This is a genomic window from Sporosarcina aquimarina (genome assembly GCF_033253705.1).
GTDB classification, from domain to species: Bacteria; Bacillota; Bacilli; order Bacillales_A; family Planococcaceae; genus Sporosarcina; species Sporosarcina aquimarina.
The window spans coordinates 230,687-288,357 of the sequence record NZ_JAUBDH010000001.1; the positions used below are offsets into that span (position 1 = coordinate 230,687).

Here is a 57,671-nt window from a genome sequence, read left to right on the forward strand (position 1 = left end):
TATTCTATTTTTTATACCTGTGCTTCTGAATTTGAAGTACAACAGACCGCTAGAAAGCAGCCCGTTGGAAGAGATAGCTTGTGAGACCGAAATAACAGTAGAAGGGGAGGACGAGCCCCTGCCGCTCGAAGAGTATCTGATTGGTGTCGTAGCCTCTGAAATGCCTGTGGCTTACTCTCTTGAAGCACTTAAGGCACAAGCAATTGCTGCACGCACCTATGCACTCAAAGAGACGGCAGAAGGTACAAAGCCGATCGGTCGCGATACTGCCGCACAAGTCTATATGAACGAAAAAGAACGTAAAGAGCGCTGGGGGAAAAGTTTTAAAGAAAACGAAAGCAAAATTCAGCAAGCGATTGAAGAGACTAAAGGTTCGATCATCGTGCACAACGAAGAAATGATCACGGCTATGTTTTTCTCTACTTCCAATGGACAAACGGAAACCGCTGAGAACTTCTCGGGAAATCCGGTACCGTATTTGCAAAGTGTGGACAGTCCTGACGAACAGACAGTTTCCGAAGAAGTCGAGCGTTCTGCCAATATGCCTCTGAAGGAATGGAATGAAAAATTAGGAGTGGTATGGAAGGAAGACGATTTCCGTTCACTGCAGCTCGTCCGTAACGAGACAGGCCGTGTTCAGCGGGTCCTCTCGGGAACTTTTGAAACAACCGGCAGAGAATTACGTGAAAAACTAAAATTGGCATCGACAGATTTTAATATTGGATTTGACGTTGCCAATAAAATTGTCCACATTACTACTAAAGGATACGGCCATGGAGTGGGAATGAGTCAAAACGGGGCTGAAGCCTATGCAAAAAAAGGTTGGACTGCAGATCAGATAGTAAAACACTATTATTCCAACACAGAAATAAAAACTTTTGAAAAATCAAAAGATGAATGTTTAAAAAATCCTTAACTTGCAGAGAATAGCGAGTGAGGTGATCACAAATGAGAGAAGAAAAAAAACCGAACGCCCCTTCTCAGAAAAACAAGAGCAAGAAAAGTAACTGGTTCTGGCCATCCGTCTATGCAAGTTTCGCCCTGCTGTTCGTTGGAATGGTATGGGGATATAATGCATTGACAACATCAGATGCACCTGAACAGGCATCTGTGGATCAAGAAAAGCCGAAAGACGATGTAACACTCGAAACGAACGCATCAAGTGAAAACTTGAAGTATCCGTTTAACGAAGAATTGCTAGATCAAGTCGCTATTCTTCAAGACTTCTATGACGCAAAAGCAGACGCAGCCAGTCGTGAGAATGCACTACTCGTATTCAAGCAGACCTACGTTACAAATGAAGGTTTGACGCTTTCAGTCGATGGTAAACCATTTGAAGTTGTCGCGGCAATGAGTGGGAAAGTTGAACAAATCGTATCAGATCCATTCAAAGGCAGTGAAATTGTTATCACTCACAAAGATGGATTGAAGACAATCTATCGCTCCGTTACAGGTATCCTTGTAAAAGAAGGCGATGAAATTCAACAAGGTGAAGTACTTGCAACAACAGCAGAAAACGATTGGAATCCGCAAGCAGGCATCCACTTACATTTTGAAGTGAAAAAAGATGATGTCGCTGTGAATCCACGCTCTTACTTGGCATTTTAACTCAATCATTTTCCCAACCTGCCCCCCCCCCCCGGCAGGTTTTTTTCTGGATTAATTCTAGTGAAGAACGATTGAAATTTCCCGTCAGAACATGAACCTGTGTAAAACACCACCGGTTCATCCTTTCCTATCTTATCCGTAAGAACCATCCTGTTAATCGAGAAGCCACATCAACTGTCAAAGAAATAATAAGAGTTTATTGGTAAAACGCACTTTGTAATCGTGAACTCCTCCAAGTGTCTGACAATACCAATAGGGTGAAGGAGAACGCTTGCAACGTACAAAGCATGAGCTTTAAAAGGAATAGCCCGCAATCCCGTCGCATACAGTTAAAGAACAAATGGACTGACGGGAAAGGAAGAGGGTGTGCACGAACAAATTCGGAGGCGCTGCGTTCGCCTCGGCAACTTGCTCATCGAAACCGGTCTTACTGTGCGGGCACTCGCGAAAGCGACGGGCTATTCTAAAAGCACTGTACACAAGGATTTAACCGAGCGACTGCCCAACATTGATGCCCAGCTGTCAGAAGAAGTCGCGAAAATTCTAGCGTATCATAAGTCGATTAGGCATTTGCGAGGGGGGGAAGCCACACGTCAAAAGTGGAAAGTCGAACAACGAAAAATGAATGAATCAGCAGCAGCCAAACCGGATTAGCTCATAAGCTAGCCCGGTTTTTGTATGGATTGGAAACTTAGCGAACCTCCCCTGAGAAAGCAGTGAAAGCACGGAAAATAGCGATTTTTTCTATTCTTTTTTAGAACACTGTGATAAAATGTTAAGTTAGGAGAACGTGTAAATTTATGATTTACCGGCTGAATGAACGGAAGGGGCAGGGATGAGATGTTTGCGAAGGATATCGGCATTGACCTGGGAACGGCAAATGTATTAATACATGTAAAAGGAAAAGGGATTGAATTGAATGAGCCCTCAGTTGTGGCTGTGAATCCTAAAACGAAGGAATTGGTCGCAGTAGGAGAACAAGCCAGGCTCATGATAGGAAGAACCCCTGAAAATATCCAGGTAATGCGCCCGCTTAAACATGGTGTCATTGCTGACTTTGACAGCACGGAAGCGATGCTCAAAGGATTCATTGACCGCCTGAAGGTAAGAGGGTGGTTTTCAAAACCGCGCATTCTAATCTGCTGCCCTACAAATGTAACGAGTGTAGAACAAAAAGCTATAAAAGAGGCTGTCCAAAAATCAGGCGGCCGGCAAGTCTTTTTAGAAGCAGAACCCAAAGTTGCCGCAGTCGGTGCAGGGATGGACATTTATCAGCCCAGCGGTAATATGGTAATCGATATTGGCGGAGGAACAACAGATGTTGCTGTGCTTTCGATGGGAGATATTGTAACTTCGGAATCCCTTAAAATAGCAGGGAATACATTTGATCAGGACATCACTGATTATATTAAAAAGCAACACAAGCTGTTAATCGGTGAACGTACTGCAGAGGACATTAAAATGACTGTCACTTCGCTCTTTCCAGACACCGATCTAGAGGAAATGGATGTTCGTGGGCGTGACATGGTTTCAGGGCTGCCTCGTATAGTGAAGATTAACTCCAAGGAGATATCCAAAGCAATGGAAGAATCGATTGCTTGGATTCTTCACACAGCTAAAAATGTACTCGAAAAGACTCCACCTGAACTCTCTGCAGATATTATAGATCGCGGAATCATTTTAACTGGAGGGGGTGCGCTCATGCGCGGACTGGATCAGATACTGGCAGAAGAACTCAAAGTACCTGTTTTCGTTGCGGACGATCCGTTAGGGTGCGTTGCAAGAGGGACAGGCATTATGCTTCAAAGTTTAGATAAGAAACGAAATCGAACGTAATCTCATGCCACTGGATCATTTGTAACACACCTACAAAGGAGGCGGAGCTCATGTTCCGTGGTTTTTATACAGCAGGTTCTGGAATGATTGCTCAGCAGCGCAGAACAGAATTACTTGCAAACAATATGGCGAACGCAAACACACCGGGATTCAAAACAGATCAGTCTTCAATACGTTCTTTTCCTGAGATGTATTTATCCAATCTTGAAACGACTAAAGTGCCGGTTCAAAATGGCTTTCAGATGAAAGGGCTCAGCCCGATCGGTCCGATATCAACGGGTACATACATGCAAGAAACGCTGCCGCTTTTCACACAAGGGCAGCTGCGTGAAACAGAGCTGACTACTGACCTAGCGTTAGTTGACGGAGCTCTTCCGGTTGATCGTGAAACAAACCAGCCCGGTGCAATCTTTTATACGCTGGAAGGATCCAATGGACAACGGGCGTATACGAAAAGTGGAAACTTTGCACTTAACCCAGAAGGATATCTTACATCGGCAGCCGGTAATTATGTTCTCGATGAAACCGGAGAACGTATTCAATTGCCAAGTGATGATTTTCAAGTGACAAAAAAAGGTGTCATTCAATATGGGGATTTTGAAGTGGCGACTTTAGGCATCAGTTTCGCAGCGCGGCCAGGTACGTTGGAAAAACGTGATAATGGATTGTTTTATGCACAGACAGACTTACCGGATGCAAATGGGATTCAAGGCGTCAATTATTCTGTACAGCAAGGGTTTATCGAACAATCGAATGTAGATGCCTCTCGAACGATGACGGACATGATGACTGCTTACCGAGCGTTTGAAGCAAATCAGAAAGTGCTGCAAGCATACGACCGCAGCATGGAAAAAGCGGTATCCGAAATTGGCCGTGTCAATGGTTAATCGAATGTTCTGTGATAGTGAAAGGAGTCTATATAGATGATTCGTACGATGACTACAGCTGTAAACACAATGAACCAGCTGCAAAGCAATTTAGATATCATTGGAAATAACTTGTCTAATATAAATACGCACGGGTATAAGAATAATCAAGCAAGCTTTCAAGAAATGCTTTATCAACAATTTAATAACGACAAAGCGGACACAGCACAACGACAGTCACCTGAAGGGATTCGCTATGGTGTAGGAGCGATGCTTAGTCAAACACAGATGAACTGGAAAGTCGGAGCACTGCAAGTGACGGATCGCAATCTTGACTTTGCGTTAACAGAACCCAAACAGTACTTCAATATCATTAAACAAGGTGCTGACGGTCCTGAGACGGTCTATACGCGGCAAGGGAACTTCTATCTGTCACCAGGCACAGGAAACCAAGTATCACTCGTTGACGGCGAAGGGAACGCTGTTTCTGACCGCGCAGGCAATGCGATTCAATTTACTGGTCCAGTCGATCAGTTCGAATTAAAACCTGACGGGACACTCGTTGCTGCATCTGCTAATGGAAATGAACAGACAGCTGAATTAGCTGTGACTGTGATTGAACGGCCGAATCTGATGACTCGATTGTCTTCAACGCATTTTACACTTCCTGAAAATATGGAAGAAATGAATATTACCGAAACTGATATTTTAACTGAACTGACGGGAGCGAATACCGCGGAAATCGGTATTCAACAAGGCGCTCTTGAAGGTTCGAACGTGGATTATCAGAAAGAAATGACAGACCTCATCAATGTACAGCGATCGTATCAATTCAACTCACGTACGGTTTCAATCGCTGATCAGATGCTCGGCCTGATCAACAATATCCGGTGAGCTAAGTGGGGAGTATTGATATGACAGATGAAAAAAGAACAACTAATATCCCGCCAAAATCGACTTCTAGGACGAATCAGTCAGCAGTTAAAACCCGTGCAGAAGCGCGGGCAAAACATGCAGCAACGGCTCAATCTGCATTAGATAAAGAGCCTGCTACAAGAAGCAGACGGAAAGCGGAATCAAAGCCTGCAGGGAAAAAAGCTGCACAAAAGACCTCTCGCAAGCAGCGTCATGATGTAACTGCTGAAAAAGAATCGGCAAGTGGAAAACCGGTACGTTGGGTTCAAATTCGGATTCTTCCGATTTACGTGCGTATCATTTTAGTTATCTTGCTGCTTGTGGGAGCTATTATCGCTGGGGCACTCATCGGGTATAGCATCCTTGGCGATGGAACAGCGGCTGACGTTTTCCATAAAGAGACGTGGATGCATATCTTTGACATCATGAATGGTAAAGAGTAGTAAATAATAATATTAAGTACGTGGAAGGAGCACAACTATGCTAACAGCTGACCAGATCCAAGCGATTCTTCCTCATCGCTATCCATTCCTGCTTGTCGACCGTATTCTTGAAGTAGAAGAAGGTGTACGCGCGGTAGGTTTAAAAAATGTAAGTATTAACGAAAACTATTTCAATGGTCATTTCCCTGGTTATCCAGTAATGCCGGGTGTTTTGATAGTAGAAGCGTTGGCCCAAGTTGGAGCGGTGGCGATTCTTCTAAAAGAAGAGAATAAAGGACGTCTGGCATTTTTTGCAGGTATTGATAACTGTCGTTTCAAGCGTCAAGTGGTTCCAGGTGACGTACTTCAATTGGAAGTAGAAATTACACGGATGCGCGGTTCAATCGGTAAGGGAAAAGCAAAAGCGACAGTCGAAGGTGAAATTGCGTGCGAAGCGGACATTACGTTTGCACTTGGTGCGAAAGAGTAAAGTTGGTTAAAGGTTGCATCAATCATAAATATTCGCTAAAATTTTACATAGTGTGACATAGCACTTTACTATGTGCGCAAATGTACGTCAATAAATCATATATGCAGCTTATGTAGCATGTACATCGTGGGAGGTACTAAACTATAATGTTCAAAAGTCTTTCACCAAATTTAAAAAGCAGCATCACGAGGTCGATTACACAGACCTTTGAACAATACATGACCGAAATTGAATGGAATCCGGACCGTTATGATATGGCAGACTTCATGAAACGCTGGAGTGAATATATAACGAAAAAAGCACTTTGGTATGAAAAAATTCCAAACGATATTAAGCACTCACCAAAATTTCACGAGGAAACAGCAACACGGATTAACGAAGTTATCCAAAAAATCCTAAGTGAGCCACCTTCTGAGGAGCAAATTGTCACTATACAGAAAATGCAAGAAGAGCATAATACGCGTTATGGTTATGACTGCAAGGCCGAAGCGGCATTTGTCGAAGCAGAGTTAAATAAACGATATAAATCATAAAGGAATTATGGATAGTTCCCTCTTTTCAAGCCAAGCTATGTTGGACGGCTACTTGAAAGGAGGGAATTTTACATGTTGAAGAAAGCATTGCCGGTAGCGCTGGCAGCAGGATTCGTATTAGCTGGATGTGGGAACAACGATAAGGACATGCCAGACAAGAACGAAACACCAATGGAGGATCTCGATGACCGCGCTCGTGACTGGACTCCAGAAACAGAAGGCAATGGTGTTGCGCCAAACGGAACAACAGGTCCAAACCTAGATGGTCTTGAAGACAACGATCGTGGAATGAATGACGACGATGTCATCAACCGTGACCGTGCCAACGACGATACACTTGAAGGCACTGGAAACGGAGAAGGCGGAACAATGGGACAAAACAGTGTAGAAAATGGCAACAACAGTGCAGGAACTGGAACGAACGGCGGTTCACCACAGGAAGATGCACAAAAAGGCATGTCCGGCAATAAATAAGCTGTAAAGAAAAACCACGGATTTTCCGTGGTTTTTTTGAATTTATTTTTTATTTAACCGTGGTCTGGATTTCATGTCGCTCTCGAAACGTTCAAGCAAAGCATCCCCTTCAAATCCTTTGTCCATCAGTTCACTCAGCAATTGCTCCGCATATTCCGAACGTTGGCGCTTCAAACGTCCTTTGAGCAGAACGGAAACACGATCACCAATTTGGTGAACAGTGTCGATTGCAAGAACAAATGCGGCAGGTTCGTTTTCAGGATACGAAATCACTACTTTAGCTTCGATCAATGCCTCGTCAGCTTGCAGCTTTTCAAAGCGTTCTTTGTGCTCCGCTTCTAAAAACATTTCCAAAATCCACAAACGGTGACTATTCTCTTGGTTAATGATAATGCCATCCAACATAGGCAAGTAGTCAGTCTGATCTCCATTCAGTAAACTGAATGAAATCATTTTAAACGTCTTCAAACCAATCGCCTCCCCCTTTTTTTACTCAGTATACCACAGCCGAAAAAACTTCTTTGAAAAATGGTCAAACCCGAGTTATCGACAAATCGACACAATTAAGAAACTTGATACCTACAACAAAAAAATGAACTTGAGCTAAAAATAACCAGTTCAAACTTGAAATACGGTGTTCAAAACAGCCCCAAATCCCGGAAATGGAGATTTGTTAGATTTGAACACAGTCCGTATGATGAAAGGAATCCAAGGAGAGGAGGGGAAAAGGTGAATCATGTTGCTCTGGTAGGAAGGCTGACAAAAGATCCTGAATTGAGGATGATTGGGGAACGAAGACTGCAAACAAGCTTTACGCTTGCCGTGAACAGAAGTTTTAAAAATCAGCTCGGTGATATCGATGCAGACTTCATTCTGTGCACAGTGTGGGGGAAAACGGCTGAAAACACCGTGAAGCATTGCGGAAAAGGATCAATGATTGGCGTTAGTGGCAGGATACAAACACGCTCTTATGAGCGGGAAGATAAAACCCGAGCATTTGTTACTGAAGTGGTAGGCGATGATGTCCGCTTTCTCATGACAAAGAAGCCAGTTTCTTCAGCGGATGTAGGAAGCGCTGCTATGGAGCATTTTGAACTGCCGCCAGCATCAAGTAAAGAAAATGAAACGCTGCCGATCTTCTGATTTCATGCCAGATACATAGGCATCAGAAATTGGCTGAACAAGGGGGAGTGTTAACGGACAACGATCCGGAAAAAACGCTAATATCCACTGTTTGCGTCCTACTTGGGAAGAAAGGCGCTTACGAAATAACCTCGGAATTTGTGCAATACAGTTGTACGCGGCAAAAGGCGTGGGGACTCCATTTGCCGTGCGGGAAAGTTGAGCAGTCGTTGTTACGAAGTGTGTCAGGACACAGTTAACAACGATACAGTACGTAAGAGTAGTGGTGGCTCTAACCACCAACTAACTGTAATTTTGCTGTTGGATGTAAAGAGACCGCTTCTTCTTCATTCGACAGCAAAATTGCCTAAATTAGGAGGGATTTCATGAGTAAAGAAGAGCAGTCAATACTACGTATGGAATTGCAAATTGGTCAGCTTATTCGATTAGTTGCGAACCTAAATGAACGAGTAGATCGACTAGAACTTCACCTGGAGGAAAGGAACACCTCTTCACCAGGAGTTCTGCAGATGAAAAGAATGAGCAGAGCCTGAATGTACATAAAAAACCGCAAACCAGAATAGCGGTTTGCGGCTGAAAAGAATGAGTTATCCGAATGACAACAAATCATCCAACTCTCGATCAGATAGATCGGTCAGCCACTGGCTGGATTGAATGAGGTCTGCAGAAAGCGCAGCTTTTTCTTCAAGCATTTTATCTATTTTTTCTTCAATCGTACCAATGGTAACAAACTTATGAACATGGACAAATTTTTCTTGTCCAATCCGATAAGCACGGTCAGTTGCCTGGTTTTCAACAGCAGGATTCCACCAGCGATCGGCATGTAAAACGTGGTTTGCGGCAGTTAAGTTCAAACCGGTACCACCTGCTTTTAAAGAGAGGATGAAGATTGGAAACTCACCTTTTTGAAAAGCCTCAACAAGATGATCTCGTTGGCCCTTTGGCATGCTGCCTGTAAGGAACGGAACTTCATATCCATATAGTTCAGTCAAACATTGTCGAATGAGCTGTCCCATACCGATATACTGTGTGAAAATTAAACATTGCTCACCATTACCAGCAATTTCAGCTGCCAATTTCACAATTCGCTCCAATTTGTCGGATCGTGACAACATGACGTCCGCCTGTGTAAATGGCTCTTTTAAAAACAACGCTGGATGATTACAAAGCTGCTTCAGCCGGCTTAACATCTTCAAGATAAGACCTTTTCGTTCAAATCCAGAAAGTGTTTGCAGCTTGAATTTCGTCTCTTCAATAAAACTTTCATACAATGCAGCTTGCTCACTCGTAAGAGGCACGTACTCATTTTGCTCAAGTTTTTTCGGTAAGTTAAGTTGCAGATCAGGATCGCTTTTCGTTCTTCGTAATAAAAATGGATGTATTTTGGAACGAAGTCGACTTTTCGTTCGTTCGTCATCATCACGTTCGATTGGAATAATGTAATCGTCTGTAAATCTCCGGAAGTTTCCAAAATAACCCCGATGAATGAAGTCGAAGATCGCCCATAACTCGGCTAAGCGGTTTTCAATAGGTGTTCCCGTTAAAGCGATATGGTGACCGCCCCGGAGTTTCCGGATAGCGCGGGATTGCTTCGTCTGCATGTTCTTAATGTTTTGTGCTTCATCGAGTGTAATACTCGCAAACGGGAATTCTGTTAGAAATTCACTGTCTTGTGTCGCCGTGCCATACGTAGTCAGCACGACATCAGGCTTTTCTGCTGCGAGATACGCATTGAATTGGTCTTCTTTTAGACGTCCTGGTCCGTAGTGGATGGCGGCTTTCAAAGAAGGTGCAAAGCGTTCCAATTCTTTTTGCCAGTTACCAAGCACACTTGTAGGACAAATGATAAGCGAAGGTGTTACGCCGGGCTCCGAGTGGACGTTGAGCAAATAACTAATTAGCTGGACTGTTTTACCAAGTCCCATGTCATCTGCCAGACACGCTCCGAACTTTTGTTCACGCATAAACATCAGCCAGTTGAAACCTTCTTGTTGATAAGGCCTAAGCTCAGTTTGCAACTGCTCCGGCACTTGAACGTGAGGCAATCCTTTTTTATCCATCACCTGATCAACATATTGGCGTAGGGACTGCTGCATTGTGAATGCCAGCAATGGATCTTCATCAAATTCATCTTCATCGGCTGGTACAATTTCTTCAGGAAGTTCCTGGAATAGCAAGTCTTTAACAGTCCACTCACCATTGTCTGCTTGCTCCATTAATTCTTTAATTCGCTTAAGCCAAGTAGGATCTATATGGAACCATTCGTCTCCTGTGCGGATGAATTCACGATTCTCGTCAACCATCTTTTGGAAAGTATCACGATCAATTTCATTACCAGCTAATGAGAAACTCCAGTCAAAGGATAGAACTTCATCAAGACCCGCAGCCGATTTGTACGATTGCACACCAGCATCTGTTCGAATCTTCATCTTCGTTTCTGTTACAGTCTTCAACCAAGAAGGGAGAAGAACCGCAAGCCCGAACGATTGGAAAAGTGGTAAATCGTGTTGGATAAACATACGAACTTCTGGGTCACTCATCTGCATATAAAGAAAACGGTTTTCTGACTCGGTTTCAACAGATTGTAAAAATGAAATCATTTCAGATTGTTGTTCGGAAATTGCATCAGCAAATGGTTTCCATTTTGCAGGCAGTGCATTTTCGATTGATGCATTTCGTTTAGACTTAGCAGGGATCCATTGTGTGCCGCGCTCATTTAATATCACAGTTTCTAATAACCAGTCTTCGGTTCCTTCAGCATCCGGTTCTGTTAGTCGAAGTGCGGGACGTACAGGAAGATCGGATTTCGTCTCACCAGGCCATCCATATTCTTGGAGATGGGGCAGCATGGCAGCCACCATGTCTGCGCCAACCCCGAGCGTTTGAAACTTACTAGCGATGGCTTGTTTGGTTAACTCCGAAGCAGTTTCAGATAAGCCAGCCTCATCACCCGCAAAGTGAATGCCCTGCTCAGCATCGGGGGTCGTATATGTCCACAGCTCTTTAGAGTGCCACAGCTTGGCGGCTTCTTCAACAGAGGCCAGCTCTTCCTCATCGGTATCTGTTGCACCTGAATACTCGACAAAAGGATGACGGTTTCCGCTAAATGCCTGCACCCATTCGTGAGGATGTAAAATAACGGTATTGTTTTCTATAGGTATAGTTAATCCAAAGAGAGAGGTCTCATCGGCAAAAAAGAAGAACGAGACGATTCGATCAGCCGGCAATGTGGTTCCGTAGTCATCTGCAGCTGAAATTGCAAAGTTGCCGCGATCCGTATGATGTATAGTCAGCTGTAACTTACGGGCAAGTCGATGTGCAGGTCTCATAATTCAAGATTCCCCCTCTCCATTTCTTCAATCAGTGCACGCAATCGTCTGTGCTTTTCTCGTACAGTTCGGATATACCGATTCCAAAATTCAGTCTGACCGCTTTTTTTGCAAGCCGTCCGCATCCGCTTAAATAATTTAACCGCTCTGCGATAACTAAGCCGGTTCTTCTCTGCAATGAATTGCTGCGCATAGTCATGCAGCAAGGGCAATGCAGCAGATGGCTGCTCTGCCAATACTACCTTCAAATCGGATTGTTCGACACTATCATAAGTGACATTAAAGCGATGTAAAAGGGCAGCCCAATCTTGAAAGCGGCCGCGTTCAATCAGAAAAGCAGAGTAACGGGGAATTCCGACTTTACCGTACATTGCGTATACGTTTTCCCGTTCTTCATCTGAAAAGTCACCATTCGCTAGTAACGTATCGATTTCCTGAGCTGCGGCAAGCTGTTCACTGCGGCTGGACTTTTGACTATAATAGCCTTCAATTGAAGGATAGAGACCTCGCGCAATGGAAGCAGCAGTTGGGGCAAGAGCCTGAGCAAGCGCAAATTTGGCAAGCATCATCCAGCTCCCGAAATCGGGATTCTCTTCATTGGCAAGTGCGTTTTCCAGCTGATCACCACGGCCTTCAATAATTGCGAAATACATTGCAAATAAGCGAGCGTCAACGGAAGAATCTTCAGCAAGTAGCTGCTTCTCTGCATTACGCTCATGGCGATCAATAAATAGCTGCCCCCAGATGGATTCATAAATTCGGAAACGGTATGGAAATAAGCCAATCTGATGTACACAAACGGAACGTACGAGTTCTTTCAGACGTTTCATAAATGGATCTGTTTCGAAGAGTTTCGGTTTGTTACTGAATGTCCCTGCAAGTTTCTCGATATCTGCAATTTGATCATTTAGCCATGAGGTGATTTGCCACGTTCCATATGAATACTGTGAATGATTTGCTGCAAGTACAGATGCAGCATACTCCCACGCGGCATCCAGTAGATGGAGGCGATAATATAAGTCAAACAAGGGTTTCCATTCATATTCAAACGGCATAAGCGGCCGTACACTGTTTTCAATTTCTGCACATTCATACGTAAACACTGACGAATTAGTAGAGAGTGTCAGCTTACGAAGTGGTGCTGTCACTTTGGTTAATACCGTATCCCATGCCTCTGGTGTTCGTTCGGTAACTTTCAATGCAAGTTGCTCCTTTTCAGAGGTCCGCCATTCTTGAAACCACTCTGTTAAAGAGTGGAACTGAGAGTATAAGTCAAATACGACCGTCAGCTGATGAACACAACGATCCTTACGGCCGCACGTGCAGCTTAACGTCTGTTCATTGAAAGAAAAACGGACAAATTCTGATGCCCGATCATTGAGTTGTGCCAATACTTCACTGTCATCTTGAGAATAACGGTATGAAGAAATAGAGCCTCTCCGAACAGCTGTTATGGCGTGTCGGACGAGCTCTAATTGATCCGGATGATCCGGACGCAATGTATAGTGGATGTCATTCATCATCTTTTCGATTTCTCGTTCATGCAAATACGAAATACGTTCTGCAGCGACGCGCAAAATAAAACCACTCCCTCGACAAAGCATTCTTTCTATTATACCCCAGTTCAGGGGACTTCGTAAATCATCACAACTGTAAATAGAAAAAACCTTCACGATTCCTTTTCAGGAGTGTGAAGGTATTGAGTCGATTATTGGTTTTTATCAATAAAACTTTTAAATACAGCGATGTTTGACTTAATGGAATTAAAGTAAATCCTTCGCTGTTTTGCAGAAAGTGAAGAGGCAATAGCAATCACTTCCCGGAGCTCATTGCTTTCTTCTAACAGCCCACGATGCTGCTCGATGAATTGATTTCGATAATGTGTTCGAATTTCGTTAGTCTTGCCAGCATGTTCATGTCGCTTTGACTTCACATCCCGTAAAGGCTCTCCCATAATCATGGCAAGAAAGTAATCATCTGGAATATCAAACGTTCGTTTTATCTCTGCGAGCATATCTGGAGTTAGGTCACGATTTTTCGTCTCATAATTCGATAAGGCTGAAGAGGAGATAGATAATCGCTCTGCAGCCTCTAGTTGCTTGATGTCCAAATACTCTTCTCTGTATTCTTTAAATTGCTTACCAAAGTTGCGGTCTTTACGATCCATAATCATCCTCCGGTTTTTTTCTAACCGTAAAGCAGATTTTAAACGTTTTAGCCAAATCCAACGAATCGTGAAAATACTTTTTCAACAAACTGTTGGATTGGATATCGGAGGAAAACTCGTATGGGATAATGTGATTAGTTTTATGAAATTTCAGTGAGTGATTAGAATTAGGAAGATTATGGAGGAAGAGGTGAAAAGTCATACCCAATCAATTCGTTCTATATATACCGGGGTTGGACAAAATGATGTCGAATCACAAAAATAAGCTTCAAAACATGCTTATGCCTGTTAATTTTTCAGGAGCAACTGATGTGAAAGAATCACAGACTTTATATTTAATCTCTGCAACAGTTGGAGGTGCTTATTTCGATTCCATAATTTTTAACTATGAACACAACCTGATTGAATTTAACCAAATCAGGCGAACGAAAGAAGGGATGGGGGAGTCTGTAGTGGCCGCGCTGCAGGAGTTACAGATTTATGACTATGCCCCGCGGCGTATGTCATATCTTTTTATACCCTATCTTCCTGAAAAGAATTAGGATTCGCCGATATAGAATCTATCGCGCAAACATATAATTGAAAACACAGGCGTTTACCATTCACAAATTGACCTCGGATGTGATAGACTATGAATAATCGGAATATTCAAATTCGGAGGGGATTCAGATGTTATCAGTCAAACGAATGACTCCATTTTATACGAGTAAAGAAGATTTTCGTCTGCGATTGGTGTTTGCCTATCAATACTTTTCCATCTTAAAAGGTCAAGAGGTCTTTCAATTTGTTCCGATTGAAGGTAAGGAGATTGTCATCAACATGAGAAGTTTGCAAGTAGAAAATTTGGGCGAAGTATTCGTCTTCCAGCGCGGCAGCAGGTTCATCCGATTACCGCTGTATCAGTTGCTGCTTATTTCCGACTTGCATCTGCACTTGTCTACTGTGTTAGAAGGAATCTTCCACTTAGCTCCTGAGTTATCAGAGCCTCAGGCAAGAGAAAATGAGCAGCTGATCAGTGAATTGGAAATGGTAAATCGTCTGAGAATGATTGACTATGCTTTAGAAAAGAACGACAGAGAATTATTCATTGAACTGACGGAAGGAATGCGTACAAGTAATGCTCAAACTGAATAACGCCATGTAAAAACACCTATCGAGAGTTAACGATGATAGGTGTTTTTAATTTGAATTAAAAGCTAGTTGATAGTTCTTCATACGAGAATATATAATAGCGCCACGAATCCAGTAGAGCCTGCAAGTCCAAAGGCGATATCCTGCCAAGACATTTGTACTATTTTTTTTGCTTGAATATTGTTTTCCATTGTATTCCGCTCCTTTTGTCGATTTCCCGGGAAATAACTTGTAATTTGCGGGAAGTGTTGTCCGTGTCTGAGGTGTGATGTAGTATGCGAAATTAGCTAATTAGTTATTCTTTACCCAAGTTGGGGGGTGTCGGAAACACATTTGTGCGAAAAAGTCTATTATTCTATTCAAAATATAGTTGAACCTGCATGAAATCTTTGCAAATCATTTATATTTTGCTAAAGTAGAGGATAGGAAGTTATTATCGAAATCCGTTTCCCTATTTTCGACAAGAAAGGAATTATCCTATGTTTTTTAACTTTTCGTTTTGGCGCTATGTAACAAATCCGTCGCAACTCGCCTTGAATCACCAAAGTTCGGCAATGCGCGGATTTAATATACGGATTGTTTTTCTATTTCTTTCTGGGATCGTAATCTTTGCATTACGAGACATATGGGGGATGACGACAGAATCGCTTAGCCCGATGCTCGCAACTGCAACCTATGGCGATTACACAATTGCGCGTTTCGTTTCCGTAATTGGATCTGCACTATGGGCGATTGTCTACATAAGTTTTCATCTATATGTTGTCTCTTACATTCTCGGACTTTTGACATCTATTCCTGTTCGCAGAATAGTGCCCCTCCAATTGCTTGTCACAGGTGTCTTATTAATAGAAAAAGCACTTGTATTTTTAGTGTTCGCTGTAAAGGGAGAAGCAACAAACGTTTCGTTCTTATCTTTCGGTCCGCTCACTTCAACATTTTCGGACATTTGGTTTCTAGTTATGTTTTTAAACCAATTAACACTAATTACCGCATTAATTGTAAGCTTGCAATTTAGCTTTATCCGCACCTATACGAAAACAATGAATTGGAAAAGCCTGCTCGCAGTTCTAATCGGACTGCAAATCGTATTTGCGTTGTTAACGACAGCAGTCGGATACATACCATTTGAGCGTCTCTTCAATTACATCGTGTCAGGGGGCGCTGCATAATGAATAAAACAACGAATGCCGTAATCGCTATAGTTGTCAGTGTGTTTGTCGCACTAAATCTGTATCTCATGTATTCAGAGAAAAGTGTGATTCCAAAGTCAGTCTATGTAAGTGAGTACGAGCAAATGTCAGCAAAAGAGTATAAAGAAAAACTGCCAAAAGATGGCCTAGTGGCACCAGCTGAAACGTATACCGTTTATACGAGCGAAGCTAACGCAATTGATGCATGGCTCGTACGCGAAGGAGATGCTGTTACAACAGGGCAAGAACTCGCTAGTTTGCAAACAGAACAAGCTGATGGACAGCGCTCTGTATGGGAATCCGAAAAAGAAGCGCTGCTTACACAGCAAAACTCAATTCGTTCCACAATTTCTGATTTGGAATCAGGGGACCAAACAAATAGTTCCGATTCTTCTAAGTCAGATCGTGCACAAACAGGAGACGATACGAAAGTCGAATTGAACGTTCAAGTAAAAGTCGATGTGAACCAAACAGGTTCTTACGCTCAGGCAGTTGCAGAAGCGGAACGCGATCTGGCCGATACGGAACGCCGACTAAAAGTCGTTGAATCCCAGTTGGACCAAAACTCAGCAACTCCCTCTTTGATAAGCCCGATAGATGGTGTTGTGTCGCGCATTAACAATGAGAATGATAAACCGACAATCGTGATTTACAGCAATGCCCAAGTCATTGAAACGTATGCTGAAGACGAAGAGTGGAGCAGGCTGGCTATTGATGACCCGGCAGTATTAGATGCTAAAGGTACAGAAGGTACTTTTGAAGGAAGTATTGAATCGGTTGACCAGGTTCCGGCACAATCCAATGAATTTTTAGAAGCTTATAAAACGCTTGCGGATAAGAAAGTAACCAATCCGTTAGCTTATTACAAAGTCCGCTTGAATACAGGCGAACAAGGAGTTCCTGCACCATTCGGAACGCATGTTAAGACGTTGATCACAACGGATACCGCTCAAAATGCAGCAGCCGTTCGCTCGGCGTGGCTCTCTAATGCAGGAACGGATCGTGCATTCGTTTGGCGATTAGATGAAAAAGGCTATGCGTCAACTCATAAAGTGGAAGAAGCGTTTGAGCACCTAAACAGGACTGTTGTAACGCAAGGAGTGGATGCGGGGGACATCGTGGTCTACGATAAATCATTACGTGATCAGGAAAGTGCACCGCTTGTCTTTTTCCCACTGCCTACGGATTTACCTGAAAAGGCAGAGTGGAAAGCATTCGGCTGGAAAAACTATTTCAAAGTATTGTTATTGAAACAACCATAGTTTAAAATAATCTTTACACGCAGTTACCCAGGGAATCAGTGAAAACTGATTGTCTGGGTAGTTTTTTTATGACTGGATCTATTTTGGCTGAAACTTGAATCTGAAAAAGTGTAATACCGTATGGAAGGTCACATTTATAGTGATTAAAGACTTAGTTTTATTAAAAAAAATAGGGGTGTCTTAAAATATTTATAAATTGCTTGAAATCAGGATTATTTTTCCTTGGAGCGGGGAATAAGTAGTTAGAACACCACGGTAAGGGAAGTGCAACTTATGGAAAATCAGCGGAAGAAAGTGCAGACAATGCTGAATCAACAGCCTATGCAAAAAAATATTCGTGTGCGAAAGCAAACAAAAAGCAGTAACTATATAACGACTGAAGATTGTCATCAGGACTACATTGTATTAGATTTTGAGACGACAGGAATGCGGGCAGGAGCCGATAAAATCATCTGTGTACTGGCGATTCAATATATCAATCACTTAGAAGTGGATCGGTTTGAAACGTTAGTGAACCCCCAGCGCCATATTCCACTCGAAGTCACACAAAGAACCGGACTTTCTGATGCCGAAATTGGCAGCGCGCCGATTATGGAAGAAGTACTTGGTGACCTAGTTACATTTATCGGTGAGTTACCCATTGTGATTCACGACAGCTCGTTTGAAATGGGATTTTTAGAATCATTACATGACTTTTCGGAGGTGCGTTTACCAAAGTATACAGTGGTGGACACGACGAAATTAGCGCGAAAAATTGCTAGTCAATTGGAAGATGTCGAAAAGATGAAAAGGTTAGCTTTTTTGCTTGGTACGAAGCAAGAGTCGCTTAGCGGAATTTCTGATTGCCGAGCAACTGCTGACATTTATAAGTATTGCTGTGAAGTAAGCAGTGAAGCCATTGAATCCTAATAGTTGCAACGCTCCAAAATATGGAGCGTTTTTTATATGGTCTTTTTTGAGGGTAGGTCAGTAAGCGCTCCAATATCTGGAGCAACCCGCCCATTATGCCGGCGAATCCGTCCGTTACGATGTGCAACCCGCCCGTTACGCCGGAGAACCCGCTCGCTTCCATGGGCAACCCACCCGTTACGCCAGCGAACCCGCCCGTTACGCCGGCGAACCCGCCCGTTTTGATGTGCAACCCGCCCGTTACGCTGGAGAACCCGCCCGCTTCGAAGGGCAACCCGCCCATTACGCCGGAGAACCCGCCCGCTACGATGGGCAACCCGCCCGTTACGCTGGAGAACCCGCCCGCTTCGATGGGCAACCCGCCCGTTACGCCTGCGAATCCGCCCGCTTCGAAGGGCAACCCGCCCGTTATGCCGGAGAACCCGCCCGTTACGATGTGCAACCCGCCCGTTACGCCGGCGAACCCGCCCGTTACGATGTGCAACCCGCCCGTTATGCCGGAGAACCCGCTCGCTTCCATGGGCAACCCACCCCATTCACCCACAAGTGCTAGATTCCAAACATCGTACCCATCCAATAATTATCTCCTACGAATGCACTACATTATAATCATCCTTCGTTTATCACGGAATCCGAAATATCTGTTGTTCCCAACGGACTACTCCAGGTGAACTAGATGAATGACTATTGAACGGTTTTTCAGAAAAAGGTGTTTAATTCAATAAACTGCACTAATCTAACGTTCTAAAATCTTCCAAACTATGATATTGTCATTTTGTCACTTAATTTAGTTAAGTCTGACAACAAACATTCTAAGGGGGAAGAAGAATTGGCCAATAAGAAATTCACAAGATTCTTGAGTACATTTCTCACGCTCATCCTGATTCTGTCACTTGTCCTGCCGTTTTCTAGCACTGCAAATGCAGCGCTGCTGAAACAGCCGTTCAAGCCGAATCCGCAAAATGAAAGTATGCTGCAGCAAAAAGCTGCGATTGCACAACAGACAAGCATACTGGAAGGGGACGCCAAGCTCCATAAAGAGTTGCAAGGGGTGTCTGGTAATAAGGAAATCCCTGTTATCATTCATTTATCCGAAAAAGCGGTTGGTCTTGAACAAGGGATTCAGAAGCTCAACGGGAAAAAAATGAGCCAAGCTCAAGTCACGCAAAAAAAGAAAGAAATTAAAACACAGCAAAACACAGCTCGAAAACAAATGGCGGTCAAAAATGTCGAATTCGACCAAGTTTACGCATACGATACAGTCCTCAACGGTCTCTCCGGTAAAGTGAAAGCAAACGACCTCAAGAAACTCCTAACAGTCAGCGGCGTGAAATACGTCGAACCCGATACGACAGTCTATGCATCTGAAGGTCTTCAAAAAGTAGACCCGAAAGTAGATGCGAAAATGGACACAAGCATTCCATTTCTAGGCATCAATAAGCTTTGGGAAGAAGGAATTGAAGGACAAGGTGTCAAAGTTGCAGTACTCGATACTGGAATTGACTCGACACACCCAGACTTGAAAGCGGTTTATAAAGGCGGAAAGAACTTCGTGCCTCACACAGAAGGCGAGTATGCACGTCCGCGCGCAGATGACGATGGTTCTGAAACATCGCCACTCGATCGCCCAGCGGACAAGCCAGAGTTTAACGACCGTGGCAGCTCGTTCTATACGACTCACGGAACGCACGTTGCTGGAACTATCGCAGCTCAAGGCAATAACGAATTCGGCATTAAAGGAATCGCACCAAAAGTTGACCTATACTCGTACCGCGTCCTTGGCGCATATGGAAGTGGTTCAACTTCGGGTATCATCAAAGCAATCGACACAGCAGTAACTGAAGAAATCGATGTCATCAACCTATCACTTGGCGGCGGAGCGAACTCTGAAACAGACGGCGCATCATTTGCTATTAACAACGCAATGCTGGCAGGAACGATTTCAGTGATCGCAACAGGAAACTCAGGTCCGAACCGCGGAACAATGGGGACTCCTGCAACATCACGACTTGGAATCGCAGTTGGAAACACAACAAATCCTGAAACGCATTACAAAGCGAATGTAAACGTGACTGCAGGCGATTTCACTTACAGCAAAGTGAATGACTTGATGGCAACAACATTCGGTAAAGACGTAGAAGCACAATTAACAGGTGACTACGATTTAGTTGCAGTCCCAGGCGTAGGTGCTGAAAAAGACTACGCGGATTTAGATGTAATTGGCAAAGTGGCACTCGTTTCTCGAGGGGAAATCGCATTTGTCGATAAAGTCGCAGCGGCTAAGGAAAATGGCGCAGCAGCTATTATTATCCACAACTTTGCAGGCGGTACAAATGCGCCGAACAAGTCAGATGTATTCCTCGGTGATGCGTTTGAATTCATCCCGACATTCGATATGTCTGTTACAGATGGAGAAGCGCTGCGCGCAGCTCTAGCAGCAGCTCCTGGAACAATTTCGTTCGATCAATTCACTAGTGTTAAGACGACAGGCGATGACGTCAACGACTCAAGTTCACGTGGTCCATCTACACCGAACTTCGACATTAAACCAGACGTATCAGCACCTGGGACAAACATCATGTCAACAATCCCGATGTACGGTAAGGATTTCCCAGACGCAGATTACAGCGAAGCGTACTCACGTAAAACAGGTACTTCCATGGCAACTCCGCACATCGCGGGAATTGCAGCACTCGTGAAACAAGCGAACCCGACATGGAACGCATTTGACGTGAAAGTAGCACTTTCGAACACAGCAACAATTCTTGATACTAAGAAATATGACGTATTTGCACAAGGCGCAGGACGCGTGGACGCTTACAAGGCAGCACACGCCAATGTTTTGGCATACGCAATTGACACAGCGAATAATGATGGAACAGAAGTTGAAAACTTAAAAGGAACTGTTACATTCGGTCCTCAAAAGTTGGACAAAGACTTGTCTGTAACGAAGAAAATCAAAGTAAAAGATTTGGCATCAACTGGCGGAGAGTACAAAGTTTCCGTTGAAGTGACAAAAGGTTTTGGAGACGCGGCACTAACAGTCGACAAGCCGGAGTTCACATTGAATGGAGAACAAGAATTGAATGTCACGCTAACTGCTTCAAAAGCAACAACAAAAGCAGGGGATGAAATTCTCGGTTATATCCACATTAAAGGCAATGGCAAAGATCTTTCATTACCATTCGCTGCAGACTTTGGTGGTGCGGCTGCAGTCGCAGTGAAAGATATGACGATTTCAGAAACGGATCTTTCATTCAATGGAGACGGAGTGAAGGACGAAGCGTTGCTGTCTTTCGCAATTACTGGAGATGTAGGATACAACTACATTGAATTGTGGAATATCATGGATCCTACAGGCGGAGAATTTGCAGATGGCTACATCGGATATTTGCATGCCGGCACTGAACTCGCAGCTGGAGCCTATACGCTCAAAGTTTCCGGCGGATACACACCGTGGGGAGGAACTGGAGAAACACAAATTCCTGATGGATTATACACAATCGACTTCTCGGCTGAACCTAAATCCGGAAATCCCAAAACAATTTCCGCTTACGTGGGACCAGTTGTTGTGAAATCGACAGCAGGTACAATCGAAGGATCCGTTGAAGACGGAAAAGCAACTGGTAAAGTCATCGACAAGTATGTCGACTACCAGAAAGAACTTGTGAAATACGGAATGGGTTACGACCTTAACACAAAACTTTCAGCAACATACGAAGTAACGGCAGAGGAAACGGTGGTTGACTCAGGTGAGGTTAAACTTGAACAGGATGGTACATTTGCATTTAACCTTCCAACGTTCGATAAAACCAAAAATAACGTCACTGTGAAATACACTGATGCTGCAGGCAACAAAGCAGAACAAGTCATCTACACAGCGGTCGACGTGCCAGAAGACACAGTTTCAATTTCTGTAGACCAATCGGCACTTGACTTGAAAGTGGGCGACACAGCTCAACTTCTAGTCACAGAAACAACGACGACTCCAGACGGTACGTCAACTGACCGCGATGTAACTGCAGAAGCAACATTCGCTTCAAGCAATGCTGCTGTTGCAACAGTGGCAGGCGGAAAAGTGACAGCTGTTGCAGAAGGTACAGCGGATGTCACGGTAACGTATAATGACTTCTCGCAAACAGTTCCTGTAACAGTTACAGCAGAACCTGTAAAAGAAGAAGTCAGCTATGCTTTGAACAAGAAAAATCTTTCACTGGGTGTTGGCCAGCAAGAACAGCTGACAATCACTGAAACAAAAGTACAAGCAGACGGCACAGTCGTAAAAACAGACGTTACACCAACTGTTAACTTCAACGTCGTCGACAACAAAGTAGCAACTGTCCATAAAGGACTCGTAACGGCTCACAAAGCAGGCAAAACGCAAGTACGCGTGATGATTCCTGGACAAGATACTCGCTTCGTTTATCTAGAAGTAAAAGATCTTCCACAAGACGTTGTCACGTATTCAGTTGACAAAACAGCACTGAAACTGGGTGTTGGTCAGCAAGAACAGCTTGCAATCACACAAACAACTGTTAAGCCGGACGGCACAGTAGTCGAAAAAGACTTCACGCCATCGACTAGCTTCAACGTTGTAAACAACAAAATCGCAACAGTTTCAAAAGGACTCGTTACCGCGCACAAAGCAGGTAAAACACAAGTCCGCGTGATGATTCCTGGAGAAGACACAATTTTTGTTTACCTGGAAGTTGTGACACCTCCGCAAAACATCGTGACGTATTCGGTTGATAAAACCGATGTGAAAATGCAAGTGAACGAACAAAAGCAAATTAAAGTAACTGAGAAAACAGTTACACCAGACGGCAAAGTTACTAAAAAAGATGTAACTGGCTCAAGTAGCTACAGCGTCATTAACAACAAAATTGCTACTGTTAAAAAAGGATTGATCAGCGCGCATACACCAGGTAAAACGCAAGTGAAAGTCGTCTTGCCAAATGGTGAAAGCCTGCTTGTCTACCTAACAGTTAAAGGCGAGCCCGCTCCAATCATTACGTATGCGTTGGATAAAGACAGTGTCTCCTTGAAAGAAGGGGACACAGCTTCTGTCCAGCTGATCGAAACAACAACAAAAGCAGATGGCACGGCGACAACAAAAGTGGTAACTACGGATGCTGCATACCAGTCGAATAACCCTGCAGTAGCAAAAGTGTATCAAGGTAAAATCACTGCAATTGGTGCAGGAGACGCAGAAATCAGCGTGACGCTTGGTGAATTCACAACAACTGTCAAAGTTCACGTTGAAGCACCGGCTCCAAAAGCAGTTGTCGTAACACAGGACATGGTCCAATCGTTCATCGGGGACAAAAAAGCGAAGCAAATCGTTTTGGATATCCCAGTAACGGCGGACTCTACGGACGTTGAATTCTCGAAAGCGGTTTTGAAGCAAATCGAGAAGTCGGAAAAGGATCTCGTATTGAAAGCTGGAGACGCAGTGTACACGTTTGAAGATGACGCAGTCGAAGAATTACTCGATCGCGCAGGCGATGCAGTCATCACACTAGGTACGTCATCATCGGCTGACGTGAAAAACGCAGCATCTGATGTGTTCGTAATCGAGTTTTCAAAAGGGACGGCAGACAACAAGTCAGCACTTGAAAAGTTCGATGAAGAAGTTCATGTTGCCATTGCAGTGGATGATGCAACAGGGAAGAAAATGAAGAAATCAGAAGCGTTAAACTTGAGCACAAACAAAACTTCCAAAGTTAAAGTGAAAAAAGGCGAGGCTCAATTCACTATTGAATCCGCTGGAAGTTATGTGATTGTAACGAAGTGATCGAGTAAAGGCTGCCTGCGGGCAGCCTTTTTGTATGGGGCTAGGGTGGTGCGCTAGATTCTCGCGGCTGCATACTCGAGCCAATCGAAATCCAAGTTCGCGACCAATCCATCTTTCCCCATTTAAAACCAAGACTAATTGGTCAGCTGCGCTGCGCTCCGCATTTAGTGATGGGGAGCGGGGTGCATAGGGTTTTTATGAAAGCAATCGTCTATTAACCACTAGAACCCGCCCGCTTTGCTGCGGAACCCGCCCGCTACCGTGTGCAACCCGCCCACTACCGTGTGCAACCCGCCCACTACGCCGCGGAACCCGCCCGATACCACGGACAACTCGCCCGCTTTGCCGCGGAACCCGCCCGAAACCACGGACAACCCGCCCGCTTTACCGCGGAACTCGCCCGATACCCCGGGCAACCCGCCCGATACCCCGGGCAACCCGCCCGCTTTGCCGCGGAACCCGCCCGCTACCATGGGCAACTCGCCCGCTCTGCCGCGGAACTCGCCCGATACCCCGGGCAACCCGCCCGCTACCACGGGCAACCCGCCCGCTCTGATGCGGAACCCGCCCGATTCCACGCCAATCCCACCACTCCAAGTCACCCAGCAGTTGACTCCAACGCCTAGAAGTAACTCGGAAGTTGATTGAATAACCTACCAGTTAACATATACTAAAGATAGACCATGAAAAGGAGGGGACGACATGCTTCAAATCGGCTCCATCATTTTGCGCGAACGTCAGCGGCTCAGCATTACACAAGAAACGCTGGCCATACATTGCCAAGTTTCAAAAGCGTCTGTATCGAAGTGGGAAAAAAGGCAAAGTTATCCTGATATTACACTGTTGCCGAAACTAGCTGCCTACTTTGATATCACAATTGATGAATTGCTTAGCTTCGAGCATCAGCTATCTAAACAAACCGTCCAAGAACTTTATAATGACTTCTCGCAAAGGTTCGGAAAAGAACCCTTTCCACAAGTATTTCAAGAAGTTGAAAACCAAGTAAAAACATATTACCAAGACCCCTCATTTATCCTGCAAATGAGTGTTCTAATGCTCAATCACTACCATCTTGCTGAGGACCAAAAGAGTGTTTTAAGCAAAATTACACAATGGACCGAACGCATCCGACAGCTCAGTAACGACGTCTGGATTCTGCGGCAAGTAAACACACTGCAAGCGAACGTTGCGCTCATGCAGGCAAATCCGCAAAAAACACTTGAACTGCTGGATGGAGTTATCCAACCCAGTATCGGTGACGAAGTCTTGCTGGCCACCGCCCATGAACAAGTAGGGAACGCCGAAGAAGCCATGCGTGCCATCCAAGTGATGATCTACCAAAGTCTCCTTCAAATTGTTGGCGGCAGTCCGATTTATCTAAGACTCACTTCATCGGAATCGCCTTTATTTGATGAAACCATCCGTCGCATCGAAGGGGTAATTGAGCTGTATGATCTGAAAAAACTGCATCCGAATATGTGTATCCAGTTTTACATAAGCGTCGCGCAGTCCGCAGCTATTGAACATAATCGGGAGCTTCTCTACAACTATCTAACGAAGTATGTTGACGTGTGCATCCGCCACTTATGGCCGATTGAGCTTCGAGGAGATGATTATTTCGATTTATTGGATGAATGGCTGGAACAGCTGGACCTCGGGAAGACTGCCCTTCGCAATGATGAGCTCATTAAACAATCCATACTTGATTTCATGAACGCACCGTTTTTTGAACCCTATCAACAAGACGAAGAAATGCATGATTTAAAAGAGAAATTACGTTGGGGATTGGAGGATAAATGATGAATACAGACATCGGATTGCTCATGGAATATTTGCCTTTCATCATTCCGTTAGCCTTACTTCAATTCGGACTCGCAATTTTTTCTGTCATTCACGTCATTCGGCACCCACATTACCGATTCGGCAACCAAGTCATGTGGCTGCTCATTGTGCTGCTGATTCAATTCATCGGACCACTTATTTACTTCGTTGCGGGAAGGGGAGATGAAGATGGTCGTATCGATTAACAATGTCAGCAAGCGGTTTGGCACAAAAGAAGTGTTGAAAAACGTTACCCTTACCATCCCGGACAAATCCATTTTCGGCTTTGTTGGAGCAAATGGAGCAGGCAAAACGACTCTCATGAAATGTATGTTGGGACTGCTCCCGCTGACATCAGGATCCATCACCATCGCAGGTGAACCGGTCACATTCGGTCAAACGAAATCGAACGCTCATATCGGCTATTTGCCGGATGTTCCAGAATTTTATCCATATTACACTGCACGAGAATACTTGCAGCTATGTGCTGTCATCACCAAAATGCCGAAATCTGAACGCACATCCCGCATCAAAGAATTACTGGAACTGGTAGGGCTAAGTCAAACAAATTCTCAGATACAAGCCTATTCAAGGGGCATGAAACAGCGGCTCGGAATTGCTCAAGCACTTTTAAACCGTCCGAAACTGCTCATTTGCGACGAACCCACGTCTGCACTCGATCCCGTAGGACGTGCACAGATTTTGTCCATATTACAAGCTGCCAAATCGGAAACGACCGTATTCTTTTCAACTCATATACTATCGGATGCGGAACAGATATGTGATCGCGTTGCCATGCTGCACAACGGCACAATTATTTTTGAAGATGAACTCAGTGCACTCCAACAACAAGTGGAGCATCAGTTTGTTTTCACATTCGTCCAATCTGTGGAACAAGCGCAATCTCGATTAGCTGACCTTGAATATGACATGACGATTGAAGACGGTTCACTGATTGTAAAATTATCAAACGAATCGGAACGACTGCAATTCATGCGTGAGTTAACGGAGCGGAATCTCGTCATTCAGTCCATGCATCCTCACACTAGACTGCTTGAAAAAGTCGTGCTGGAGGTGTTGAAATGAGTCCATGGTTTGGTTTTCTTAAGAAGGAGTGGACAGAAAGTGTGAAGTCCTACAAACTGCTGCTTACTGTCCTCATTTTTTCTGTGCTTGGTATTTTAAATCCATTTACCGCAAAAATCACTCCAGTTGTTATGAAAAATTTCATGCCGGAAGGAACCGTTTTAAACTTGCCGGAACCGACGGCACTCGATTCGTGGCTGCAATTTTATAAAAACTTCCCGCAAATGGGATTGCTCGTTTTCATCTTATTGTTCAGTACCATGATGTCTAAGGAAATCGAAAAAGGTACACTCGTCATCTTACTGACCAAAGGATTACGAAGAAGCACAGTTGTCACAACAAAGTTCGTCACGGGCGCACTGTACTGGACGCTTGCATTCTTACTGACATTTTTCATCACATATAGCTACACTGCCTATTATTGGGATCAAAGCATTCTACACCATCTGTTCCTTGCAGGGGGATGTGTATATGTATTTGGATTGCTTCTGTTTACAATAACGTTGTGGGGAAACACTTATTTCGCATCAGCATATGGCGGTCTTTTGGTGACATTGGTCGTCTTAGTAATATTGTTTATCATCGCGATTTTCCCTTCGGCTGCAGAGTGGAATCCGCTTCAGCTGCTGACGGGATCCAGCGGACTGTTAACAGGGGAAGTGGCATCGAAAGAAATGGGGGTCCCATTCCTCGTTGCAATCGGAACTCTGCTCGTTTTTCTAATAGGAACGATTTCTCATTTCAATAAAAAACTTCTGTAGCGCACGTCATTCAGTCAGACTTTCAAAACCTGAAGTCTGTTTTGTGCAGTGCTTCCGGGGTATACTAGCTATATTAGGTTAGTAGAAGGAGTGCTGCTGTATGGACATCCATGAAAGAGCGATCCGACTGTTACAGGAAAAGGCAGAGCAACCGAATCGCTCGCGCAAAACGACCACGAAAAAGTATAAAAAAGGGACAAAACCTGTGAACGATTATGTAGTATTAGACTTTGAGACGACAGGTTTGCGAGCGGGTGCCGATCAGATCATTCAAATTGGGGCTATCCGTTATTTTAACCACTGGAAAGACGGGGAGATGGATGTGCTTATCAATCCTCAGCGGCATATCTCGCCGACAATCACTCGTTTGACAGGAATCAGCAATGAAATGGTAGCCGACGCGCCAACGATTGGTGAAAAGGTGGGGGAGCTCATCGACTTCATCGGTGAGTTGCCGATTATCGCACACAATGCGTCATTCGATATGGGCTTCCTATACGCACTCGACAACATCCACGGGGTATCGATTCCGGAATACACCGTCATCGACACAGTGAAAATCGCCCGCCAGAAAATCAAAGACACACCCAATCACAAACTTACGACGCTCACTCAATACCTGGAGCTCGAACACAACGCCCACAACGCAATCGGCGACTGCCTCGCAACCGCCGCCATCTACCAATACTGCACCAAGTAAAACCCCGCCGATGCGGGGTTTTTGTTCTTGATTAGCGCCCATTTGCTTACCAACCCGCCCGCTTCGCCCGTGAACCCGCCCACTTCCACGGGCAACCCTCCCGCTTCGCTCAAGAACCCGCCCACTCACACGGGCAACCCGCCCGCTTCGCTCAAGAACCCGCCCACTCACACGGGCAACCCGCCCACTCACACGGGCAACCCGCCCGCTTCGCTCACGAACCCGCCCATTCCCACGGGCAACCCGCCCGCTTCGCCCGTGAACCCGCCCACTCACACGGGCAACCCGCCCGATTCGCTCACGAACCCGCCCATTCCCATGGGCAACCCGCCCGATTCGCTCACGAACCCGCCCATTCATCACGAGCAACCCGTCAGATTCCCGTCCCGCGGTCCCCAATCAAATGCCTGCAAGAGACAGTCTCGCGACCAAATATTTTTTCATGTGATCTTAAACCAAGATTGATTGGTGTGCGCCGCTGCGCGTCGTGTTTTGGGACGAATTCCCTTACCGAGTAGTACTTGAAAGTGCAATGAAAATTGTGTCAAAAAGCCAATAATTCGGCTTTGGGACATTCTATATCTTTCCTTCGAAGGACACGCTACACTTAAAGAAAAATAAGAGGTGAAGCTGTTGCTATACAAACAAAGAGGAAAGCCCAAAATGCTAATTGGACTGCAAGCACTTGAAAAACGCATGTCCCAATCACATGAAAAGTACGAGTATATTCAAAGTGAACTTTACAAAACACGTGCCGGATATGGGGGAGAACTAGAGTACGATCGTTATATGAAAGAGGTACGGACCGATTATCCCCATGCAATTCTCCATGATCTCTACTTACAACATGAAGGAGTCTATTTCCAAATCGACTCATTGTTCATCACCCCAGACACTCTTATCATTTCAGAAGTTAAAAATATCGCAGATAAAATTATGATTACGGAAAATCCTATACAATTTATCAAACAATCTATCGATGGCAAGAGAAAAGTATTCCGCAGTCCTATTACAGAAGTTGAACGTAAAATACACTTCTTGAGAAAGTGGTTACAGTTAAGAAAGGTAGAGTCTGAAGTGAAGGGACTCATTGCATTTGCACATAATAATGAAATAATCATTGAAGCCCAACCGAAGATTCCCATCATGACCACCTATGAAGCCCCTGCATACTTCCGATCACTCGTACCAAGTGAAAAGGGGATGGACCAAAAAGGAATTATGAAGTTAGCTCAAGATTTGGCAACTGCACATCGTGACTTCATACCGATTCCTCTTTTAACCCGCTATCGTGTGGAAAAACATGAAATTCGCGGTGGAGTATTTTGTGTGAAATGTGAGTTTGCAGCAGTGATGAAGTGGAAAAGTTTACGTTGGGAATGCACAACGTGTGGCACTCGTGAACTGCATAGTCATGAAACGACTATCAACGAATGGTTCATGTTGATGCCGGAACACCTTACAAATCGTGGCTTTTGCGAGTTTACAGGTCTTACAAATCGGCATACTGCAAAAAGGATGTTAGCCAGGTCTAATACCCAAAAACGTGGGAGGGGCAGGGGGATAAAGTATAGCCCGCTATCTCGATGAAAAATAGAGGATTAAAAACGCTTCGCTTTGCGAAGCGTTTTTTTAGTGGAGATGAGTCGCCAGTTTATAAGAACCCGCCAGATTTCGTCCGATACCCGCCCGTTCTCGCCATCAACCCGCTCACTACTACAGTGAACTAGCCCGTTTTATCGTTTTACCCGCCCGATTTCAACGCTAACCCGCTCGATTCCGGCCCGCGGCAGCCAAACGAGTTCCCACATCAAGCTGTCTCGCGACCAATAAAGCACTTCCATGCTTGAAAACCAAGATTAATTGGTGTGCGCCGCTGCGCGCCGCATTTTTGTGCAGCGTAAAAGTAGATAGTATCTCACCTTTGAAGGACCCGCCCGTTCTAGCCATCAACCCGCCCGCAACTACAGTGAACTAGCCCGTTTCAACGTTTTACCCGCCCGCTTCATTCATCAATCCGCCCATTCCACCTTTCAACCCGCTCGCAAAGTCGCTCCAAACCACCCCACCCACCAAATTCCCCCTACCAACCACCCACAAAATAGGCTATACTCAACAAAAACAGAGCTCACACAGGAGGAGGCACCGCCATGCTACCCGACACACCAAATACATCCAAAACCACACAATATAAGCAAGATCCGCGCTTCAAAACGGCGCATAAAGAAGCATGGATCGGCGTCGTGCTGGCCATCTTCAACTTCGTCTGGTGGTTTGGCTTCGCTTATGGACTCGGCGGGAGACCAGTCGAAGAATACACATACATCCTAGGCCTGCCCGACTGGTTCTTCTGGAGCTGCGTGGTCGGCTTCATACTCATGTCCATCATCACCGTCGTCCTCGCGAAATTCGTACTCACCGATATGCCGCTCGACGATGACCCGGCGTACCATCCGGAGCCGCCAAACTTCTCGGACCACCGCGGACAGAAAGGACCCACTTCATGAATATAGGCGTACTCATCCCACTCATCATCTTTCTAATTGGCATATTCGCGATTGGATTCATCGCATCCAAAAAAATGGGCAGTGGCGGCAGCTTCCTGCAAGACTATTTCCTAGGCGGCCGCGAACTGGGCGGATTCGTTCTTGCAATGACAATGGTCGCAACTTACGGAAGCGCATCCAGTTTCCTCGGTGGACCCGGAACCGCGTACACAGTGGGATTCGGCTGGGCGCTGCTTGCCATGACACAAGTCGTCACAGGCTATTTCGTCCTGCTTGTGCTCGGTAAAAAGTTTGCAATCCTGAGCCGCCGCTACGACGCGGTCACCATGATCGACTTCCTGAAAGCACGCTACAACAGCCCAACGGTCGCAATCCTCTCAGCCATCGCCATCATCGTCTTCCTATTCTCCGCGATGACAGCGCAGTGGGTAGGGGGCGGTCGTCTCATTGAATCGCTCACCGGCCTCAGTTACACGTCGGCGCTCTTCATCTTTGCGATCAGCGTCCTCGTTTACGTCACAATCGGCGGATTCCGCGCCGTCGCACTCACCGATGCTGTCCAAGGGGCCATCATGGTCGTCGGAACGCTCGTCCTGCTCATCGGCGTCATCATCGCAGGCGGCGGAATCCCAGCCATCATGCAAGACTTGTTGAATGAAAACCCGCGCCTCGTGACTCCATTCGGAGCGGACGGCAGCTTGACCGCTGCGTACGTCTCAAGCTTCTGGATCCTTGTCGGTGTCGGTGTTGTCGGACTGCCTCAAATGGTCATCCGCACAATGAGCTACAAAAGCGCAAAGGCCATGCACCGCGCTCTCGCAATCGGGACTATCGTCACCGGTTTCATCATGCTCAACATGCACTTGATCGGGATATTCGCACGTCCCGTCTTGCCAGGAATTGAAGTGGGGGATAAAGTCATCCCGCTCATCGCGCTGGAAGTATTGCCGCCTTGGCTAGCTGGCATCGTTCTCGCCGCACCGATGGCTGCAATCATGTCCACAGTCGACTCGCTCCTGCTGCTCGTCAGCTCCGCAATCGTGAAAGACGTGTACTTGAACTTCGTCAAACCGGACGCACCCGAAAAACGAGTCAAAATACTCAGCTTCGGCATTACGGGCGTCCTCGGAATCATCGTATTCCTGCTCGCTCTGCAGCCGCCCGACCTGCTGATTTTCTTGAATCTATTCGCTTTCGGCGGACTGGAAGCAGCCTTCATCTGGCCGATTGTTCTCGGACTTTATTGGAAATACGGCAACAAATACGGAGCCATCGCCTCTATGATGATGGGAATTGGCAGTTACATTGCCATCCATTTCTACAATCAGGAATTCGGTAATTTGCTTGGGGTGCATACCGTCACAATCCCAGTAGTCTTATCCTTCCTTGCCTATGTCTTAGGAAGTCTCGTCATAAAACGCGAACCTTTCCGTTTCTAATAGTCAACCGCTCAGAAGAGTCAATCCTCTGAGCGGTTTTTCATTTTAAAATCATGTAAATATAAATGAAAATGTATGCGTTTTCATTGAATGAATTCCTTTATTTCTAAAAACTCCAATTTCATCTAGTCGGAACACTCTGAAACTGATATGATAGACATGCATGTCCAAACTACCATACTAGGGGGCACAATCGAATGACGAAAAAAGTGAGATTCATGGCTACAGCTGTAACAGCAGCGGCAGTCGCAACTGCACTAGCAGTACCGAGCGCATCAGCTGATTCTTCTAAATTCACGGACGTATCAGATCGCTACCAAGACGCGGTCAATTTCCTTTGGGCGAACAACATCACACAAGGTGTTAGTGAAACGAAATTTGACACAATGGCTTCAGTAAAGCGTGCAGACGCAGCCATTTTTATCGCTAAGCTAATGGGCTTAGAGCCAGGCGGCGTTTACGATGACTCTGGTTTCACAGATGTGCCTCAAAATGCAAAGTGGGCAGTCGATGCACTAAAACAACACGGCATCGTCAACGGTAAAAGTGAAACGAAATTTGGCGCTAAAGAGCACCTAACACGCGGTGAAGCGGCGGCAATGATCGTGAAAGCTGCAGAAATCGAAGCAGACAGCACGATTATGAAAACAAAATTCTCAGATGTCAACAAACGCTTTGCACCATACGTTCAAGCACTTGTTGATGAAAAGATCGCAAGCGGTAAAGACGACAAAACATTCGGAACTTCCATGCCGGTCACTCGCGGTGAACTCGCACTCTTCCTCAACCGAGGCAACGCAAAATTCGGATTCTTCGACCTCATGGTGATGCATATGAACGACCATCATGCGTATCTTGACAACTTCCCGTATATTTCGACAGTAGTAAACGAGTTGCGTGCTAATAACGAAAACAACCTACTGTTGCACGGAGGAGATGTATTCTCAGGAGATTTGTATTGGAATAAATATAAAGGGCAAGCAGATGTTGTCATGATGAACTACCTTGGTTTCGACGCAGTCACTTTCGGCAACCATGAATTTGATGAAGGCGGCAGCGATGTTGGCCACCAAGCACTTCGCAACTACATTCTTGGAGCGACTTTCCCAGTGCTTGGCGCAAACCTTGACTTCAAAGGAGATCAGAAACTAAAAGATCTTTACAAGGGCGGAATTGCGGATAATGCAGGCGGAGGCGAAATCTACGATGGGACAATCGTTGAAATCGACGGTCAGAAAGTTGGAATGTTCGGTCTCACAACTGAAGATACCGCTAACATTTCAAGTCCTGCTGAGGTAGAAGTACTTAGCTATATTGATCGTGCTAAAGAAACAGTCGCTGCACTTAAAGCGAAAGGGGTCGACAAAATTATTGCGCTGACCCACGTCGGAGTAGACGAAGCCGCGCCTGCAGGCAGTGATCAGACACTAGCAAAATCGGTACCGGATATTGACATTATTGTGGGTGGTCATTCGCATACGGCACTCGAAGAACCACTTACAATTGCCAATGAAAACGGCAGCAAAACACTTATTGTACAAGCTGGCAATTATGGAAACTACCTTGGAACGCTGGATGTGAAGTTTAATCCAAAGGGTGAAATCTATTGGGACCATGGAAAACTTATCAAGATTGATTCGAAGACGATGAAAGCAGATAAGCAGGCGGCAGCTGTTCTTGCTCCATTTAAAGCTGGAACGGAAGAATTGAAGAAGGAATCGATTAATGTTACTTCAGATGTTGAATTGAGCGGTGCACGTGACTCTAACGCAGAAGGGACATCAAGTGTACGTCACAACGAAACGAACCTTGGTAATCTAATAGCAGACGCAATGCTGACTAAAGCGAAGACACTTCCAGGTATGGATAAGGAAACTGTTGTTGCGCTGCAAAACGGCGGCGGAATCCGAACTAGTATTGAAGCTGGGGACATCTCTGTCGGAAGCATCATGCAAGTATTGCCATTCGGAAATCCGTTAGCAATTGTTAAATCCACTGGAAAAGAAGTGAAAGAAGCATTGGAGCGCAGTGTTGGCGGTTCCCTGATTGCAGAAGGCAAAGGACTGAAAGAAGATGGCGGGTTCCTTCACGTCGGCGGCATGAAGTTCACGTATGACAGCACAAAAGAATCAGGTAAACGTGTACTTGAAGTGCTTGTTAAAGAAGGCGACGAGTACGTACCGCTTGAAGATGATAAGGCAGTCTATATTGCGACGAATGATTTCACTGCAAAAGGCGGCGATGGATACGATGTGTTCAAAAAAGCAACAGATGAAGGTCGAGTGTCTAAGCCAGGCTTCACAGATACTCAAAACTTAATCGATTACATGCAGACACTCGGAGAAACAATCAGTCCGAAAGTCGAAGGTCGAATCATCGATGTCTCTCTAGAAACTCAACAAAATGGATATAAAGTTCCAGTTGAAGAGACAACAACTAACTAAAAAATAACAAAAAAACGCCAAATCATCGCAATTGGGATGATTTGGCGTTTTTTACAAACAGCGGTATGTAAGGATTTCTAGCGACCTAGCTGTAGAATAGGGTCGTAATGGCTAGGCTGAATTTGTCAAAAACTATTAATATACCCTGATTTGGGTCGATAGAAACATAGAGAAATAAAATGAATTGTTGTATCCTTGACGGTAACGACAAAAAACTTGGAGGATTGTACCATTGAAGAAACTTGCAGCATGTCTTACCCTGTCTCTCGCAGCACTTGTCCCCTTCGGACAAGAGTCTCAGGCAGCAACCCATTTCACGGATGTCGGAACGACACACCGGGCACAAGCTGAAATCTATTATCTAGTCGAAGGCGGTATCGCCAATGGATATACAAGCAGCCGTTTCATCCCGGAAAAACAAGTGACGCGTGACCAAGCAGCAGCAATGCTAGGACGTACGTTAGGCTTGAATGGGGAACCCCGTTCAACTGAATTTAAAGATGTAGGTTCAAATAACTCTGCTTCAGGATACATACAGCAGCTTGTCGACAAAAAAATCATAAATGGTTATCCTGATGGATCGTTCAAACCGGGCAACACACTAAGTCGCGGAGAAATGGCTGTTCTTATCGGTCGTGCATTTAATTACAACTCAGGGTCCGTCAGTGTGGCAGCAAGCTCGCTTATGAAAAAAGGAATTGCACAAGGAATTGCAGACGGTACATTTGGTGAATCACTAACTATTAAGCGTGGTGACTTCGCAGTGTTCCTAGCACGCAGTATTAACGCAGACTTCCGTACAGCGAATACAGAGAAATTTGACTTAAGCGTCTACGTAGATACGAAAGACGGCACAAACTTAAATATCCGTACAGGTCCAGGAACATCGTATCAAGCAATCGGTTCTGCACCAACAGGAAAAATCGTATCTTATGCATACTCGGTAGGAGACTGGGCATATGTGACATCGAACAACGTAAAGGGCTTCGTTCATTCAGCTTATCTCCAGCTGGACAAGCCATCGGACAAGCCGGTTGTCACACCGCCAACAAGTCCAGTGCCAACACCGCCTGGTAAAAAACCGCTTAGTGATATTACTGTAGTAATTGACGCAGGACATGGCGGAAAAGATCCAGGAAGTCCAGGTCGTGGTTACACAGAGAAAAACGTAACACTGAACGTTGCGAAAAAGATGGAAAAGTATTACGACAAAGTTCCGATGAAAGCGAAAATGACACGTACAACGGATCAGTACATCAGTCTGGACGCTCGTGGCGCGTACGCTTCAAAAATCAACGGGGATATCTTTGTTTCCATACACACGAACGCACACACTGGTTCAGGTAATGGAACAGAAACGTATTACTATACAAGCAGAGCTCGCGTAAATCCTAACGTATCTCAATCGAAAGCACTTGCGAAATACGTGCAAAATCGACAATTGGAAGCGTGGGGCTTAACAGACCGCGGAGTGAAAGTAGGAAACTTGGCAGTACTTCGTCAAAATAGTGTACCCGCAGTTCTTGCTGAACTAGGTTTCATTACAAACAGCAAAGACATGGGTGTCATGGGCACAGAAGCTGGCCGGGAAAAAATGGCAAAAGGATTATTCCTTGCTACACTCGACTATTACTATTATTATGAAGGAAGAACAGACGTTTTGCCTTTGTATAGCACGGTAAATGCTACACCGAGTGGCAAACTTCACTGATGACATCCGAATCCCACTCGATTTAAAATCGAGTGGGATTTTTTTCATTAAAGATGCACAGAAATGTCTGCAAAGGGGTATAGGAAACATATCATACATAAAGGGAGTGATCGCGTGAGAAAATTGGCAGTTGTAATCGCTCTATCGTTTGGATTGCTGCTTCCTCAGCATGCACATGCATCCGACCAAGCCGATTGGTTACTTCAAGGCTCTGAAGCTGATTTGCAAGCAATTGGTCAAGACGGAGTTGAATTTACAAAAAAGTTTAAAAATGCTCCCTTGGGAGAAGTGAAATTGACTCAAGACGAAGTGAATGAAATTCGCACTAATTATCCTGACGTCAGCATTCATCCTAATCTCGAATATGGAGTTGCAGAGACACCGGTTGCTCCGCCGCCATCTTCACAAATTACTTACCCAAAACGCTTCAACCTCATCAGCACTACACCTGAAGTGATTGCTCCGTACACAGGAAAAGGCGTTCGTGTAGCAGTTCTCGATAGCGGCATCGATGTAACGCATAGCAAACTGAATGTAAAAGGCGGATTTTGTGCATTGCCGAAAGACACTTGTGCACCTGGCCAATTTCCATACAATGACGATCTCGGTCATGGGACACATGTAGCAGGTATTTTATCGGCAGCGAAAGCAAGCAATGGAACAATGGGGATTGCACCTGGCATAGACCTGTATGCTATAAAATCCATTAACTCTAGAGATTCTGGCACCACTGTTGACATTGTGTCGGGTATCGAATGGGCCATCAATAACAAAATCGATATCCTGAATATGAGTATAACGACAAACCAAGATGATCCAGCGCTTAAATTGATGCTGGAGAAAGCTTATTCAAAAGGCATGATTATCGTAGCTTCAGCAGGAAATGAAGAATATGGAGACAACAAAGACTCCGTTCAATATCCTGCGAAATATCCGACTGTCATTGCTGTAACAGCAGTTAATGCATATAAAGAGCGATTTCTAGAAGCGTCCATGGGGCCAGAAGTTGAACTGGCAGCGCCCGGCGTGGACATCATCAGCACGTACCCGCGTGACCTCGATGACGATGGTAAAAAAGATGGGTACTACGAATTGTCAGGTACATCGATGGCTTCACCGCATGTTTCAGGAATTGCAGCATTGTTAAAAGAACGATTCCCTGATATTACAAACATCCGACTGCGCTCGATTCTCGCAAACGCTGCAGAAGATCTCGGTGCAAAAGGGCGCGATCGCCAGTTTGGATACGGGCTCGTTCGCTATCCTGCAAAAGTCGAAGAGATTCCGATGATGACACAATACACACAAAAAGGTCGAGTTGTATTTGAATTGTCGAACGCAGACAAAACGACAACACGGCAGTTGAAAATTGAAGGACGTACGATTTCTGAGCAATCTCCCGGCAAATGGGAAACATACATGCTTTCCGGTACTTACAAAGGGAAGTATGCAGTGATGACAAAAGCCGGTAAACAGATTCAAGAAGACATCATCCTTACAATTGACGGCACCAAATACAAGGATGTAAACGGTTTGAAATGGTATGCGCCGCAAATTGCGTATCTTGCGGAAAAAAAATGGATTAATGGTTTTAACGGCAATGTATTTAAGCCAGAGCAAAAAATCACTCGTGCAGAAGCCGTAGCTATTATGGGGCGCGCTTCAGGACTAAACGGGGAAAAACGAAATACTAAGTTTCCGGATGTAAGTCGAAATAACTTTGCATCGGGCTACATTCAATCCGCACTGGACAAAGGACTGCTTGGCGGATTCCCGGATGGCACATTCCGTCCAGATCAGCCGGTAACACGTGGTGAAATGGCATTGTTATTGCAACGGGCATTTGAAATTCCGTACGATGCAAAGCAAAAATCACCATTCCCAGATGTAACGCCAAACGTATCCAGTTACGAAGCAGCGCTTGCCCTAACACAAGCAGGCGTGACGCAAGGATTCCCGGATGGTACATTCCGACCGCAAGAAACAATGAACCGCGCAACATACAGTGTATTCCTAGCTGGTGCGCAAAACCCGAAACTGTTCAAATAAACACCAAACCGCGCTAGAGCCTCCGGGCCGCGCGGTTTTTTTGTGCATCTATATATTTGCCGGGGGCGACCAATATTCATGGCGACCCGCACGATACCCAAGGCAACCCGCCCATTAACGTGAGCAACCTGCCCGATAGAGCCAGGAACCCGCCCATTAACGTGAGCAACCCGCCCGATAGAGCCAGGAACCCGCCCATTAACGTGTGCAACCCGCCCGATAGAGCCAGGGAACCCGCCCGTTTCTTATCCCGCGGCAGCCAAACGATTTCCCACGCCAAGCTGTCTCGCGACCAATAGTCTCTTCCAAACTGGAAACCCAAGATTAATTAGTGTGCGCCGCTGCGCGCCGCAATTTTAAAAGCCGGAGAAGGAGGCTACACCAAGGAGGCACCCGTAAACGCAGGGAACCCGCTCGGTTTCTCCGCATAACCGCTCAATACACAGGGTGAAGCGCTCAAATCCCGAGGCTAACCGCTCAATACACAGGGTGAAGCGCTCAAATCCCGAGGCTAACCGCTCAATACACAGGGTGAAGCGCTCGAATCCCGAGGCTAACCGCTCAATAGACAGGACGAAGCGCTCGAATCCCGAGGCTAACCGCTCGATACTCAAGTCGCAGCACTTCGATCGCTACACAAAACTAACCATTATATCCACAAAACTATTAAAATAAACTAGAATTCGAGACTTGTAACACAACTGTAATATTCACCGTCGAACTTTTCTGATAGGATATACTCATAGAATGAATTCTAGGTAATTAGACGTTGGAAGCAGTCAATCATCCTAAATCGAGGTGGGACATGAAGAAGCAGCTGGTAGTCTTATTGGCCTTTATTTTAGCAATTGCAAGTGTCTTTACAGTGGGACCTCAAAAATCTGAAGCGGCAACGAGTGATAGTATCATTGCTTACGCTAAGAAATTTGAAGGAACGCCTTATCTGTTCGGAGGCAACACTCCGGAAGCATTTGACTGTTCTGGTTACATCCTTTACGTATTCAAGTATTTCGGCATTACTTTACCACGTACATCAGAATCACAATTCACTGTCGGAACAGCCGTATCACGCGAAAACTTGCAAGCTGGGGATCTCGTCTTCTTTGCGAATACATACAAGCCTGGCATTTCACACACAGGCATTTACATCGGAAACGGCGACTTCATATCTGCAGAGTCTGGCGGAGTTAAAATCTCCAACTTGGACAAGCACCCATATTGGGCGCCAAAGTACGCAGGAGCTAAACGAATTGCTGGCGTAAGCGTTACACCGCCTGCAAAGCCAGTTGCACCAGCACCGACACCATCAAAACCTGCTCCACCAGCTCCATCGAAACCAGCACCAGCACCAGTTCCGTCTGCACTGTTCAGTGACTTAACAGCGCAGCACCCAGCGTACAAAGCAATTGAAACACTTAGCACGCAAAAGGTTATTGGCGGATACAAAGATGGATCGTTCCAGCCAGAAACGCAAGTAACACGTGGACAAGCCGCAACAATGGTGAACCGCGTCCTGAAATTGCGTCCTAGATTCCCGCTTACGTACAGCGACGTTCCTGCAAATCATTCATTTGCAAACGACATTTCTGCAATGAGTGACGCAGGTATCTTGCAAGGCTTTGAAGATGGCTCATTCGGAATGTATGATCCATTAACGAAAGCACAACTCGCTATCATTTTAGATCGTGCGTTCAGCATGTCTCAAACCGCTTCAAGCATGACGAAAGCGCCGTACGCCGATGTGCCGGTTACATACCGCGCAGCAGGTGCGATCAGTGCACTTAAGAAGATGGACAAGACAACTGTCTTCCAAACAACCAACTTCTCAATCTCTGCAAATGCAACACGCGCGGAATTCTCAGCTGGCCTGTACAGCGTCGCTAATTTCCGCTAATGCAACAAAATGCCGCCCTCAAGCTCTCGCGAAGGGCGGCATTTCTTTCGTTCCTAAACTGAACGCACCCAACTAGAAGGAGGCAACAACATGAAACGATTTCGCTCAACTGCTAAACTAGCAGCTATTCTATCAGCAGCCTTACTGCTCATTACGCTTGTAGTACCAGCTACACAAGCATCTGCCGACGAACTAACAGGACGGACATTGGAAAAAGAACTCCGGGAAATGATTAGTAAAGATATTCTGACAGGATACACCGACGGTACATATCGACCAGAAGAAAACGTTTCACGTGCACAGTTCGCAGCATTCGTTGCCCGAGCGTTAAAACTTCCCGAAGCCAACGGGAGTTTCAACGATGTACCGAAAAATAGTAAACTTGCAAAAGACATCTACCGCGTACAAAGCGCTGGACTTATGAATGGATACAGCGGGGGAATCTTCAAGCCAGATGCACCGATCACTCGTGAGCAAGTCTCCATCACGATGACAAATGTCTTAAACTACAGCGAAATGGTCCTTCAAGAAACTCGTATCGACTTTACGGATTTGAATGAATTTCAATCATCCGGCAGCGTGCGTTCTGCATACTACAGCATCCGTTACGGGATCATTAAGGGAATCCCGAACAAAGACGGATCCATGCGTTTTGAACCGAAAACGAATGCTACACGTGAACAAGCAGCAGCCTTCATCTCTCGATTCTTAAAAGCGGTCGAAGCATATGAGCCGCCATCATTACCAGAAATTCCAGATACACCGGAACAACCGACACCACCTGAAGATCCTGTTAAGCCGGATCCGCCTAAACCGCAGCCGCCCGCTATGGATCAGGATTATTACGTAGCAACAATTGAAAACGGCCAGCTTAAAAAGCAGTCCAAAGGGTACACAAAGTATCTCCAAGCAGTAGATGTGTTCAATAGTTCATCAAAATATACAGCGATGTACCGAGGAGACGAACTCATTCGTGTAAGTCGGGGAATGGCCTTCGGCGATAAAAAATCACCAGCTGGGGCCGTGGAAAACACGATCATTTACTATGATCCTGAATTTAAAAAACAAGCAACCTATGTACAGCAAGGAAGAGAACTTAAGTATCTAGGCTCCAACGATAAATACGTGAAAGTGCAAGTCGGTGCGACAGAAGGATACGCCAAGCATTCTGAAGTCGATTTAATCCCGATTGAACTCGTAATAAACCGAGATCACTACACAGTCAGCCAATGGGGAACGCTGACTCACGTCACATATAATTACATGACGAAGAAATCTGCATCTTATTATGTGCAGCTCGCACCGGATTTCTTAAAAAACAATGGGACATACCATAGTCCTGACGGCGTTCACTTCTATGAAACTAACGGGAATTTCGCAGGAACGTTCTTGCCATACTTCCAATTCTTATCTGCCCGCTCAAAAACAAGCTACACAGGTAAAGAGCTGGATGCGTTGATCCTAAACGTACTGAAGGAACGCGAACAGAAGTATGGTGGAACGTATACCGATGCATCGAAAAAGTCGAAACTTCTCGGGCTTGGCTCGAATTTCAAAAAGCTTGAAGATGACTATCAAGTGAACGCACTCATGATTCTGTCGCTCGCAGTGCACGAAGGCGACTACGGAATGAGTAAAACGGCTCAAACGTGCAACAACTTGTTCGGACTGTATAAATACGATTCACTAACGAAGCTATGTCCAGACAAAGGAACATTTAAAAATCCAGGAGACAGTGCAGTCGCACTTGTCAAAGACTTCTTGAATCCAAACTACATGGATCCAACGAACGCACTGGGCCGTGCGCAAGGTGCTGCATTCGGTAACAAAACTACAGGATTTAACGTCAACTACGCATCCGACCCAACGTGGGGCGCTAAAGCTGGCGCGCACATGTATAATCTGGATAAAGCAGCAGGCGGCAAAGACTACGGACTATACAAACAATTCGCCCTGACGAAGCTTGAAATCCCAACCAACGTCCGCACAGCACCAAGCACATCAGCACCCGTCTTGTATACGTACACAGCACGCAATAACGGCGTCTACAAAGACACAAGCAACGGACTGCCACTCGGCTATCCACTGACAGTCATCCGCTCTGTAAAAGGTGACGACGGCAACACATGGTACGAAGTCTTCAGCGACAAAGCAACTGCCAAAACAGGGTACATTAGCGCAGACGTCGTAACCATTATTAATAATTGATAAACCCAGAACCCCCTGCGTCCGCGCGCAGGGGGTTTCGTATTGAACACAAATTTCACTAGAGACGACCGCTTAAGCGCCAGATCTCGTGTATAACCCGCCCGCAAAGCCCAGCAACCTGCCCGATTCCCAAGGCAACCCGCCCGCAAAGCCCAGCAACCCGCCCGATTCCCAAGGCAACCCGCCCGATTTCCAAGGCAACCCGCCCGCAAAATCCACCCCCTCCCAAAATTTCGCAACCAATCCGACCTACCCTAGTTCGAAAACCAAAACGAATTGGTGTGCTACGCTCCGCTTCGCATTTTCTGTAGTTGCATTCTCGGAAACTAGTAAACGTCACTCCATCAAAGGGAGAAACGTCTTCGTAAAACAACCCCACCTATCAGCTGAAGACAACAAAAAACAGGGGCACAATCACCCCTGTTTCAAATGCTTCGTCACTTTCTCGATCAATTCCTCACCGCTATCTTCCAAAAACTTCAGCTTCGCATCAATCAACTTATCAAAGAATGGATTCCGTTCCATATCCATCTCTTCCAGCAGCGATTGCGTCTCCACCAAATCCACCAGCGTCAGCTGAGGATAGTCATCGCCAGAAAACGTACCATCCGGACGCGCTTGGTACCACAAATCGTTGTTCTCACGAATCCAACCGCCTTCATCAACGCCAAACGCTTCAATGCCCTTCATTACGCTCTCGGCAGCATCCAGATACTTCGCATCTTCAGTCTCGCGATAAGCAGTCAGCAAAATCTTCAATCCGCCCAGCTCATGGTTCAGCGATGCATGGGGTTTATCGTTCTCCGGGTCTTCATCGAAATAATCGACAATCATGAATCCGTCGCCCGCTTCAATCGTTTCACCTTTTTCAATGCGCGACAACAAGTAGTCCGCATACACAGGCACATACAACTTCGACTTATCAACCTCATCATCGAGTTTCTTCTCTGTATCATCGAGGAAAAACGCAACGTATTCGTTGTATCGCGTATCCACATAAGGCGCTTTGATGCCATATGCGTTATTCAGCCACGTACTCGTATACTCCGTAGGCCAGCGGGTGCCGCCGAACTCATCAATGTAATTCAACAAATTCACACGTGAATTCAACACCATCGTTTCAAAATACAGCGACTCGGACTTACTGTACCAATCGAGCGCTACATCATCTTCCATCCGGCCAATGACGCGGCCGTATCCCATCTTTGTCCCAGGGTCGATCGAAAATGGCAGCTTCGTATACGGTCCATCCATCGTAATCCAATTCAACTGGGAGAACTGATTCTCGAGCGCGAAGTCGATGAATTCGTCTTCTTCTTTCTCTGACTCGAACAACGGCTCATCTGCAAGCATCACCCACGACTCTGCAATCTGATGTCCACCAGCTTTAGCGCCGCGCGTAAATCCATCATCGGTCACAGTCACATCCTGAACTTCTTTATCCAGTTCACGGATTCGGCTCTCACCCACATCATATTTCTTCACCAGTTCCTTTGATGTGAATGAATACCCAACAAGTGCTTCCGCAATCCGTTCATTGCCGTCAATCGTCAGTTTTCCATACGGATTCACCGTAGGATCAGTCCCGAACGTATCATGATGAGGATGATCAACCTTTCGAGGATTCCAAGAATACTCTTTAACCTTCACTGAATCACCGAAATGGTAAACCGACTCAAGTGAAACACCAAGCCGTGCATCATTCGTCAGACGCTCAAACAAAAACTGCGAACCATTTCCAAGCGTCCGTTCCGTCAACTCGTATGTGCCGATCTTTTTACCGAATCGATTGACGGAGTACATATGTATTAAATCGTGCGTATTTTCCACCTTGCGTTCAACGTCTTTCTCATACGCGAGTTCAATAAAACGAGGCATATTTACATCGACCTTTAAATCCTTAGTCGAATAAACGCTCTCTATCGTCGTGCCTTTTAAAAAGATTCCCACAATCCCCACAAGCACAAGAATCGCCAGGAACACCCCAATTATCCACTTTTTCACGCATTCCCACTCCTTTCGATAAAACCTGTTTTCTTTAAAACCATGGTGGAAGGTAGGCATTCTATCCCAATGTGCCATAATTACTTGTCCAATGTAATCACAATCCCATTATCGGTGTAGACAGCGACACCATTCGCGATCTTTGCGAATTGTGGCGCTGCCTGCGCCTGAAATAGAATTAAGTAGCCTAAAGCAGGAGAATGCCCACACGTCACGATACTTTTAGCAAGCCACCCATCATGCCGAGCAGTCTAAATCGTACAAGAAATCTACCAAATTAACCCCGCTTCAACAACCCAACAAATCGTCTAAACCCTGCACGATAAAACACAAACAGCATCACAACATACACAACAACACCAATCGGAACCAATGTTGCGAGCTGCACAATCGGACCGAATGAACCAAGTCCGGCAAAGGCTTTCGCTGCATTGACAACAGCGCCCATGATTACTGTCGGTATAACAACTTGCGGCACCATCTTCCCGAATCGCGCCAGCTCTTCTTTTCCAAGGTCTTTATACACAACAACCATTGACACTGCGAAGAAGTAAATACTTACGACAGACGTCGCAATCGCAAGGGCCGGGTAACCAAATCGGTCGACCAACAGCCAGTTACTTAAGAAGTTGATCAAAATCGTCGTTACACTAATTCGAAACACAACAGCTGTCTTTCCGCGTGCATACATCGACTTCGACAGCATGAGCTGCATCCCTTGGAACACAATGAAGGGTAAATATAACATAAGCGCAATGTGTGTCTTATGTGTATCGTCAGGCGTAAACTTCCCATGTTCGTAAATGAAGGCAATGACTGAGTCTCCAATGACCAGTAACCCCGCTGCAATTGGCAGCAGTGTTACAAGAGAAATTTCCATGCCGCGGAAAAACGTCTCTTTGAACTTCGCGCGCTCTTCCGTCTGCTCGCTCATCAATGTAAAGATGATCGCAGCAAGCGTCGTCGCGTAAATCGCATTCGGAATGCTGACGATAAGCGACGCGTTATTTAAATACGTCACCGCACCTTCAGTTGTCCCGGAAGCAAATGCCTTATTTACAAACATGTTCACTTGTCCCACTACTGAATTCAGCAGGGAAGGGACTATGAGCAGTAAGAACGCATTGCGGAACTTAATGTCCATCTTAAATTCCAAACGCCATTTATAATCAGAACGGACCAAATAATACAATTGAACAATGACACCTAAAATTGTACCGAAGATGAACCCGTACACGAGTGAAAAGATGCCCCATTGATCACTGAATAAAATCGCAAACACCACGGAAAAAAACGTCGCAAGCAACTTAGACATTTGGGATGGTACGAAAATACGACGAGACTGCAAATACGAATCCAGCAAACCGCTTAACGCAATGACTGTCATGAAAGCAAAGAATATTTGCGTCATCGGGATTGCAATCAAAGCTGTTTCGGCTTTCATTTTGACATACATCAGTGGCAAGAAATAAGGTGCTCCGAACCATCCGATGAAACTGATTCCAACGAAGATGATCATCGTCCAGTTCAGCAAGGCATTCGCATTATGATCGCCTGCTTCACCCGACTTACGGTTCTTGATATACATCGGTAAAAAGACATTATTGAATCCGGTAGAAATCATCGCAACGACTAATGTAATGAATGCAAAAGACAGGAAATACGCATCGGTTTCATTCGACACACCAAATTTCGTACCGACAATCGATTCCCGTACTAACCCGGATAGCTTTAATACGAGCGCAAGCATGGCAGTCCAGAGCGCAGCTTGTTTTAACTTCCCCATAAAAGTCCTCCAATCACGCTAAACAGCCTTGCGTGCTTCCTCTAAAGTTAAAAAGCTCCCTGAAGGCACCAGGGAGCTTTGCAATCAGTGTTTCAATGCTTTCAAGTAAATCGCTTCATACTTTTCAGCCGCAGCGAAATGCGAGTACTCTTCAATAATCTTCGCCCGTCCTGCTTCAGCAAGCTGTTCGCCGTACTCAGGATTTTCAAGCAGCTGGATCATCGCGTCACTCAATTGCTCGACGTTTTGCTCTTCAACAAGCAAGCCGTCTTTACCGCTATCGACGATTTCTTTCAACCCGCCAACCGCACAAGCGATCAATGGAACGCCAGAACCCATTGCTTCCAATGCGGAAATCGACGTCGCTTCTTCAACGCCTGCAGAGTAAATCGAAGGCACAAGTGCAACGTTCGCAAGTGCGTAATATTGCATCATGACCGAGTGATCAACCGCTCCAAGCATTGTAATGTTATCCGATACGCCAAGTTCCGCGGCTTTCTGTTTCATCGGTTCCATCATTTCGCCCGTTCCTGCAAATACGACACGCGCATTCGGGAATTTCTCCACAACAGCAGGGAGTGACAAAATCGGATACATGACGCCATTCTTCTTCGTTAAACGACGTGGCACAAAGAAGATGAGCTCATCTTGGGAGAATCCGTACGTATCCCGGAATTCAGCACGACGATCAATTTCAGGCTTGAACGATTCAACGTCAATGAAGTTCTTGATCATATTACCTGTAACGCCTGTTTCTTTCAGAATGTATTCTTTAATGCGCGTATCGACAGTGATTACTTCACGTGTCGCTTTATAACCTTTACGCTCTGCTTCTTGAAGTTCTTTCGCTTCCGGAGAACCTTCAATCACCGATCCTTTAGAGATCCCTTCAAACGTTAAGTACCCGTGAACCGTGCTCACGACAGGCACATTCGTTTCAAGTGCAGCAAACGTCGTAAATACGTCTTGAGCATTAATGACATCGTATTCCTTTTTAGAAACGGCTTCTTTTATCAACGTCGCAAGTTCTTCCTGGCGGCGTTTCAACGTCCAAACGTACCCTTTACCTTGCTTCATTTTGTTGAGCAAAAACGCAGGGCCGCGAACGACTCCGTCACGCTTCCATTTTGGGACGTCTGTGAACGATACGACATCGACTTCGTGTCCGCGTGACTCAAGTCCAGACTTTAATGTTGTGAGATGGACGGACAATCCGCCTAAATGAGGATAATCATATACAGTTGCTAGTAAAATTTTCACCGCTTAACGGCCTCCATTCAAAAACTGTTCCCGCAGCAAATCGACGTTGCGGATTGCTTCGCTTCGTAATACTTCGACGTTTGGAGCCATCATTTGTTTCACGGCATCACGGTTGTCTAGTGCATAAATCGCTTGTTCCAATAAGTCTTCTTTTGTAAATGAACCCAGTTCAAACGAATGCTTCCACATACCCGAACGCTTCAAGAAACTTTCGACTTTGCGATCGTAGCTCAATCCGACGTGAGGGACATTCGACAATGCCGCAAAGATCAATGCGTGCAAGCGAAGCGCAATCGTAAGATCCGTCTGTTCAATGAAGTTATAGAACTGGTTCGGTGTGAAGTGCTCACCCAGAATCTTCGTCTGATCGGCATGCTTCATCAACGCTTGTACTTTCTTCGATACGTTTGTATCATATGGCGGCTCCATCGGTACAAACACTGGAGTGACCTTACGCTGTTCAATCAATTCATCCAATGTCCAAGCAAGTTTCGCGATATATGCGTCTTCGTGCTCGAACCAAGGACGAGGTGCAACTGCAACTAACCGTTCGTCGCCTGTTAATGAAAGAGAATCATACGCTGACGTATCTTCATCAGATTTGAATGCAAACACGATGTCCGCAGTCACAACAGTTTCCGGCTTGGTTACGCCAAGGTTTTCCAAGTACGTTTTAGAGTATTCATCGCGCACTGTGACGAAGTCCGCTTTGTTCGCCAGACCTTTCATCAGCGTCTTTCCCCAGTTACTCGTAACAGGGCCGATTCCTTGAGAGAAAAACATGACTTTCGTTCCGCATAGTTTCGCGAGAAGGACGATGAGCAAGTAGTAGGGAAGCGGGCCGAAGAGAAACTTCGTAGGATACGTATCCTGAAGCAATCCGCCTCCGCCTGAAATGAGCAAGTCCGCTTTTCGAAGCGCTTTGATCTTTTCTTTGTTGCCATGGCGCCACCCGCGATAAACGGAAGACACGCTATGGTCAGATGCGGTCTGTTCAGGAGACAGCGAGAACACCGTAATTTCCGGGTTATCGAGCTCCGCACGCAAGTTGTCGATGATGGCCTTCAAAATCGCCTCATCCCCAGTATTTCCAAGTCCATAAAAGCCGGACAATACAATTTTCAATGGAATAATCCTCCTTAATGTATATGTAGACGGTGTTGATTTTCGCGGCAGGCGGACGCGTTCCTAGGGGCTCGATCTCAGCCGCTTCCCTCGCTTTGCTCAGTCCAGGGTCTTCGATCTTCGCTGATCCCTAAGGAGTCGCCGCCTTCTGCTGCAATCAACGGTGCTTCTAGTAGATGACGTTATAACCTGCACTTAGGTTTGTAGAAGCGTTCGTCCGACTCCTGCGGGAATAGCATGAGCTTGAGACCCCGCAGAAGCGAAGCGCACGAGGAGGCTCAGGCCATGCCCGCGGAAAGCGGACGATAAGCTTTGGAAAACCGTTTCAATGGAATCACTCTATAGTAGGAAATAACCTGAAATAATTAGCCAAGGTTCACACACTATCGGGCTAATTTTAGCACTATACGAACAGGCTGTGCAAGCTGTTGTCGTTTCTGCTATACTAAGACAATTGAAAGTAAGGAAATGAGTGGGGGCACCCGTACATGAAAGAGACCTATTTAGGCGTCAACGTATCGCCTTTGTCGTATGAAGGAATTATCGAAGAAATTCGTTTACGCATGACGAATAACGAACAATCGACAATCATCGCAGTCAACCCCGAAAAGGTCATGACCGCACAGAAAGACCAGGAAGTACGCGACCTCATCAACGGCGCAACGTTCCAAATCGCGGACGGCGTCGGAATTTTGCTTGCCTCCAAAATGAAAAAAGGCACGATTACATCCCGGGTAACTGGGGTAGACATGATGGCGCGGCTCCTGAAATTCGCAGCAAGCGACAACCATCCGATTTATCTATACGGTGCAAAAAAAGAAGTCGTCGAACGTGCCGCTGCAAATATCACAAAAGACTATCCGGGCATTCCGATTGCAGGAATGACGGATGGCTACGAACAAGACGAAGAAGCACTCGTTCAGCGCATCAATGACAGCGGAGCGCGCATTCTATTTGTAGCGCTCGGCAGTCCAAAACAAGAATTATGGATTCGCCGCAACATGGAGCGGCTCCGTAACGTCCTAGTCTTTCAAGGTGTCGGTGGCAGTTTTGACGTGTTCTCAGGAACCGTCAAACGGGCACCGTCCTTTTTTAGGAAAACAGGCACGGAATGGTTTTACCGTCTGTGCAGCGATCCGAAGCGCATTAAACGTCAGATGAACTTACCGCGCTTTCTCATGCGTGTGCTGACGGACAAAACACACTAACTCAGAAATCTACTTATAATGAAGGAAAGAGGAAAAATCCAATGAAAAAAAGCATTTGTATCGTCGGACTTGGCTATATTGGACTCCCAACTGCAGTAATGTTTGCCAACCACGGTCACCAAGTACACGGCGTAGACGTTAATGAATCCGTTGTAACGAAGATCAGCAACAAAGAGTTACATATAGAAGAGAACGGCTTACAAGAATTTTTAAACGAAGCAATCGACAGCGGAATGCTGACAGTTTCGACATCACCAAAGAAAGCGGATGTCTTCATTCTTGCAGTCCCATCGCCAATTAAAGAAGACAAAACAGCGAACCTCGAATACATCCGTGCTGCAGCAAAATCTGTTGCACCATTTGTAGAAAAAGGAAACCTAGTTATTTTGGAATCAACGGTTCCACCGAAAACTGTACAAGACATCGTCATTCCTGAGCTTGTCCCAACTGGACTTGAAATCGGAACGGACATTTTGGTTTCACATTCACCGGAACGCGTGATTCCTGGTAAAGTATTCGAAGAGCTCGTGACGAACGACCGGATCATCGGCGGGGTAAACGAAGAATCAGCACGTGCAACGTCTGACTTATACCGTTCTTTCGTAAAAGGGCAACTTCACGAAACAGACGACACAACGGCAGAACTCGTCAAAGTTATGGAAAACACATATCGCGATGTCAACATTGCGTTTGCAAACGAACTAGCGCAAATCGCTGAAACCATCAACGTCGACATTTGGGAAGCGATCCGCCTTGCGAACTTCCACCCACGTGTCAACATTCACCAGCCAGGACCAGGAGTGGGCGGTCACTGTATCGCAGTCGACCCATGGTTCCTTGTTGAGCTCAACCCAGACATGGCGAAACTCATTCACCTATCACGCAAAACAAACGATGGAATGCCGGCTTATACTGCGCAGCTAACTGCAGACTTACTTGCAGCTGAAAATGTACAAGCACCGAAAGTGGCGGTTCTTGGTCTTGCGTTCAAAGGCAACATCGACGACATGCGCGAAAGTCCATCACTTGATGTAGTAGAACAAATGAAAGCAAAAGGCTTAAACGTCTTTGCATACGATCCACACATCAAAACGAACAACATTGCGGAACAAACACAGTCCTTGGATGAAGCACTAAAAGACGCATCCGCTATCGTAATCCTAACAAGCCACGACAGCTTCAAACAACTCGACCCAGCAACGGCTGTCGGACTTATGAAGGACAAGCTCCTCATAGACGCGAAAAACTGCATCGAGCGCACGAAGTGGGAAGATGCTGGCTTCAGAACTCACGTGCTTGGAAACTCGAAGAACTAATCATATTGCTAAAGCACGTTGATCTGCGCTATAGGTGGACGCTTTCCGAGGGGCTCGACTTCAGCCTCCTCGGCGCTTCGCTTCTGCGGGGTCTTCAGCCTTCGCTGATCCCTCCGGAGTCGCCACCTTCCGCTTCGATCAACTAAGAACATGCAATTATCTAATCCAATATAAAAAAGATAAAACAAAACCATAAACGAAAGAGGAACATGCCCCAATGGAACTTAACCGACACAACATCATGCTCGCGCTCGTCGCATTCGTCATGATCCAGCCGATCATCGACGTGCTCACAACAGCGTCGCTCTTGTTCATCGACCTTCCGTTGACGCTCGGCGTCATCATCCGTCTCTTGTATCTCGCCGCCATGGCTCTCTGGATCATCAATGCATCACGAAAGAGCAAACGGGCCAAACTGTACTTGCTCTATTTAGCAGGCCTCGCCATATTCGTGGTGATCAACTTCATCGTCGGCTATACAGTGAAAGAACCGTTTTACATCGTACAAGAGTTAACCTACTATACGAAAATCGTTTATTTCCATGTGTTACTCTTTGGATTCATTCTATTACTAGAATCGATGAAAAAAGAAGAAGGCTCGGACACAGCTCGACAGCTCGTCAACTACTTCTTAATTGCATCACTCACAATTAGTGTCGTCTTTATCATCGCGCATCTGACTGGAACGAGTCTTGCAAACTACGCTCGCTCTAAAGAAGGATGGACGGGTTGGTTCTATGCAGGAAACGAGATTGGTGCAAGCATGTCCATGCTTCTTCCAATTACAGCATTATTCGCAGTGTATAAAACGACAACTACTCGAAAACTATTACATTGGCTGCCGTTCGTTCTATTATCAGTAGCAATGCTAGGTCTTGGAACAAAGGTAGGGTATGGCGGAATATTAATCGTCTTACTCAGTATTTTCTTCGGAAGCTTAATATTATTGCTAACGACAAAAGAGTACCCAGCACGACAACGGGTCAAAGCGAATACGTTTGTTTCTCTAATTTTATTGATATTACTAGTTGTAGCGACACCGTTCACGCCAGTATTCGGCAATATGTATGCACATCTCGACATTCTTGGTATTTCACTAGAGAAACCACCTGTAGAAGTGGATCAAGACGGAAACGAAATTCCGCCTGAAGACGTGGAAGACGAAGAACCGTTGATCTCTAGCGAACAATTCGAGAATCTAGTATTCAGCAGCAGGGAAACATACAAAGCAGATTATGTTGAACAGTTTAAAGATGCACCAATCAGTCAAAAACTATTCGGTATGGGATTCGCAGGAAACTATGATGCACCCGCACCGCACAAGCCGTTAAAGATGATTGAAATGGACTTCCATGACTGGTTTTACTCGTTTGGAATACTTGGCTTCCTTTATATGGTGGCCCCAATTGTTTGGTTTGCAGGCAGATTCATTGTGAAACTAGTCATGAATTTAAAAGAGAACTTCAACTACTTCAGTATTTTGACAGGGATCTCATTCCTGATTGGAATAGGGATTAGTTACACAGCAGGACACGTCCTAACCGCACCTTCTGTTTCAGTTTGGTTAGCGTTCCTGCTAGCAACAGTTACAATAGTGTCGAGAGACGGCAAAATAACTCCAAAACTATAATTAATTTTAAAACAGCCTTGAATCGGTAACTTCCGAATCGAGGCTGTTTTTGTATTAAAGAACATAAGGTTAGAAGTAGCATCGGATCTTGTCATCATTACGTTTGTCAAAGTAATATATCGCAGCATTACAGAAATGTCCCGGAATGGCAATATAAGTCCCTGATTGTAATCGAATAGAAATGTTTAAACCTTCCACATATCGGTTGCAATCGATTTTTGGTTATGTATAATAGATTATGAGTTTAGATACTGCAATCTGACTGTAATTCTTGAAATCTTTTTGAAGATTTGTAGATTTATAGGCAGAGGGGTGGTATAGTTAAACTGTGCTTCACCGTCAATGGCAACATTGATGAAATTGGATTACCTAAAACAGGGAGGAATACTACACAATGGCTCAACAAAATTACAAAAAATTCGTAGCAACAGCTGCTACAGCAACTTTGGTTGCTTCTGCAATCGTACCAGTTGCATCTGCTAACGTTTCAACTGCTGCATTCACGGACGTGGGTTCATCTTACAAGGAAGCTGTAGACTTCTTAGTATCAAACAACATTTCTAAAGGATACTCAGAAACTCAGTATGGCGTTCAAATGCAAATCAAACGTGGCGACGCTGCAGTTATGATTGCAAACGCTGCTGGATTGAATGACAAAGACGCAGCTGCTTCAGGATTCTCTGATGTACCTACACGTGCTGCTTTGGCAGTCAACTCTTTGAAAGCTGCTGGTGTAGTTAACGGTAAAACTACTACTAAGTTTGGTTTTGAAGATAACCTAACTCGTGGAGAAGCAGCAATCATGCTTCAACGTGCATTCAAGCTAAAAGCTGGCGATGTTAAAAATGATTTCACTGACGTTAAAGACAGCTATGATGCTGCAGTTGACGCTTTAGTTGCTAACAAAGTAACTAAAGGTATCAATGATACACAGTTCGGTACTGCAAACAACATCAAGCGTGGAGACTTCGCGAAGTTCTTATTCGCTTTAAAAGATCAAATTATTGTTGGTGTTTCCGTTGAGGAAGTAACAGTTGTTAATGAAACAACTACAACAGTTAAGCTTAAAGACGCTAAAAAAGATTTAACAGCTGCAGACTTCAAAGTTCTAGTTAACGACGAAGCTGTAACTCCAGAAAAAGTGGAAAGCGACGCTAAAGGCGAAGTTTACACAATTACACACCCAAGCCTTAAAGGTTCAAAAGGAATTGTTTCTGTAAACGGTAAGCAAGCTGACTTCGACTTTGTTACTGGCGTTCAAATTGACACAGTAAAGGCGACTAACGCTAAAACTCTTACAGTAACATTCAATAAAGCGGTTGATACTGAAAAAGCTATGATAGAAGTTAAGCGTGGTTCTGTAAAGCCATCTATTAAAGAGATTAAGTTCTCTGAAGATAAAAAGTCTGCAACAGTTGAATTCAATACTGCGTTAGCAGCTGGAGACTATACTGCGACTGTAACTGGTCTATCTGATCAACCTCTTACAGGTACTACTAAAGTAGAAGCTGAGAAGCTTACAGAAATCAATTTCTTAAGTGACGTTGCAGTTAAATCTGGTAACAACATTAAAGTGAATGTGGAAGCAAAGAACCAGTATGGTGAAGTTGTGAATGGAAAATTACCAGCAGGTAACATTTCTGTTAGTGCTTCTAAAGGTACTACAGGTCACTCAATTGATAAAAATGGAGTTCTTACTGTAAATGGTAACGCTTCTAGCTTTAATGTTGACGATAAAGTAGTAGTAACTGTTGTAGATTCTACTACAGGTGTAACAGCTACAAAAACTCTTACAGTTGCTCAAGCAGCAGATGTAAATTCAATTGTATTAGGTGAAATCAAGACTGACGATGCAGAGTTAGCAAAAGAACCAGTAAACGTAACTAATATGGATACTGATTACGCAAAATACTATATTCCTGTAACAATTAAAGACCAGTATGGTAATACGCTAAAAGCAGCGGATTTAGTTGGTGTAAACGTATTATCTTCAAATGAAAACATCGTCAAATTCAACAAATTTGAGGAGTTAACAAATGGTCAAACTGTTATTAAGTTAGCACAACCTACAAGTGCAACAAATGGAACAGCAGTATTAACAGTTGTTTCTGCTGGTACAGGTAAAACAGCTAGTGTATCTGTAAAAGTAAATGAAGATTCTAAGACAGACGTTATTACTGTTTCTTCACCTGAATCTGCACTTAAAATTAGTCAAAAAACAGAGCTACCATTCTCTGCGGCTGATCAGTTTGGAAATGCCTTAGTATCATCTACTGACTTTGGTACAATTACTCAAACGAATGCAGGTAAATTAACTTTTGCTGATGGTTCTTCTATTACAGCAACAGGTGCTAATATCGAATCATCTATTGATTACGGTAACAAAAACAAAGTTAAGTTGCATGTAACTCCAACGGCTAAGAATATTGTGTTAACAGCTGTTTCAGCAACAGGTAAAGCACAAACACTTAGTTTAACTGCTGAAGCCGCACCTGAAGCCGCTACACTTGCTGGATTGTCTAAAGATCTTTACATGGCAATGCAAAAAGATGAAACTCAAGATGTTAACTTTACTGATGTAATTGTTAAGGATCAATATGGTGAAGATATTTCGTTACCAAATAACTATTCATTAACATTTACAGCTGTAGACGGTACTCTAGACACAGTTACTATCGCTAATCCTACAATCACTAATACTGGAACTACTAAGGCTGTAGTTACAGCAGCAGCTAAAGGTACTGAAGCGGTTGAAATCACTCTTAAAGATGATAATTCAGATGTTTTGGACACAGTAACTGTTAACTTAGAAACTGTTGAGTTAAAAGATATTTCTACATTTGGCTTGAAAGAAATCGGTAAATTATACTCAGGTTCAACATTTAAATACGGTAATTCTACTGCACAATATAATAATGCTTTAGAAATCTTCGGTAAAAAAGGATCTAAAGAAGTACTTGTGGACCAAGGTCTTCTAATTTCTTCAACAGCTACATCACCATTAGTAGTCGCTGCTAATAATATTGTTCAAGCTAGTAACCAAATTGCTACTAGCGGTGCTGATAAGAAGTCAACAGTAACAGGAGTAATTGCTGGAGCAGACGCACCACTTACAGTTACTCAAGAAGTAACATATAGCGACGCTAAAAGTGTTGTTTCGGACTTAATGGTTCGTAAAACTTCTGGTGCGAAAACTGCAATCACTAACGGTGCAGTTGTAGTAAGTGCTGCTGATCTTAATGTCGGTACTAAAGTTAACATTGGTACTAAAGCAACTAGTGCAAATACTGCTGGATTCCAGTTCTATGCTGAAGATCAGTATGGAGTAGTTCCTACAGAACTTTCTTATACAGTTACAAATGTTACTGCAGCTACTGCAACAGGTATTGCTGTAAGCAACACTGGTGCTATCTCTAAAACAGGTGGTACTTATGCTGCTGGAGATTCATTCACAGTTACTGCAATTGTTGATGGTGTTGTTAAATCAGTTAAAGTAATCGTTGGCGCTTAATAAAACTAAACGAAACGTTACTATATAAGCTAGTTCTCTAGTGAAATTAGTGGAATATGCCTCATGGTTGGTGCTTTAATTAGTAGTCGTCCATGAGGTTTTATTCTAACTGTTACTTTCCAATTATTCGGTGTAATTCCGATTCTTGCCAAACAGTCTTGATGCAAGTGCCTAATCCTCCTGGATCCAATGATGCGCTGAGTACCTACGTAAAAGGGATTAAGTCAGGTGAAGTCGTACTCGGTAGTACTGAGGCGGGGCTCCTTAAAAGACAACTAAGGTCAGGTAGACGAATCCATGTAGGCAGGGTGAGGTAGTGAATGCCGCGAAATTAAGCTAGCGCCTCGGCATTCATCCTTCCATATGAAATAATGGAATGGAGATCAGTGAAATTGACTGTTAACCTGTTCTTTCTCTCTCCTGGATAGTGGAGATCTAAGGTTGTCAAAACAAGGGATGGACGTAACGGAACGTTTGAAGTCTTAGTAGGCTAGGTGAATCAGCACCAGTGATCCTATTAAGATGGCAGCAGGTTCATAGTAGTGTTGATCGTTGGCCGTATGTACTTGTAGGGTAACCTATGAGGAGGATAAAACCAGCAGGAGCGAAGGAACCTAGTCAGTGGTATGTATTCGAAAAGCTTATTTCCCTAAAAATTAGGCTTTCCAATAGAATAGTAGGACCAATCACTTATATGTGATTGGTCTATCTATTTGCCAATTTAATGGGTATATTTTACTGGATTCAAAAGTACCTTTAAAATTCAAGGGAATTGGCAGGGAATGATTACTACTGTTGATGGCACGCCGTATGCGATGAAAGTCGCTTGTCCGGTGTAGGCCCTAATCGAAAGCTACAGGAATGTAGTATAAGAAGGGAATAGCTTAAATGCAACTGCTTTGAATGTGGCAGGAACATATTCAGGTAACTATGAAGTAACGAGTAATGCAACGTATGGTCCGGCAACATCCACAACTTTAAATGGTAATTTATATGTCAATTCAGATGCTACTTTAAAGAATCTAGTAGTAAACGGAACTGTTTATGTAAATCCAGGTCAAAATGGTACGGTTACATTAAATAATGTAGCTGCTACTAATATTGTAGTATTATCTGGGGCTACTAACAGTATTCATCTAAAT

47 protein-coding genes (2 of these 47 running past the window's edge) are annotated in these 57,671 nt (G+C 44.9%); 36 read left to right on the forward strand and 11 right to left on the reverse strand.

The annotated features are described in order from the left end of the window. From spoIID to QT716_RS01215, 10 genes are all read left to right on the forward strand, one after another. A protein-coding gene (gene spoIID, locus QT716_RS01170; protein ID WP_317933838.1) for a stage II sporulation protein D crosses the window boundary here: on the forward strand, window positions 1-916 show its 3' portion. 32 nt of this gene lie to the left of the window's left edge; 916 of the gene's 948 nt are visible here — the last part of the coding sequence; its start codon lies off the left edge, out of view; its stop codon occupies window positions 914-916. Window positions 917-948: 32 nt separating this feature from the next. Then, entirely contained in the window at window positions 949-1,608 is a 660-nt protein-coding gene (locus QT716_RS01175) for a M23 family metallopeptidase (protein WP_317933839.1), read from the forward strand. Window positions 1,609-1,974: 366 nt separating this feature from the next. After that, the gene (locus tag QT716_RS01180; RefSeq protein WP_317933840.1) at window positions 1,975-2,262 is read left to right on the forward strand and encodes a sporulation transcriptional regulator SpoIIID; all 288 of its coding nucleotides are present in this window, start codon (window positions 1,975-1,977) and stop codon (window positions 2,260-2,262) included. Window positions 2,263-2,448: 186 nt separating this feature from the next. Then, complete coding sequence (gene mreB / locus QT716_RS01185; protein ID WP_317933841.1) at window positions 2,449-3,444, forward strand: rod shape-determining protein; 996 nt, start codon at window positions 2,449-2,451, stop codon at window positions 3,442-3,444. A gap of 50 nt (window positions 3,445-3,494) precedes the next feature. Further along, on the forward strand, window positions 3,495-4,331 hold the full coding sequence (locus QT716_RS01190) for a flagellar hook-basal body protein (RefSeq protein WP_317933842.1): 837 nt from the start codon (window positions 3,495-3,497) through the stop codon (window positions 4,329-4,331). 36 nt (window positions 4,332-4,367) lie between these two features. After that, on the forward strand, window positions 4,368-5,204 hold the full coding sequence (locus tag QT716_RS01195) for a flagellar hook-basal body protein (RefSeq protein WP_317933843.1): 837 nt from the start codon (window positions 4,368-4,370) through the stop codon (window positions 5,202-5,204). A 20-nt stretch (window positions 5,205-5,224) separates the two neighbouring features. Continuing rightward, window positions 5,225-5,668: a DNA-directed RNA polymerase subunit beta gene (locus QT716_RS01200; RefSeq protein ID WP_317933845.1), complete on the forward strand. Its 444-nt coding sequence runs from the start codon at window positions 5,225-5,227 to the stop codon at window positions 5,666-5,668. A 37-nt stretch (window positions 5,669-5,705) separates the two neighbouring features. Continuing rightward, window positions 5,706-6,137: a 3-hydroxyacyl-ACP dehydratase FabZ gene (fabZ, locus tag QT716_RS01205; RefSeq protein WP_317933847.1), complete on the forward strand. Its 432-nt coding sequence runs from the start codon at window positions 5,706-5,708 to the stop codon at window positions 6,135-6,137. A gap of 254 nt (window positions 6,138-6,391) precedes the next feature. Further along, entirely contained in the window at window positions 6,392-6,670 is a 279-nt protein-coding gene (locus QT716_RS01210; protein WP_317933848.1) for a hypothetical protein, read from the forward strand. Window positions 6,671-6,742: 72 nt separating this feature from the next. Then, complete coding sequence (locus tag QT716_RS01215) at window positions 6,743-7,144, forward strand: hypothetical protein (protein WP_317933850.1); 402 nt, start codon at window positions 6,743-6,745, stop codon at window positions 7,142-7,144. 42 nt (window positions 7,145-7,186) lie between these two features. Here the strand turns inward: QT716_RS01215 and QT716_RS01220 are convergent, their stop codons facing one another. Further along, on the reverse strand, window positions 7,187-7,612 hold the full coding sequence (locus tag QT716_RS01220; protein WP_317933851.1) for a YwpF family protein: 426 nt from the start codon (window positions 7,610-7,612) through the stop codon (window positions 7,187-7,189). A 261-nt stretch (window positions 7,613-7,873) separates the two neighbouring features. On the opposite strand from QT716_RS01220, the gene QT716_RS01225 reads away from it, so the two are divergent. Next, entirely contained in the window at window positions 7,874-8,287 is a 414-nt protein-coding gene (locus QT716_RS01225; RefSeq protein WP_317933852.1) for a single-stranded DNA-binding protein, read from the forward strand. Window positions 8,288-8,652: 365 nt separating this feature from the next. Continuing rightward, complete coding sequence (locus tag QT716_RS01230; protein ID WP_317933854.1) at window positions 8,653-8,820, forward strand: hypothetical protein; 168 nt, start codon at window positions 8,653-8,655, stop codon at window positions 8,818-8,820. Window positions 8,821-8,874: 54 nt separating this feature from the next. Here QT716_RS01230 and QT716_RS01235 read toward each other — a convergent pair whose 3' ends face one another. The 3 genes from QT716_RS01235 to QT716_RS01245 all read right to left on the reverse strand — a co-directional run bounded on the left by QT716_RS01235 (window position 8,875) and on the right by QT716_RS01245 (window position 13,783). Then, window positions 8,875-11,616, reverse strand: a complete 2,742-nt coding sequence (locus tag QT716_RS01235; protein ID WP_317933856.1) for a DEAD/DEAH box helicase — start codon at window positions 11,614-11,616, stop codon at window positions 8,875-8,877. Next, on the reverse strand, window positions 11,613-13,193 hold the full coding sequence (locus QT716_RS01240) for a hypothetical protein (protein WP_317933857.1): 1,581 nt from the start codon (window positions 13,191-13,193) through the stop codon (window positions 11,613-11,615). The genes QT716_RS01235 and QT716_RS01240 overlap by 4 nt, the downstream gene beginning before the upstream one ends. 131 nt (window positions 13,194-13,324) lie before the next feature. Then, window positions 13,325-13,783: a helix-turn-helix domain-containing protein gene (locus QT716_RS01245; RefSeq protein WP_317933858.1), complete on the reverse strand. Its 459-nt coding sequence runs from the start codon at window positions 13,781-13,783 to the stop codon at window positions 13,325-13,327. Between the two features lie 311 nt (window positions 13,784-14,094). On the opposite strand from QT716_RS01245, the gene QT716_RS01250 reads away from it, so the two are divergent. The 5 genes from QT716_RS01250 (at window position 14,095) to QT716_RS01270 (ending at window position 18,275) form a co-directional block, all read left to right on the forward strand. Further along, window positions 14,095-14,325 (forward strand): hypothetical protein, encoded by a 231-nt coding sequence (locus QT716_RS01250; RefSeq protein ID WP_317933859.1) that lies wholly within the window; start codon window positions 14,095-14,097, stop codon window positions 14,323-14,325. Between the two features lie 127 nt (window positions 14,326-14,452). Further along, complete coding sequence (locus tag QT716_RS01255) at window positions 14,453-14,917, forward strand: transcriptional regulator (protein ID WP_317933860.1); 465 nt, start codon at window positions 14,453-14,455, stop codon at window positions 14,915-14,917. Window positions 14,918-15,393: 476 nt separating this feature from the next. Continuing rightward, the gene (locus QT716_RS01260; protein ID WP_317933862.1) at window positions 15,394-16,083 is read left to right on the forward strand and encodes a hypothetical protein; all 690 of its coding nucleotides are present in this window, start codon (window positions 15,394-15,396) and stop codon (window positions 16,081-16,083) included. After that, window positions 16,083-17,366: an efflux RND transporter periplasmic adaptor subunit gene (locus tag QT716_RS01265; protein WP_317933864.1), complete on the forward strand. Its 1,284-nt coding sequence runs from the start codon at window positions 16,083-16,085 to the stop codon at window positions 17,364-17,366. The genes QT716_RS01260 and QT716_RS01265 overlap by 1 nt, the downstream gene beginning before the upstream one ends. Before the next feature lie 273 nt (window positions 17,367-17,639). Further along, window positions 17,640-18,275: an exonuclease domain-containing protein gene (locus tag QT716_RS01270; protein WP_317933865.1), complete on the forward strand. Its 636-nt coding sequence runs from the start codon at window positions 17,640-17,642 to the stop codon at window positions 18,273-18,275. Here the strand turns inward: QT716_RS01270 and QT716_RS01275 are convergent. Further along, entirely contained in the window at window positions 18,193-18,852 is a 660-nt protein-coding gene (locus QT716_RS01275) for a hypothetical protein (RefSeq protein ID WP_317933866.1), read from the reverse strand. The two genes, QT716_RS01270 and QT716_RS01275, sit on opposite strands and share 83 nt — an antisense overlap. A gap of 279 nt (window positions 18,853-19,131) precedes the next feature. On the opposite strand from QT716_RS01275, the gene QT716_RS01280 reads away from it, so the two are divergent. From QT716_RS01280 to QT716_RS01335, 12 genes are all read left to right on the forward strand, one after another. Further along, window positions 19,132-24,069: a S8 family serine peptidase gene (locus QT716_RS01280; protein WP_317933869.1), complete on the forward strand. Its 4,938-nt coding sequence runs from the start codon at window positions 19,132-19,134 to the stop codon at window positions 24,067-24,069. Window positions 24,070-24,771: 702 nt separating this feature from the next. Further along, window positions 24,772-25,869: a helix-turn-helix domain-containing protein gene (locus QT716_RS01285; RefSeq protein ID WP_317933871.1), complete on the forward strand. Its 1,098-nt coding sequence runs from the start codon at window positions 24,772-24,774 to the stop codon at window positions 25,867-25,869. Continuing rightward, entirely contained in the window at window positions 25,869-26,096 is a 228-nt protein-coding gene (locus QT716_RS01290; protein ID WP_317933873.1) for a PLD nuclease N-terminal domain-containing protein, read from the forward strand. The genes QT716_RS01285 and QT716_RS01290 overlap by 1 nt, the downstream gene beginning before the upstream one ends. Continuing rightward, a complete protein-coding gene (locus QT716_RS01295) occupies window positions 26,080-26,976 on the forward strand; it encodes an ABC transporter ATP-binding protein (protein ID WP_317933874.1) in 897 nt (298 codons plus the stop codon). The genes QT716_RS01290 and QT716_RS01295 overlap by 17 nt, the downstream gene beginning before the upstream one ends. After that, a complete protein-coding gene (locus QT716_RS01300) occupies window positions 26,973-27,737 on the forward strand; it encodes an ABC transporter permease subunit (protein WP_317933876.1) in 765 nt (254 codons plus the stop codon). The genes QT716_RS01295 and QT716_RS01300 overlap by 4 nt, the downstream gene beginning before the upstream one ends. 100 nt (window positions 27,738-27,837) lie before the next feature. After that, window positions 27,838-28,437, forward strand: a complete 600-nt coding sequence (locus tag QT716_RS01305) for a 3'-5' exonuclease (RefSeq protein ID WP_317933878.1) — start codon at window positions 27,838-27,840, stop codon at window positions 28,435-28,437. A gap of 633 nt (window positions 28,438-29,070) precedes the next feature. Then, on the forward strand, window positions 29,071-30,027 hold the full coding sequence (locus QT716_RS01310; RefSeq protein WP_317933879.1) for a nuclease-related domain-containing protein: 957 nt from the start codon (window positions 29,071-29,073) through the stop codon (window positions 30,025-30,027). 560 nt (window positions 30,028-30,587) lie between these two features. Further along, window positions 30,588-30,944, forward strand: coding sequence for a YhdT family protein (locus QT716_RS01315; protein WP_317933881.1), 357 nt, complete (start codon window positions 30,588-30,590; stop codon window positions 30,942-30,944). After that, entirely contained in the window at window positions 30,941-32,383 is a 1,443-nt protein-coding gene (gene panF / locus QT716_RS01320; protein WP_317933882.1) for a sodium/pantothenate symporter, read from the forward strand. The genes QT716_RS01315 and panF overlap by 4 nt, the downstream gene beginning before the upstream one ends. A 197-nt stretch (window positions 32,384-32,580) precedes the next feature. Further along, complete coding sequence (locus tag QT716_RS01325; protein WP_317933883.1) at window positions 32,581-34,827, forward strand: 5'-nucleotidase C-terminal domain-containing protein; 2,247 nt, start codon at window positions 32,581-32,583, stop codon at window positions 34,825-34,827. Window positions 34,828-35,059: 232 nt separating this feature from the next. Continuing rightward, window positions 35,060-36,538 carry an N-acetylmuramoyl-L-alanine amidase gene (locus QT716_RS01330; RefSeq protein WP_317933885.1) on the forward strand — a complete coding sequence of 493 codons (1,479 nt, stop codon included), beginning with the start codon at window positions 35,060-35,062 and terminating at the stop codon, window positions 36,536-36,538. Between the two features lie 114 nt (window positions 36,539-36,652). Next, window positions 36,653-38,587: a S8 family peptidase gene (locus QT716_RS01335; protein WP_317933886.1), complete on the forward strand. Its 1,935-nt coding sequence runs from the start codon at window positions 36,653-36,655 to the stop codon at window positions 38,585-38,587. 76 nt (window positions 38,588-38,663) lie between these two features. On the opposite strand, the gene QT716_RS01340 is transcribed toward QT716_RS01335, so the two are convergent. Further along, the gene (locus QT716_RS01340) at window positions 38,664-38,909 is read right to left on the reverse strand and encodes a hypothetical protein (protein WP_317933888.1); all 246 of its coding nucleotides are present in this window, start codon (window positions 38,907-38,909) and stop codon (window positions 38,664-38,666) included. Between the two features lie 483 nt (window positions 38,910-39,392). On the opposite strand from QT716_RS01340, the gene QT716_RS01345 reads away from it, so the two are divergent. Together QT716_RS01345 and QT716_RS01350 are read left to right on the forward strand one after the other, a co-directional pair. After that, complete coding sequence (locus QT716_RS01345; protein WP_317933889.1) at window positions 39,393-40,481, forward strand: C40 family peptidase; 1,089 nt, start codon at window positions 39,393-39,395, stop codon at window positions 40,479-40,481. Between the two features lie 90 nt (window positions 40,482-40,571). Beyond that, on the forward strand, window positions 40,572-42,689 hold the full coding sequence (locus QT716_RS01350) for an S-layer homology domain-containing protein (RefSeq protein ID WP_317933891.1): 2,118 nt from the start codon (window positions 40,572-40,574) through the stop codon (window positions 42,687-42,689). A 72-nt stretch (window positions 42,690-42,761) separates the two neighbouring features. On the opposite strand, the gene QT716_RS01355 is transcribed toward QT716_RS01350, so the two are convergent. From QT716_RS01355 to csaB, 5 genes are all read right to left on the reverse strand, one after another. Further along, window positions 42,762-42,932, reverse strand: a complete 171-nt coding sequence (locus QT716_RS01355) for a hypothetical protein (RefSeq protein ID WP_317933893.1) — start codon at window positions 42,930-42,932, stop codon at window positions 42,762-42,764. Between the two features lie 171 nt (window positions 42,933-43,103). Then, window positions 43,104-44,693, reverse strand: coding sequence for a hypothetical protein (locus tag QT716_RS01360; protein ID WP_317933895.1), 1,590 nt, complete (start codon window positions 44,691-44,693; stop codon window positions 43,104-43,106). Between the two features lie 277 nt (window positions 44,694-44,970). Next, window positions 44,971-46,479 carry a murein biosynthesis integral membrane protein MurJ gene (gene murJ / locus QT716_RS01365; RefSeq protein WP_317933896.1) on the reverse strand — a complete coding sequence of 503 codons (1,509 nt, stop codon included), beginning with the start codon at window positions 46,477-46,479 and terminating at the stop codon, window positions 44,971-44,973. An 84-nt stretch (window positions 46,480-46,563) separates the two neighbouring features. Further along, window positions 46,564-47,739, reverse strand: coding sequence for a glycosyltransferase family 4 protein (locus QT716_RS01370; protein WP_317933898.1), 1,176 nt, complete (start codon window positions 47,737-47,739; stop codon window positions 46,564-46,566). A gap of 3 nt (window positions 47,740-47,742) precedes the next feature. After that, on the reverse strand, window positions 47,743-48,864 hold the full coding sequence (gene csaB, locus QT716_RS01375) for a polysaccharide pyruvyl transferase CsaB (RefSeq protein ID WP_317933900.1): 1,122 nt from the start codon (window positions 48,862-48,864) through the stop codon (window positions 47,743-47,745). Window positions 48,865-49,352: 488 nt separating this feature from the next. On the opposite strand from csaB, the gene QT716_RS01380 reads away from it, so the two are divergent. The 5 genes from QT716_RS01380 to QT716_RS01400 form a co-directional block, all read left to right on the forward strand. After that, window positions 49,353-50,072, forward strand: a complete 720-nt coding sequence (locus QT716_RS01380; RefSeq protein ID WP_317933901.1) for a WecB/TagA/CpsF family glycosyltransferase — start codon at window positions 49,353-49,355, stop codon at window positions 50,070-50,072. A 41-nt stretch (window positions 50,073-50,113) separates the two neighbouring features. Continuing rightward, the gene (locus QT716_RS01385) at window positions 50,114-51,388 is read left to right on the forward strand and encodes a nucleotide sugar dehydrogenase (protein ID WP_317933902.1); all 1,275 of its coding nucleotides are present in this window, start codon (window positions 50,114-50,116) and stop codon (window positions 51,386-51,388) included. 217 nt (window positions 51,389-51,605) lie between these two features. Further along, window positions 51,606-53,018: an O-antigen ligase family protein gene (locus QT716_RS01390; RefSeq protein WP_317933904.1), complete on the forward strand. Its 1,413-nt coding sequence runs from the start codon at window positions 51,606-51,608 to the stop codon at window positions 53,016-53,018. A 394-nt stretch (window positions 53,019-53,412) separates the two neighbouring features. After that, complete coding sequence (locus QT716_RS01395; protein ID WP_317933906.1) at window positions 53,413-56,529, forward strand: S-layer homology domain-containing protein; 3,117 nt, start codon at window positions 53,413-53,415, stop codon at window positions 56,527-56,529. 905 nt (window positions 56,530-57,434) lie between these two features. Further along, a protein-coding gene (locus QT716_RS01400) for a hypothetical protein (RefSeq protein WP_317933908.1) crosses the window boundary here: on the forward strand, window positions 57,435-57,671 show its 5' end (the start). 1,413 nt of this gene lie beyond the right edge of the window; 237 of the gene's 1,650 nt are visible here — the first part of the coding sequence; it begins with the start codon at window positions 57,435-57,437; its stop codon lies off the right edge, out of view.

What these genes read in the sequence shown, in the direction of transcription:
- QT716_RS01175 (WP_317933839.1), top strand. Translation starts at nt 949, where the DNA reads ATGAGAGAAGAAAAAAAACCGAACGCCCCTTCTCAGAAAAACAAGAGC.
- mreB (WP_317933841.1), top strand. Translation starts at nt 2,449, where the DNA reads ATGTTTGCGAAGGATATCGGCATTGACCTGGGAACGGCAAATGTATTA.
- QT716_RS01190 (WP_317933842.1), top strand. Translation starts at nt 3,495, where the DNA reads ATGTTCCGTGGTTTTTATACAGCAGGTTCTGGAATGATTGCTCAGCAG.
- QT716_RS01195 (WP_317933843.1), top strand. Translation starts at nt 4,368, where the DNA reads ATGATTCGTACGATGACTACAGCTGTAAACACAATGAACCAGCTGCAA.
- QT716_RS01200 (WP_317933845.1), top strand. Translation starts at nt 5,225, where the DNA reads ATGACAGATGAAAAAAGAACAACTAATATCCCGCCAAAATCGACTTCT.
- fabZ (WP_317933847.1), top strand. Translation starts at nt 5,706, where the DNA reads ATGCTAACAGCTGACCAGATCCAAGCGATTCTTCCTCATCGCTATCCA.
- QT716_RS01210 (WP_317933848.1), top strand. Translation starts at nt 6,392, where the DNA reads ATGGCAGACTTCATGAAACGCTGGAGTGAATATATAACGAAAAAAGCA.
- QT716_RS01215 (WP_317933850.1), top strand. Translation starts at nt 6,743, where the DNA reads ATGTTGAAGAAAGCATTGCCGGTAGCGCTGGCAGCAGGATTCGTATTA.
- QT716_RS01230 (WP_317933854.1), top strand. Translation starts at nt 8,653, where the DNA reads ATGAGTAAAGAAGAGCAGTCAATACTACGTATGGAATTGCAAATTGGT.
- QT716_RS01235 (WP_317933856.1), bottom strand. Translation starts at nt 11,616, where the DNA reads ATGAGACCTGCACATCGACTTGCCCGTAAGTTACAGCTGACTATACAT.
- QT716_RS01245 (WP_317933858.1), bottom strand. Translation starts at nt 13,783, where the DNA reads ATGGATCGTAAAGACCGCAACTTTGGTAAGCAATTTAAAGAATACAGA.
- QT716_RS01255 (WP_317933860.1), top strand. Translation starts at nt 14,453, where the DNA reads ATGTTATCAGTCAAACGAATGACTCCATTTTATACGAGTAAAGAAGAT.
- QT716_RS01260 (WP_317933862.1), top strand. Translation starts at nt 15,394, where the DNA reads ATGTTTTTTAACTTTTCGTTTTGGCGCTATGTAACAAATCCGTCGCAA.
- QT716_RS01265 (WP_317933864.1), top strand. Translation starts at nt 16,083, where the DNA reads ATGAATAAAACAACGAATGCCGTAATCGCTATAGTTGTCAGTGTGTTT.
- QT716_RS01270 (WP_317933865.1), top strand. Translation starts at nt 17,640, where the DNA reads ATGGAAAATCAGCGGAAGAAAGTGCAGACAATGCTGAATCAACAGCCT.
- QT716_RS01285 (WP_317933871.1), top strand. Translation starts at nt 24,772, where the DNA reads ATGCTTCAAATCGGCTCCATCATTTTGCGCGAACGTCAGCGGCTCAGC.
- QT716_RS01290 (WP_317933873.1), top strand. Translation starts at nt 25,869, where the DNA reads ATGAATACAGACATCGGATTGCTCATGGAATATTTGCCTTTCATCATT.
- QT716_RS01295 (WP_317933874.1), top strand. Translation starts at nt 26,080, where the DNA reads ATGGTCGTATCGATTAACAATGTCAGCAAGCGGTTTGGCACAAAAGAA.
- QT716_RS01300 (WP_317933876.1), top strand. Translation starts at nt 26,973, where the DNA reads ATGAGTCCATGGTTTGGTTTTCTTAAGAAGGAGTGGACAGAAAGTGTG.
- QT716_RS01305 (WP_317933878.1), top strand. Translation starts at nt 27,838, where the DNA reads ATGGACATCCATGAAAGAGCGATCCGACTGTTACAGGAAAAGGCAGAG.
- QT716_RS01315 (WP_317933881.1), top strand. Translation starts at nt 30,588, where the DNA reads ATGCTACCCGACACACCAAATACATCCAAAACCACACAATATAAGCAA.
- panF (WP_317933882.1), top strand. Translation starts at nt 30,941, where the DNA reads ATGAATATAGGCGTACTCATCCCACTCATCATCTTTCTAATTGGCATA.
- QT716_RS01325 (WP_317933883.1), top strand. Translation starts at nt 32,581, where the DNA reads ATGACGAAAAAAGTGAGATTCATGGCTACAGCTGTAACAGCAGCGGCA.
- QT716_RS01345 (WP_317933889.1), top strand. Translation starts at nt 39,393, where the DNA reads ATGAAGAAGCAGCTGGTAGTCTTATTGGCCTTTATTTTAGCAATTGCA.
- QT716_RS01350 (WP_317933891.1), top strand. Translation starts at nt 40,572, where the DNA reads ATGAAACGATTTCGCTCAACTGCTAAACTAGCAGCTATTCTATCAGCA.
- murJ (WP_317933896.1), bottom strand. Translation starts at nt 46,479, where the DNA reads ATGGGGAAGTTAAAACAAGCTGCGCTCTGGACTGCCATGCTTGCGCTC.
- QT716_RS01380 (WP_317933901.1), top strand. Translation starts at nt 49,353, where the DNA reads ATGAAAGAGACCTATTTAGGCGTCAACGTATCGCCTTTGTCGTATGAA.
- QT716_RS01385 (WP_317933902.1), top strand. Translation starts at nt 50,114, where the DNA reads ATGAAAAAAAGCATTTGTATCGTCGGACTTGGCTATATTGGACTCCCA.
- QT716_RS01390 (WP_317933904.1), top strand. Translation starts at nt 51,606, where the DNA reads ATGGAACTTAACCGACACAACATCATGCTCGCGCTCGTCGCATTCGTC.
- QT716_RS01395 (WP_317933906.1), top strand. Translation starts at nt 53,413, where the DNA reads ATGGCTCAACAAAATTACAAAAAATTCGTAGCAACAGCTGCTACAGCA.